This window comes from Amycolatopsis bartoniae (assembly GCF_014191255.1).
Lineage (GTDB): Bacteria > Actinomycetota > Actinomycetes > Mycobacteriales > Pseudonocardiaceae > Amycolatopsis_E > Amycolatopsis_E bartoniae.
Genome location: NZ_JACHWH010000015.1, coordinates 56,085 through 107,515 on the forward strand (window position 1 = coordinate 56,085; position 51,431 = coordinate 107,515).

General features: G+C 68.3%; 43 protein-coding genes and 4 pseudogenes (1 of these 47 only partly in view). 34 read left to right on the forward strand and 13 right to left on the reverse strand.

Going from position 1 to position 51,431, the window contains the following annotated elements; translation table 11 throughout:
- From FHX82_RS34710 to FHX82_RS34740, 7 genes are all read left to right on the forward strand, one after another.
- A protein-coding gene (locus tag FHX82_RS34710; RefSeq protein WP_145934779.1) for a PaaI family thioesterase crosses the window boundary here: on the forward strand, positions 1-281 show its 3' portion. Its footprint begins 208 nt before the window's first position; only the last 281 of its 489 coding nucleotides appear in the window; its start codon lies off the left edge, out of view; it ends in the stop codon at positions 279-281.
- Positions 282-352: 71 nt separating this feature from the next.
- The gene (locus FHX82_RS34715; protein WP_145934778.1) at positions 353-1,492 is read left to right on the forward strand and encodes an amidohydrolase family protein; all 1,140 of its coding nucleotides are present in this window, start codon (positions 353-355) and stop codon (positions 1,490-1,492) included.
- Positions 1,493-1,815: 323 nt separating this feature from the next.
- On the forward strand, positions 1,816-2,016 hold the full coding sequence (locus tag FHX82_RS34720; RefSeq protein WP_145934777.1) for a hypothetical protein: 201 nt from the start codon (positions 1,816-1,818) through the stop codon (positions 2,014-2,016).
- 147 nt (positions 2,017-2,163) lie between these two features.
- Positions 2,164-3,093, forward strand: coding sequence for a zinc-binding dehydrogenase (locus tag FHX82_RS34725; protein ID WP_145934776.1), 930 nt, complete (start codon positions 2,164-2,166; stop codon positions 3,091-3,093).
- Between the two features lie 194 nt (positions 3,094-3,287).
- Positions 3,288-4,052: an SDR family NAD(P)-dependent oxidoreductase gene (locus tag FHX82_RS34730; RefSeq protein ID WP_145934775.1), complete on the forward strand. Its 765-nt coding sequence runs from the start codon at positions 3,288-3,290 to the stop codon at positions 4,050-4,052.
- A 62-nt stretch (positions 4,053-4,114) separates the two neighbouring features.
- Complete coding sequence (locus FHX82_RS34735; RefSeq protein WP_145934774.1) at positions 4,115-5,341, forward strand: cytochrome P450; 1,227 nt, start codon at positions 4,115-4,117, stop codon at positions 5,339-5,341.
- Positions 5,341-5,772 carry a nuclear transport factor 2 family protein gene (locus tag FHX82_RS34740; protein WP_221216929.1) on the forward strand — a complete coding sequence of 144 codons (432 nt, stop codon included), beginning with the start codon at positions 5,341-5,343 and terminating at the stop codon, positions 5,770-5,772. The genes FHX82_RS34735 and FHX82_RS34740 overlap by 1 nt, the downstream gene beginning before the upstream one ends.
- A 47-nt stretch (positions 5,773-5,819) precedes the next feature.
- On the opposite strand, the gene FHX82_RS34745 is transcribed toward FHX82_RS34740, so the two are convergent.
- Together FHX82_RS34745 and FHX82_RS34750 are read right to left on the reverse strand one after the other, a co-directional pair.
- Positions 5,820-6,629, reverse strand: a complete 810-nt coding sequence (locus FHX82_RS34745) for an enoyl-CoA hydratase/isomerase family protein (RefSeq protein ID WP_145934772.1) — start codon at positions 6,627-6,629, stop codon at positions 5,820-5,822.
- A gap of 32 nt (positions 6,630-6,661) precedes the next feature.
- The gene (locus FHX82_RS34750; protein WP_183177020.1) at positions 6,662-7,834 is read right to left on the reverse strand and encodes a thiolase family protein; all 1,173 of its coding nucleotides are present in this window, start codon (positions 7,832-7,834) and stop codon (positions 6,662-6,664) included.
- Between the two features lie 119 nt (positions 7,835-7,953).
- Here FHX82_RS34750 and FHX82_RS34755 point away from each other — a divergent pair, with 119 nt between their 5' ends.
- Genes FHX82_RS34755 through FHX82_RS34775 form a run of 5 tightly spaced genes read left to right on the forward strand, consistent with a single transcriptional unit; the run spans position 7,954 to position 13,841 of the window.
- Entirely contained in the window at positions 7,954-8,718 is a 765-nt protein-coding gene (locus FHX82_RS34755; protein ID WP_145933448.1) for an SDR family NAD(P)-dependent oxidoreductase, read from the forward strand.
- Between the two features lie 37 nt (positions 8,719-8,755).
- Positions 8,756-10,210 carry an AMP-binding protein gene (locus tag FHX82_RS34760; RefSeq protein ID WP_183177021.1) on the forward strand — a complete coding sequence of 485 codons (1,455 nt, stop codon included), beginning with the start codon at positions 8,756-8,758 and terminating at the stop codon, positions 10,208-10,210.
- Between the two features lie 4 nt (positions 10,211-10,214).
- Entirely contained in the window at positions 10,215-11,462 is a 1,248-nt protein-coding gene (locus FHX82_RS34765; RefSeq protein WP_145933450.1) for a cytochrome P450, read from the forward strand.
- Between the two features lie 40 nt (positions 11,463-11,502).
- Positions 11,503-12,315: an SDR family oxidoreductase gene (locus FHX82_RS34770; RefSeq protein WP_145933451.1), complete on the forward strand. Its 813-nt coding sequence runs from the start codon at positions 11,503-11,505 to the stop codon at positions 12,313-12,315.
- Positions 12,312-13,841: an AMP-binding protein gene (locus tag FHX82_RS34775; RefSeq protein WP_145933452.1), complete on the forward strand. Its 1,530-nt coding sequence runs from the start codon at positions 12,312-12,314 to the stop codon at positions 13,839-13,841. The genes FHX82_RS34770 and FHX82_RS34775 overlap by 4 nt, the downstream gene beginning before the upstream one ends.
- Positions 13,842-13,894: 53 nt before the next feature.
- Here the strand turns inward: FHX82_RS34775 and FHX82_RS34780 are convergent, their stop codons facing one another.
- Positions 13,895-15,052, reverse strand: coding sequence for an ABC transporter substrate-binding protein (locus tag FHX82_RS34780; RefSeq protein ID WP_145933453.1), 1,158 nt, complete (start codon positions 15,050-15,052; stop codon positions 13,895-13,897).
- 141 nt (positions 15,053-15,193) lie between these two features.
- Between FHX82_RS34780 and FHX82_RS34785 the strand changes: the two genes are divergently transcribed.
- Genes FHX82_RS34785 through FHX82_RS34800 form a run of 4 tightly spaced genes read left to right on the forward strand, consistent with a single transcriptional unit; the run spans position 15,194 to position 19,941 of the window.
- On the forward strand, positions 15,194-16,039 hold the full coding sequence (locus FHX82_RS34785; RefSeq protein WP_183177022.1) for a thioesterase family protein: 846 nt from the start codon (positions 15,194-15,196) through the stop codon (positions 16,037-16,039).
- Complete coding sequence (locus FHX82_RS34790; RefSeq protein WP_145933455.1) at positions 16,032-17,738, forward strand: thiolase C-terminal domain-containing protein; 1,707 nt, start codon at positions 16,032-16,034, stop codon at positions 17,736-17,738. Before FHX82_RS34785 ends, FHX82_RS34790 begins: the two co-directional genes overlap by 8 nt.
- Positions 17,735-18,859, forward strand: a complete 1,125-nt coding sequence (locus FHX82_RS34795) for an acyl-CoA dehydrogenase family protein (protein WP_145933456.1) — start codon at positions 17,735-17,737, stop codon at positions 18,857-18,859. Before FHX82_RS34790 ends, FHX82_RS34795 begins: the two co-directional genes overlap by 4 nt.
- Complete coding sequence (locus FHX82_RS34800; RefSeq protein ID WP_145933457.1) at positions 18,856-19,941, forward strand: acyl-CoA dehydrogenase family protein; 1,086 nt, start codon at positions 18,856-18,858, stop codon at positions 19,939-19,941. Before FHX82_RS34795 ends, FHX82_RS34800 begins: the two co-directional genes overlap by 4 nt.
- 62 nt (positions 19,942-20,003) lie before the next feature.
- Here the strand turns inward: FHX82_RS34800 and FHX82_RS34805 are convergent, their stop codons facing one another.
- The 3 genes from FHX82_RS34805 to FHX82_RS34815 form a co-directional block, all read right to left on the reverse strand.
- A complete protein-coding gene (locus FHX82_RS34805; protein ID WP_145933458.1) occupies positions 20,004-21,602 on the reverse strand; it encodes a flavin-containing monooxygenase in 1,599 nt (532 codons plus the stop codon).
- Positions 21,603-21,613: 11 nt separating this feature from the next.
- Entirely contained in the window at positions 21,614-22,558 is a 945-nt protein-coding gene (locus tag FHX82_RS34810) for an alpha/beta hydrolase (protein ID WP_145933459.1), read from the reverse strand.
- Between the two features lie 132 nt (positions 22,559-22,690).
- Entirely contained in the window at positions 22,691-23,755 is a 1,065-nt protein-coding gene (locus FHX82_RS34815) for a helix-turn-helix domain-containing protein (RefSeq protein ID WP_145933460.1), read from the reverse strand.
- A gap of 929 nt (positions 23,756-24,684) precedes the next feature.
- Between FHX82_RS34815 and FHX82_RS34820 the strand changes: the two genes are divergently transcribed.
- From FHX82_RS34820 to FHX82_RS34840, 5 genes are all read left to right on the forward strand, one after another.
- Positions 24,685-24,846, forward strand: coding sequence for a hypothetical protein (locus FHX82_RS34820; protein ID WP_183177023.1), 162 nt, complete (start codon positions 24,685-24,687; stop codon positions 24,844-24,846).
- A gap of 95 nt (positions 24,847-24,941) precedes the next feature.
- On the forward strand, positions 24,942-25,304 hold the full coding sequence (locus FHX82_RS34825) for a hypothetical protein (protein ID WP_145933461.1): 363 nt from the start codon (positions 24,942-24,944) through the stop codon (positions 25,302-25,304).
- Between the two features lie 53 nt (positions 25,305-25,357).
- Complete coding sequence (locus FHX82_RS34830; RefSeq protein WP_145933462.1) at positions 25,358-26,293, forward strand: NADP-dependent oxidoreductase; 936 nt, start codon at positions 25,358-25,360, stop codon at positions 26,291-26,293.
- Positions 26,294-26,518: 225 nt separating this feature from the next.
- Positions 26,519-26,698, forward strand: a complete 180-nt coding sequence (locus FHX82_RS34835) for a helix-turn-helix domain-containing protein (protein ID WP_221216930.1) — start codon at positions 26,519-26,521, stop codon at positions 26,696-26,698.
- Positions 26,699-26,723: 25 nt separating this feature from the next.
- On the forward strand, positions 26,724-26,867 hold the full coding sequence (locus tag FHX82_RS34840; protein ID WP_183177024.1) for a hypothetical protein: 144 nt from the start codon (positions 26,724-26,726) through the stop codon (positions 26,865-26,867).
- Between the two features lie 672 nt (positions 26,868-27,539).
- Here the strand turns inward: FHX82_RS34840 and FHX82_RS34845 are convergent.
- From FHX82_RS34845 to FHX82_RS34855, 3 genes are all read right to left on the reverse strand, one after another.
- Positions 27,540-30,926: a glycosyl hydrolase gene (locus FHX82_RS34845; RefSeq protein WP_145933463.1), complete on the reverse strand. Its 3,387-nt coding sequence runs from the start codon at positions 30,924-30,926 to the stop codon at positions 27,540-27,542.
- 679 nt (positions 30,927-31,605) lie between these two features.
- A complete protein-coding gene (locus FHX82_RS34850; RefSeq protein WP_145933464.1) occupies positions 31,606-32,247 on the reverse strand; it encodes a TetR/AcrR family transcriptional regulator in 642 nt (213 codons plus the stop codon).
- Between the two features lie 70 nt (positions 32,248-32,317).
- Positions 32,318-35,149: a glycosyl hydrolase gene (locus FHX82_RS34855; protein ID WP_145933465.1), complete on the reverse strand. Its 2,832-nt coding sequence runs from the start codon at positions 35,147-35,149 to the stop codon at positions 32,318-32,320.
- A gap of 307 nt (positions 35,150-35,456) precedes the next feature.
- Here FHX82_RS34855 and FHX82_RS34860 point away from each other — a divergent pair.
- The 3 genes and pseudogenes from FHX82_RS34860 to FHX82_RS34875 form a co-directional block, all read left to right on the forward strand.
- Positions 35,457-36,177 (forward strand): annotated as a pseudogene (locus tag FHX82_RS34860) (transposase family protein); the annotation flags it as partial.
- Positions 36,178-36,252: 75 nt separating this feature from the next.
- Entirely contained in the window at positions 36,253-36,717 is a 465-nt protein-coding gene (locus tag FHX82_RS38130) for a hypothetical protein (protein ID WP_375791764.1), read from the forward strand.
- Positions 36,718-37,543: 826 nt separating this feature from the next.
- Entirely contained in the window at positions 37,544-37,966 is a 423-nt protein-coding gene (locus tag FHX82_RS34875; protein WP_145933467.1) for a class I SAM-dependent methyltransferase, read from the forward strand.
- A gap of 36 nt (positions 37,967-38,002) precedes the next feature.
- Here FHX82_RS34875 and FHX82_RS34880 read toward each other — a convergent pair whose 3' ends face one another.
- Complete coding sequence (locus tag FHX82_RS34880) at positions 38,003-38,656, reverse strand: ArsR/SmtB family transcription factor (protein ID WP_145933468.1); 654 nt, start codon at positions 38,654-38,656, stop codon at positions 38,003-38,005.
- A 74-nt stretch (positions 38,657-38,730) separates the two neighbouring features.
- On the opposite strand from FHX82_RS34880, the gene FHX82_RS34885 reads away from it, so the two are divergent.
- The 8 genes and pseudogenes from FHX82_RS34885 to FHX82_RS34920 all read left to right on the forward strand — a co-directional run bounded on the left by FHX82_RS34885 (position 38,731) and on the right by FHX82_RS34920 (position 47,882).
- A complete protein-coding gene (locus FHX82_RS34885; RefSeq protein WP_145933469.1) occupies positions 38,731-40,089 on the forward strand; it encodes an MBL fold metallo-hydrolase in 1,359 nt (452 codons plus the stop codon).
- Positions 40,086-41,390 (forward strand): MFS transporter, encoded by a 1,305-nt coding sequence (locus FHX82_RS34890; RefSeq protein WP_145933470.1) that lies wholly within the window; start codon positions 40,086-40,088, stop codon positions 41,388-41,390. Before FHX82_RS34885 ends, FHX82_RS34890 begins: the two co-directional genes overlap by 4 nt.
- Positions 41,387-42,541 carry a cysteine desulfurase family protein gene (locus tag FHX82_RS34895; protein WP_145933471.1) on the forward strand — a complete coding sequence of 385 codons (1,155 nt, stop codon included), beginning with the start codon at positions 41,387-41,389 and terminating at the stop codon, positions 42,539-42,541. The genes FHX82_RS34890 and FHX82_RS34895 overlap by 4 nt, the downstream gene beginning before the upstream one ends.
- A 97-nt stretch (positions 42,542-42,638) precedes the next feature.
- Positions 42,639-42,971 carry a PLP-dependent transferase gene (locus FHX82_RS34900; RefSeq protein ID WP_229880266.1) on the forward strand — a complete coding sequence of 111 codons (333 nt, stop codon included), beginning with the start codon at positions 42,639-42,641 and terminating at the stop codon, positions 42,969-42,971.
- Positions 42,932-43,142: pseudogene (locus tag FHX82_RS37535) on the forward strand (type I glyceraldehyde-3-phosphate dehydrogenase); the annotation flags it as partial. The gene FHX82_RS34900 and the pseudogene FHX82_RS37535, both read left to right, overlap by 40 nt.
- A gap of 830 nt (positions 43,143-43,972) precedes the next feature.
- Positions 43,973-44,788, forward strand: a complete 816-nt coding sequence (locus FHX82_RS34910) for a hypothetical protein (protein WP_145933473.1) — start codon at positions 43,973-43,975, stop codon at positions 44,786-44,788.
- A gap of 107 nt (positions 44,789-44,895) precedes the next feature.
- Positions 44,896-45,389 (forward strand): annotated as a pseudogene (locus tag FHX82_RS34915) (transposase); the annotation flags it as partial.
- A gap of 132 nt (positions 45,390-45,521) precedes the next feature.
- Positions 45,522-47,882 (forward strand): DUF4365 domain-containing protein, encoded by a 2,361-nt coding sequence (locus FHX82_RS34920; protein WP_145933474.1) that lies wholly within the window; start codon positions 45,522-45,524, stop codon positions 47,880-47,882.
- Between the two features lie 248 nt (positions 47,883-48,130).
- Here the strand turns inward: FHX82_RS34920 and FHX82_RS34925 are convergent.
- Positions 48,131-48,901, reverse strand: a pseudogene (locus FHX82_RS34925) (transposase family protein).
- Between the two features lie 162 nt (positions 48,902-49,063).
- Between FHX82_RS34925 and FHX82_RS34930 the strand changes: the two are divergent.
- Both FHX82_RS34930 and FHX82_RS34935 read left to right on the forward strand, forming a co-directional pair.
- On the forward strand, positions 49,064-49,606 hold the full coding sequence (locus FHX82_RS34930; protein WP_229880264.1) for a GNAT family N-acetyltransferase: 543 nt from the start codon (positions 49,064-49,066) through the stop codon (positions 49,604-49,606).
- A gap of 139 nt (positions 49,607-49,745) precedes the next feature.
- On the forward strand, positions 49,746-49,955 hold the full coding sequence (locus FHX82_RS34935) for a hypothetical protein (protein ID WP_145933475.1): 210 nt from the start codon (positions 49,746-49,748) through the stop codon (positions 49,953-49,955).
- A 263-nt stretch (positions 49,956-50,218) separates the two neighbouring features.
- On the opposite strand, the gene FHX82_RS34940 is transcribed toward FHX82_RS34935, so the two are convergent.
- Positions 50,219-51,118, reverse strand: coding sequence for a PIN domain-containing protein (locus FHX82_RS34940; RefSeq protein WP_145933476.1), 900 nt, complete (start codon positions 51,116-51,118; stop codon positions 50,219-50,221).
- A partial coding sequence (locus FHX82_RS34945) for a hypothetical protein (RefSeq protein WP_183177025.1) occupies positions 51,090-51,431 on the reverse strand: 342 nt, incomplete at its 5' end. The genes FHX82_RS34945 and FHX82_RS34940, both read right to left, overlap by 29 nt.

Here is a 51,431-nt window from a genome sequence, read left to right on the forward strand (position 1 = left end):
ACGAGCTGCTGGGCACCGCCACCACCGGCCCCGCCGGCGTACCGGTCGCGGTCACCAAATCGCTCACGGTGCACTACCGCAGGCCCATCCCCATCGAGCAGCCCATCGTGCTGCGGGCCTGGCGCGTGCGCACCCTCGGCCGGGACATGCTCATCGACGGCGAGATGCGGCTGGCGTCGAGTGGCGCGCTGCTCGCGACGGCGGAGTCGGTGTTCACCGCGGTGACCGACCGGCATTTCCAGCGTCACCAGGAATGGCTCGCTCAGCAGCGGCCCGCATAAACGGTGTACTGCCGCGAATTCGATGACGTAATGTACAGTGAGAATACGACTCGTTACAAGGGAGGGCCGAAATGCCGCTGCAGCCCCACATGAAGATGCTCTCGACGGACGATCACCTCATCGAGCATCCCCGGGTCTGGCAGGACCGGCTGCCGGAGAAGTACAAGGAGATGGGTCCCCGCGTCGTGGAGGAACCCAGCTCCTCGGGTAAGCCCAAGCAGGTGTGGCACTACGCGAACCAGCGCTACCCCTCGCTGGGCCTGAACGCCGTGGCGGGCAAGGCACCGGAGGACTGGGGCGTCGACCCGGTACGCTTCGACGAGATGATCCCCGGGTGCTACGACCCGAAGGCCCGCCTGGTGGACATGGACCTCGACGGGGTGTGGGCCCAGCTGTGCTTCCCGTCGCTGCCCGGCTTCTCCGGGACGATGTTCCTGCGGCGCGGTGACGACGGTCTCCGTGAGGCCTGCATCCAGGCCTACAACGACTTCGTGCTCGACGAGTGGTGCGCCACGGACCCGAGCCGCTACATCCCGGCGGTCATTCTCCCGCTGTGGGACATCGAGAAGTCGGTCGCCGAGGTGCAGCGGACCGTCGCGAAGGGCGCGAAGGCCATCTGTTTCACCGAGAACCCGGTCCCGCGCGGGCTCCCGTCGTTCCACACCAACCACTGGGACCGCCTCTTCGCCGCCGTGCAGGAGGCCGACACGCCGCTGGTCGTGCACTTCGGAAGCTCGGGTTCGGCGCCGAACACCGCGCCTGAAATGCCGATGGCCACGATGATCACGCTGTTCGGGACCAACTCGATGTCGGCTACGGCAGACCTGCTGTTCAGTCCCACCCTGCACAAGTTCCCGAAGCTGAAGTTCGGGCTGTCGGAGGGCGGCATCGGCTGGATCCCGTACATCCTCGAGCGCGCCGACGCGACGTGGAAGAAGCACCGCTTCTACCAGAACATCAACCAGGACGTGCTGCCGTCGGACTTGTTCCGCAGGCACTTCCACGGTTGCTTCATCGAGGACGACTTCGGTCTGGAGAACCGCGACGCGATCGGTGTCGACCTGATCACGTGGGAGTCGGACTACCCGCACTCGGACTCGAACTGGCCCAACAGCCGCAAGCTGGCCGAGGAGCAGTTCAAGAACGTCCCCGACGAGGACACCCACAAGATCGTGGAGCTGAACGTGCGGCGGCTCTACAACTTCTACTGAGCGTGGAGCGGAACTACGCCGAACGGATGAACGACCGGACGGGGAAGAAGGACCTCACGATCTTTCACTACTACTACAACCCGTCCGCGGACAGCGCGGCCTTCGCCGCGGTTTCTGGCGGCCGGGATGGGGCGCGATGCGGGCGACCTGCGGTAGCGGAGGCAAGCAGCAGGATGTCCGAAAACGGCCGACTACGTGGCGATCATCCGCTTGTGGCAGAAGTACGCGCACGCGGTCGACACGAAGAACTGGCAGACCGCCGCGGGGTGTTTCCAGGGCGGCATGGAACTACTGAAGGTTTCCGGGAACAGAAGGGATCTCCCGTGGTGGAGCGTAAAGATCTGGCCGACTGGGCGGATCAGGACCTGTTGACCCGTGACGAAGCGGGTGAGCGGATCGACGAGGAGATCTCGCTCGCGGAGGAGAAGCTCGCCGGGCTGGGGCCGGACGGCACCGGGCGGAAAGAGCTGGAGCAGCGGCTGAGCGTGCTGCGTGAGGTCCGCCGGTCCTACTCGGCCGAGTGATTTCTGAACCATCGTGAAACCGAGGCGACCTACCGCAGAAGTCTCGCCCAGGGCCGGAGGCGATCGCCGGGTGCGAGGAGCACCTACGTCATCGCCGGTCACACCGCCGCCGGCGGAGGGTCGTCACGGTCTCGAGCAAGGAGGCACATGCGTGCTTGGCAGTTCGTGGCGGTAGGAAAGTCGTTGGAGTGCAGGGAAGTTCCGGAGCCTCGTGCGGGCACGGGCGAGGTCGTGGTCGACGTCAGAGCGGCCGGCCTCTGCCACACCGATGTCGGGACGATGGAAGGCGCGCTCGAAGGACTGCTGGACCACGTGCCGATGACGATCGGCCACGAGATCGCCGGTGTGATCAGCGAGGTCGGTTCCGGCGTGAGCCAGTGGACCGTGGGCGACAGAGTCGTGATTCCCGCTGTGATGGGCGGAGCGGGCTCGGGCCGCGACGGCGGTTTCGCCGGCAAGGTGATCGGCCTGGCGGACGAGCTCGTGGCCATTCCGGACGGTGTGTCGTTCGCCGAGGCGGCCGCCGCGACGGACGCGGGGATGACCTCGTACAAGGCGGTCCGCGTGGCGGGCGTCGGCGCGGGCACCAAGCTCGGCGTGGTCGGGCTCGGCGGCCTGGGCATGGTGGGTGCGCGGATCGCGTTGCTCAAGGGCGCCGAGGTGTACGCGGCCGAGCTCAAGGAAGAGGTGTGGGACAAGGCGAAGGCCGTCGGCGTCACGGCATGCGCGCGCTCGATCACCGAGTTCGCGGACGCCGGTCTCGACGTGATCATCGACTTCGCGGGAGCCGACACCACGAAGGACGCGATCGAAACCGTGCGGCCCGGTGGCCGCGTGGTGCAGATCGGGGTCTTCCGTGCCACCGGTGAGCTACCGGTCCTCACGCTGGTGATGAAGGAGGTCGAGCTCCTGGGCTCCAACTCCGGCACGCACGAGGACGTCACCGGCTACCTCGGGCTGGTCGCCGCGGGCAAGCTCGACGGCGGGCTCGGCACCATTTCGTTCGACGAGATCGGCGAGGGCATGGATCGGCTCCGCCGGGGCGAAGTGTCCGGCCGGCTCGTCGCACTAGTCTGAAGCCCGGTCCGAAAACCCCTGCTGCGCAGGCGAAAGCGCGGTGCACCTTGCTGGGTGCACCGCGCTTTCGCTTGTCCCTGCTGCTGTCGCCGGGTTGTGACCATTGACACCCTTGAGGCGCTGTGATTAGCGTCATCGTCGAATCTTGAACAAGTGGTCAATAGATGACGACTTGTCGTAAGAAATGAGGAACGATGAACCGGCTATCGGGAAAGTCCATTGTGGTCACCGGCGCCGCACAGGGACTCGGGCGTAGTTGTGCGTTCCGGGTGGCCGAGGAGGGTGCGGCTGTCGCGGTGGCCGACATCGACGGCGAGGGCGCTGCGAACGCCGCCCGGGACATCGCCGGCGCCACTGGGGCCAAGACCGTCGCCATCACGGTGGATGTGTCCATGGCCGCCGACGCGGAACGGATGACCGCCGAGGTCGTGGCGGCGTTCGGGAAGCTGGACGGCGCGGTGAACAACGCCGGGATCAGTGGCCCGCCGAGGGTCCGGCTCGCCGACTACGAGCCCGCCGACTTCGAGCGCGTCGTCGCGCTCAACCTCACCGGCACCTTCCTCTGCCTCAAGTACGAGATCGCCGCGATGCTCGGCACCGGTGGCGGCTCGATCGTCAACGTCTCCAGCGTGGGAGGCCTTATCGGAGCCGGAGGTTCGTCGGCCTACATCAGCTCCAAGCACGCGGTGCTGGGGCTGACCAAGGACGCCGCGATCGACTACGGCAAGGACGGGATCCGGGTCAACGCGTTGTGCCCCGGTTCCATGCTCACGCCGATGGCCGCCGCCTGGTACGAGAGCCATCCCGAGGACAGGGAGACGTTCGCGGCGATGACGCCGCTCAACCGGGTGGCGACTCCGGACGAGGTGTCGCACGCCGTGGTCTACCTGCTCAGTGACGAGTCGACCTACACGACCGGGCACGCCCTCGCCACCGACGGTGGCGCGGCGGCCTGGTGACCGGTGCCCGCCCGGCTCCCGCCGCGTTCTTTCCCGTTGTGACCAAGGAGGTTCACGTCCTCATGACCCAGATTTCCGCCCGCCCGCGGGTCGCCCCCGAAGACCCTTCGTTCTTCACCGGTGACCTGCGCGAGGCCGTCCGGTGGCTGCACGCCGAGGAGCCCGTTCATCTCCGTGACCCGCGTCCTGCCTATCCCCGGGAGTTCTGGGTGGTCTCGCGGATGGAGGACGTACGCCGGGTGCTGCGCAGTCCGGCCGAGTTCACCAGCACCCAGGGGACCCTGCTGGCGTTCCGTTCGGCCGATCCCGAAGAGCTCCCGAAGGACGACAGCCGTTTCCTCACCCAGCACGTCATGTGGATGGACCCGCCGGACCATTCACGGCACCGGAAGCTGATCAGCCCGCATCTGGCGATGAAGCAGGTCAACTCGTTCGAGCCGTGGATCCGCGACATCGTCCGGGAGCGCCTGGCCGCCGCCGGTGACGGGCAGGTCGTCGACTTCGTCCAGCTGATCGCCGCCGCGGTGCCCTGCTACGTGATGTGCGAGCTGCTCGGCGCGGACCGTCGCCACGAGCAGAAGTTCCACGAGTGGACGCACGCGGTCTTCATGGGCACCGAGATCGGTGGCGAGAGCCCCGTGCCCGCGATGGTGGAGATGTACGACTTCTTCGAGGAGCGCCTCGAAGAGCGGCGGCAGAGCCCGGGCCGTGACCTGCTCACGACGCTGGTCCAGGCGCAGCTCGACGGTGACTCCCTGACCCCGGCCGAGGAACTGATGTGGAGCTGGACGCTGCTGTCCGCCGGCAACCACACGACCCGCGACCTGATCGCGGGCGGGATGCTGGCCCTGCTGGAGAACCCCGCCGAGTTCGACCGGTTGCGGGCCGATCACTCACTCGTCCGCGACGCGGTCGAGGAGATGCTGCGGTACGTCTCGGTCGCGCGCTACAACATGCGCACGGCGCTCACCGATGTCGAGCTGCACGGCCAGGTCATCAAGGCGGGAGACCCCGTGTATGCGGCGTACTGGGCGGCGAACCGCGACGAGAGCGTGTTCGACGACCCGTACCGCTTCGACGTCGCGCGGCCCAACGCGCGCGAGCACATGGCCTTCGGTTACGGCCCGCATCTGTGCATCGGCGCCCAGCTGGCCCGCCTGGAGACGCGGATCGTGTTCGAGGAGCTGCTCGACCGTTTCCCGCGCACCGAACTGGCCGGTGAGCCGGAGAAGATGGACAGCGTGATGGTGAACTGCGTGTCCGGCCTGCCCGTGCGGTTGCGTGCGTGATGGCCGCGACGGTGCAGGACGAGCTGGAGATCACCCGGCTGCTGGCGCGCTACAACCGCTACTTCGACCGTGGACGGGTCCACGACGCGGCGGAGCTGTTCGTGGCGGACGGCGTCCTCGACGGGGTGGAGGGCGTCCAGTCCGGCAAGGCCGCGATCTCCTCGTACATGGCCTCGTTCTGGACGAACGAGGCGTGGTCGGCGGCGCACGGCGGCCAGCACATCATGTCCAATGTGGACATCGAGTTCACGTCCGGGGACAGCGCCGAGGTGTTCTCCTCGCTGGCGTTCGTTGCCCCCGCTGGGCAGGGGTGGACGATCCTGTTCGCCGGGAGCAACAGCGACCAGGTGGTGCGCACCCCCGAAGGCTGGCGGTTCGCCGTCCGGCGGATCCGGGTCGGACCGGTCGAGAACGAGGGCGAGCAGGCGTGAGTGGAAGCGGTGTGTCCCGTTCCGCCCGGACGGGACACACCGCTCTTTCAGCGCCCGCGGAACTCCGGTTGACGACCCTCGGCTCTGGCTGCCTTGCCTTCGCGGTAGTCCTCGGACGCGAAGAGCAGCGCCTGCGCGAGGTTTTCCTGCCGCAGCGCCGAAGCGTGGGCCTCGCGGTCGAGGTCGTCGATGATCTGGCGGGCAAGGCGAACCGCCAGCGGGCTGCGTGAGGCGATGAGCGACGCCACCTGCCACGCTTCGTCGTCGAGCCGTTCGGGCGGCACGACCCGCGAGACGATCCCGGCGGTCAGGGCCTCCTCGGCGGTCAGCGTGCGGCCGGTCAGCACCAGGTCCTTCACCATGCCCGGGCCGGCGAGCGCCCGCAGCCGCGAGACGCCGCCGGTGTCGGGCACGAGCCCGTGCCCGACCTCCGGCAGCGCCATCTTGGCGTCGGTCGCGGCGATCCGGACGTCGCAGTGCAGGGCGCGTTCGAACGAGCCGCCCAGCACCCAGCCCTTGAGCGCGGCGATCACCGGCACCGGCATCGTCGAGATCAGCGTGATGTTTTTCTGGAACTTGGCGACGAACTCCAGGTCCGTTTCCCCGCCGGGGCGGCCGCCGAGCGCCTTGGTGTCGCGCCCGGAGGAGAAGGACTTCCCTTCGCCACGGAGGATGACCGCGCGCAGGCCAGGCCTTTCGTGCAGCTCGCGCAGGATGTCGGTGAATGCGTAGGCGACGTCGTTGTCCACCGCGTTGTGCCGCTCGGGCCGGTTGAAGCTCACGGTGGCGATGTGGTCGCGTACGCCGAGCAGGACGAGCGGGCGGGTCCCGGTCACGGCCGGATTCGGGTCGGTCATGAAAGCCTTTTCTGTCAAGGGGTTTCCGCGGTTCAGCACTCGACGAGCACGGCGCCGGCCTGGCCGCCACCGGCGCACATGGCGGCGACTCCGAGGCCGCCACCACGCCGGCGCAGATCGTGGACGAGCGTCGTCAGCATGCGCGCGCCCGACGCGGCTGTCGGATGGCCGATGCTGCACCCGCTGCCGTGGATGTTGACCTTCTCCTCATCGAGGGCGAGCTCGCGACAAGCGGCGACCGGCACCGAGGCGAACGCCTCGTTGATCTCCCACAGTGCGATGTCCTTTGTGGTCAACCCCGTGCGGCGCAGTACCTTCGGGATGACGTCGAGGACGGCGGAACCGGTCCGCTCCGGGGGAACGGCCGTCCAGGCCCAGCCGCGCACGCGACCGAACGGTGTGCCGCCATAGGACCTGGCGGTGTCCGCGTTGCCGAGTACGAGCGCGGCGGCCGCGTCGTTGACTCCGCTGGAGTTGCCCGCGGTGATGGAGAAGCCCTCGATCTCTGGGTGCAACGGTTTCAGGGACGCCAGCTTCTCCAGCGTCGAATCCCGGCGCGGATGCTCGTCGACGGCGAACTCGGTGATCGAGCCGTCGGGGAGGATGGCCTTGACGGGCACGATCTCCTCGGCGAACGTGCCGTCGTCGATCGCGGCCACCGCCCGCCGGTGCGAGCGGTAGGCCCAGCGGTCCATCTCCTCCCGGCTGATCCCGATGGCCTGCGCGGTGTTCCAGCCGACCGTGATCGTCATGTCCCAGTTGGGCGCCGTGGGGGAGTCGGGGTGGGTGGGGCTCCACCACGGTTCGAGGTACTCCTCGGTGCCCGGCACGCGCCAGCGTTGCACCGGCGCGGTCGAGGAGGACTGGACCCCGCCCGCGATGACCACGTCGTCCATGCCGGCGATGATCGAGCCCGCCGCGTTCGCCACGGAGGTGAGCGAGCCCGCGCAGTGCCGGTTCACGGCCTGCCCGCCGACGTTGACGAGTCCCGCTTCGATCGCGGCGTGGCGCGCGATGTCCCCGCCGCCGTAGTAGGACTCGGCGAACACGACGTCGTCGAACCGTTCCGGTTCGAGGCCGGACCGGGTGCGGGCGGCGTCGACCGCGACGCGCGCGAGCTCCAGCGCGCTCGTGTCGCGCAGAGTTCCCTTGTGTGCTGTGCCGACCGCCGTGCGCACGGCGCTGAGGATCCAGGCCTCCGCCATCGGTTCCCGCCTTCCTCGTGGTCTGCTCGTCCGACGCGAAAAACACAGCGCCAGAGACTGACTAACCCGACTATTCTATGTACGCTCAGTTCAGTCAACAGATGGGAGGTCGGCGGAAGATGCGCATCGAAGGTGGCTCCGCGATCGTGACGGGTGGGGCCGGCGGGCTGGGTTCGGCGAGCGTCCGGCGGCTGGCCGGGGCCGGTGCGTCGGTGGTGATCGCGGACCTGGACGAGGACCGGGGCAAGGCCCTCGCCGGCGAACTGGGGCCGAAGGTGATCTTCGTGCGCACCGACGTCACCGACGAGGACGACGTGCGGCGGGCGGTCGACGCGGCCGCGGAACTGGGCCCGGTGCGGGTGTCGGTCTGCGTGCACAGCGGCCCCGTGGCGAAGGCCAGGGTCGTCAACCGCAAGGGAGCGACCTACCCGCTGGAGACGTTCCGGCGCACCACCGAGATCTACCTCGTCGGCACCTTCTCGCTCATGCAGAAGGCTGCTGCGGCGATGGCCGGAGCGCCCGAGCTGGACTCCGGCCTGCGTGGCGTGGTGATCAACACCGCGAGCATCGCGGCGTTCGAGGGCCAGGTGGGACAGTCGGACTATTCGGCCGCGAAGGGCGGTGTGGTGTCGCTCGGCCTCGTCGGCGCACGCGACCTCGCGCCACTCGGGATCCGCGTCATGACGATCGCGCCCGGGACGTTCTTCACGCCGGCCTACCGGATGGCGGAGGAAGAGGCACAGGCCAAATGGGGGCCCGGCATCCCCGCGCCGAAACGGATGGGGTCGGCCGACGAGTACGCGAAGCTGGTCATGCAGATCGTCGACAACGACTACCTGAACGGCGAAGTCATCCGCATCGACGGGGCGCAGCGCTTCAGCTGATCCGGTGCCGGATGCGACGAAACGAAGGAGTTTCACGGTGGGAACCGATCTGCGCACGGCGCGCTCGATCCACGCACTGACCCTCGGCGACATCGCCGAAAACAACGCGCGCCGCTTCGGTGACGCCACCGCGGTCGAGGACGAGGACAGCGTCTGGACGCACGCCGGACTCGCGCAGCAGGCCGGCGAGCTGGCCGCGGGGCTCGCTGCCCGGGGTGTCGCGCGCGGCGACGTCGTCGCCTGGACAGGGGGCAACTCGGCCTGGTTGCCGGTCGCGCTGCTCGCCGCGGGCAGATTGGGCGCGGCACTGGCGCCGCTGCACGCGAAGTCGACCGATGCCGAGCGCGAGGACCAGCTCGCCCAGCTCGGCCCGCGGGTGGTCCTCGACGGGCCTGGCGCGGCGGCCGCGCTGTGCGACGGGCGGACCCCGCCCGAGGACCAGGCGCTCGAGGACGAGCCGGTCCTCGTGATCGGTACCGGAGCGTTCGACGGGCGGCAGCGGTGGGCGCAGCTGACCCACCGCGGGCTCATCCTGCAGTCACTGCTGCTGTCCGCCCGCGACCAGCTCTCACCGCGTGAGGTCTACCTGGCATCCGGTCCGCTCGCCCATGTCGGGACGTTCCAGTACGTCCTCGCGCACTGGCTGGTGGGCGCGCGGACCGTGGTCCTGCCGCGCATGGAGCCGAAACAGTTCGCCGAACTGGTCGACCGGCTCGGGGTGACCGGCGCGTACCTCGTGCCCGCGTCGGTGCCCCAGATCGTGGCGGCCGCCGAGGAGCGGGGACTGAAGCTCTCGACGTTGCGCACGCCCGCCTTGTCCGGCAGCGAAATCCTGGACCGCTGGACGGCCATGACGTCGCGTCCGGTCTGGGCGGGGGAGTCGCTGGGCACGTCCACGGGCTACGGGCAGACCGAGGTCACCGGCCTGGTGACCAGCGTCGCGCTCGGCACCGGCGCGCCGGTGGGCAACGTCGGCTGGCCACAGCACGTGGCGCCGGTCCGGGTCGTGCGGCCCGGCACCCTCGAGGAGGCCGATCCCGGCGAGGTCGGCGAGGTCGTCGTACGCGGCCCCCTCGTCATGGCCGGGTACCGGGGCGACGACATGACGCGGCGCTGGGAGGGCGGCTGGCACCACACCACGGACCTCGGCGTCCGCGAAGCGGACGGTTCGCTCTCGTTCGCCGGCACGTCCACGAACATGGTCAAGAGCGGCGGCGAGAACGTCTACCCGGCCGAGGTGGAGCGAATCCTGCTCGGACACGAGGGCGTACGGGCCGTCTGCGTCGTGGGCGTCGAGGACGCCCAGTGGGGCAGCCGGATCGCCGCCGCGGTGGCCGGTGAGGTCACGGAAGCCGCGCTGGAGGAGTTCGCGCGTGAACGGCTGGCGAGCCACAAACGGCCGCGGCTGTGGGAAGTCGTCGACGAGCTGCCGAAATCGGCGGGCCGCGTGGACCGGGCCGCGGTGGCGAAGTTGTTCACGAACGGAGGTTGACCGGATGTCCGCTCTCAATGACGAGGTGAACATCTACCTCACGCCGGGCGACCCTCGCCGGGCAGAGATCTCGCAGGATCCGTACCCCTTCTACGAGCGACTGCGCGCGCACGACCCGGTCTATCGCAGCGACCAGTCGCTGTGGCTCATCACGAGCTGGGACGAGGCGAGTCAGTTCGCGAAGGAAGAGTGCTTCAGCCGTGACCCGCTCGCGCTGACGCCCCCGGCTGCTCGCGCGCAAGCGTGGGAATCGCTGCCGCTGGCGACGCGGGTCTTCCTCAGCGGCATGATGTTCCGGGACGATCCCGAACATGCGCGGCTGCGGCGCCTGGTGCACAAGGCGTTCACCCCGGCACGCGTCCGGCAGTCGCAGGCGAGCATCGAACAGACCGCACGCGACCTGCTGGAGCCCCTTCGCGAACGCGAGACGTTCGACTTCGTGTCCGAGTTCGCCGTGCACCTGCCCACCCAGGTGATCTGTCGCGTCATGGGGATGTCGGCGAGCACCACCGAGGCGTTCGTCCGGTGGACGGAGGGAATGCTCGACATCCAGGAGCCGGGAGACCATCCGGAGTCGCTGCTGCGGGAGGCCGACCGCAAGGCGCAGGAGTGCCTGGACGCCTTCACCGGGATCTTCGCGGCACGGCGTAGGCAGCCGACCGACGACCTGATCTCCGACCTGGTCGCCGCCAACGCTGCCGACGACGAGCCGATGACGGACGAGCAACTCGTCGGACAGTGCATCCTGCTGCACACCGGCGGACACGAGACCACGGCCTACGTGCTCGCCAACGGGGTGATCGCCTTCGACCGGTTTCCCGGGCAGCGGGCGCTGGTGCGGTCCGATCCGAGCTTGGTCCCGCGGGCGATCGAGGAGATCCTCCGGTACGACTCGTCGGGCCGCCAGCTGTACGCGCGCACGGCGGTTGCCGACGTCCCGATCGGCGATCACGTCATCCCCCGCGGTGAGCGTGTGACCGCCATCATCGGTGCGGTGAACCGCGACCCGCGCAAGTTCGAACGCCCCGGAGTGTTCGACATCATGCGGCCCGACGCGGGCAGGCACCTGGCATTCGGCGCCGGGCCCACGTTCTGCGCGGGCGCGCATCTCGCCCGCGCCGAGCTGGAAACGGCTTTCCGGCTGCTGTCCACGCAGTTCCCCCCGCTGCGAGTCGTGGACGACGAAGTGGCCTACATCGACACCGCGCTCAAACGCGCGCCGGAACGGCTGACCGTCGCCTGGGACCGCTGACTCGCACGTCAGGTGCGCAGACCGACTGAATGGAGATGTCATGGTGCAGGTTTCCGGAGGTCCCGCGACGGTACCCGGGCTGGCGGACCGGACCGTATTGGTCACCGGCGCGGGCGGGCTCCCGTACTGGGGTGCGGGCCGGGCGCTGGCGCGTGCCTTCGGCGGGGCGGGTGCACGCGTGGTGGCGGTCGACGTCGCCGCCGACACGCTGCACGAGACCGTCGACCTGATCACCAAGGACGGGGGCACGGCCACCGCGGTCGTCGCCGACCTGTCCACCCCGGACGGCGTCGAACAGGCCGTCGCCGGTGCCGAAGCGGCGTACGGACCCGTGCAGGTGCTCATCAACCACGCCGGGATCGGCAGCTTCACGTCGGTCACCGAGTCCAGCGTGGACGAGTGGAACCGGGTACTGGCGGTCAACCTGTCGGCGCCGTTCCTGCTGAGCAAACGAGTCCTGCCCTCGATGGTCGAGGCGGGCCGCGGGGTCATCGTGAACACCGTCTCCATCGCCGGGTTCCAAGGTGCGCGCGGCGGTGTCGCCTACACCTGCACCAAGCACGCGATGGTGGGCCTCACGAAGCACATCGCGGTGGCCTACCGCGACTCGGGCATCCGGTGCGTCGGCGTGGCGCCGGGGTCGATCCGGTCCGCGGACCCGGACGCGCCCCAGCCGCCCGGGCCGCCCGCGGGCGGCTGGCTCGCCGGCTGGGGCCCCAGCATCCAGGCGACCAACACGCACAAGGGCACCCCGGACGAGGTCGCGCGGGTGCATCTTTTCCTCGCCTCGGATGCGGCGAGCTTCGTCAACGGTTCGGTCGTCACGGTCGACGGCGGCTGGACCGCGGCATGATCGGCGCCGGCCAGGCCGTGATCCGGGATATTCTGGACCACTGGGCCGCCCGGACGCCGACTGCCGCGGCGGTCGATCTCGGAGACGGCGGCTGGACCTTCGCCGACGCGCGGACGAACGCGGTACGCGCGGCGAATATCCTTGCGGCACAAGGAGTTCGCCAGGGCGACCGCGTCCTGGTCATGCTCGGCAACGGGCCTGGCTGGCTCCGGGCGTGGTGGGGCACGTCCTTCCTGGGCGCCGTCGTGGTGCCCGTCAACACAGCCGCCCGCGGCACGGCTCTCGCCGACGTCGTGAAGGAGGCCGACGCCGTCCTCGCCGTCACGGAACCGCCCTACGCCGGGAGGCTGGCCGAGGTGGCCCCCGGCCTGCCGCGCCTGGACCCCGGCGCGCTGGTGGACGGCGATGCGGAGGAGCCGCCGCTGACCCGGTCCATCGAGGTGTGGGATCCGCACGCCATCGTGTACACCTCCGGTACGACCGGCCGGGCGAAGGGTGCCGTCACGACCTTCCTGGCCGCCTACTACCAGGGCCTGCATCACCGGCACCGCACCGGTCCCGAGGACGTGTTCCTCGCGGATCTGCCGCTGTTCCATGTGGGCGGGATGAACACGGTCTTCCTCCCGCTCAGCACGGGCGCGCGCTCGGTGCTGCGGCCCCGGTTCACCGCCTCCCGGTATCTCGACGTCGTCCGCGAGGCCGCAGTGACGATGAGCGTCCTCGTCGGCTCGATGGTGAACTTCCTCGCCGCCCAGCCACCGAAGCCCGACGACGCGGACAACCCGCTGCGGTACGTCAGTGCCAACCCGCCGCCGCCGGACCCGCTGGCGTTCATGCGCCGTTACGGGCTCGAGGACATCGTCGGGTCCTTCTCGATGACCGAGGCGCCCGCGGTGCTGGCGACCCAGCCGGGACGGACGAAGTGGACGAGCTGCGGACGCCCGCACGAGATCACCGAGGTGCGGCTCGTGGACGAGCACGACCTGCCGGTGCCGGTGGGGGAGCCGGGCGAGCTGATCATCCGCTCCGCGGTGCCGTGGGTGATCACGACGGAGTACCACGGGCGCCCGGAGGAGACGGCGCGGGCGTGGCGCAACGGCTGGTTCCACACCGGGGACCTGATGCGTGTCGACGAGGACGGCGACTACTACTTCATCGACCGCAAGAAGGACAGTCTGCGCCGCCGGGGCGAGAACATCTCCAGCCTGGAGGTGGAACGGGAGGTCCTGAGCCACCCGGCCGTCGCCGAGGCGGCGTGCGTCGGCGTGCCGGACGAGCACGGCGACCAGGACGTGCTGGTGTTCGTGACCTCGAGCGGGACGGCGGATCCCGACCCCGCCGAGCTGGTGGAGCACCTGCGCACCCGGCTGGCCTACTTCGCCGTCCCGCGCTACGTGGAGGTCGTCGAGTCCATGCCGCGCACGCGCAGCAACAAGATCGAGAAGTATCTGCTCCGCGCCCGGGGCACCGGCCCCGCGACCTGGGACCGGCTGGCCGCCGGGATCGAGATCACCCGCGAAGACTGAGCGAAGAGCGCGCCGGCACCTTCCGGGGACGGATGCCGGCGCCCCGCTCCGGGCTACGTCCGGTTGTGCACCTTCTCCACCCAGGTCTCGTCCAGAATGGACTTGCCGTTCTCGGCGCGGCGCACCACCAGGTACTCTCCGCGGTAGCCGCGGCGCTCCCAGGGGCCGAACGAGATGTAGGTGCCGGGCGCGCCCGCGGCGGCGGGCAGCCGGCGGACCCGCTCGATACCCTTCGTGACCGCGGACGGCGCCATGTACTTGAGCCGGGCCAGCGCCTCCACCATCACGCGCGCCATGTCGTAGCCGCAGGGGAACATGGCGTTGTTGGGGCGCTTGCCGTACCGCTTCTCGTAGCGGTCGAGCAGGCTTTGGTAGTGCGGGTTGCGCTCGTCGAACTGGTCCAGGCCGGCCCAGCCGTCGAGCGCCCTCGCCCAGCGCTCACCCATCGCCGCCGTGACGAAGGCGCTGGACATGACCTTCACCTCGGGCTCCCAGCCCGCCTTCTCCAGGGCGGGGTTGAGCTTGGTGTTGTTGTGCCCCAAGCCCCAGTACGCCAGGCACTGCGCGCCGGATCGCTTGAGCCGCTCGAACTCCGCTGCGATGTGGTCGAGGTCGTCGGCCTGCGCGATCGAGGTCGACAGCGCGACCACCTCGACACCACGCTGCGGGGCGTTGTCGAGGAAGTAGTCCATGTACTCGTAGCCGATCGCGTTGTTCTCGGCGACGAGCGCGACGGTGGTGATCCCCTTGGCGGCCAGCCAGTCCAGCGCGACCGGTGGCTCGTCGGGCAGGTTCCCCTGCTGGCAGACGAAGACCTCCGGGCCGCCCACGTGTTCGCTGCCGCACATCGAGATGTAGGGCACGTGCAGCTTCTCCACCTCGGACTGCACAGCCAGCGAGTCATCGGTCTTCATCGGGCCGATGACGCCCAGCACGTGCTCCTTTTCGACCAGCTCGCGGTACACGGCCTGGCCGGAGTACGCCGACTGGTAGGGGTGGCCGTAGAGCTCCTTGCGCACGATCTCCACCGACCGCGAAATACGCCGCGACGCGTACGCCTCGTCGAACGCGAGTTCCATCGCCCGCACCCAGTCGTCGGCCAGGTCACCCGCGATACCGGGGAAGTCGTTGATGACTCCGATCCGGTACGGGTGGAGGTCGAAGGGGCGCAGCTCGGGCGGGTCGACCGGCATACCGTCCTTGGTCGCCATAGCGCTCTCTTTCCGTGCGAGAGTGGTCCAGATTCACTGATGGACACTACACTGGATGAACACACCGTCAAACGTTTCGAGCCCTGTACAGTGTGTGTAATGATTGATGCACTGTATCGCGCGCGACGAATGGAGTTCTCCTTGTCTGCATCGCTCACCGGCGAGCTGGCCGAGCACTTCCGGCAGCGGACCGCCGACGGCGTGGTCCTCGGCGAGGCCCCGGCGTTCTGGGGGTTCGCCGGCCGCATGTTCGGCGGTTACAGTGCCGCCGCGACCTTGCTGGGTGCGGCGTCGTTCGCGCCGGAGAACAGCGCGGTCCTCTCCGCGAACCTCGTCTTCATCTCGCCTTGCACTGTCGGGCCCTACCGGGTCGAGACGACCGACGCGCGCGTCGGCCGGGCGAGCAGCGTCGTGTGCGCCCACCTGACGCAGGACGGTGAGAGCCGCGTCGCGTTGTCCGCCTGGTTCGTCCGGCCCGACCGACTGCCGCCGGGATCGCGCCACGGAAGCCCGGTCCGCCCGCCGGCCGAACCGGTCCCCAGCTGGCGGGACACCAAGAACGCGTTCGATGCGGCCTACGCGCGCAGCGTGGTCAACTTCCCCGGCGACCGTCCGGGATTCACCACGCTCGAAGGTGACGTGGAGCTGTGGATCAAGCTCCGGGACCCGTGGCAGATGAGCTCGTTGCTCGCCCGGCAGGCGTGTGACGTGATGCTCGCCGACGCGCACCTCGCCGAGTCCGTCGTGGAGTCGGCGCGGGCCGACCGGAGCCGGTCGTTCAGTCTTGATCTCAGCCTGCGCTGGTGGGGGACCGGTGAACACGACCCGGCCGGCGACGCGTGGCAGCTGCTGCGGGTCGGCCGGCAGGCCGGCGAGCGCGTCGGGCTGGCGTCGGCGTCGTTGCTCGACGCGTCGGGCAGGCGGCGGGCGGACGTCCAGCAGCACGTCTCGATCGGGCCTAAGCGGACCGGGGAAGACGATGGCTGAGCCTGCGGACACCTCGCGACCAGTGCGGGGGTCACGACCGGACGGGGCGGAACCACCGGCGAAACCACTGCCCCAGCCGTCGCTGGAGAGCGCCGGGTTCTGGGCCTCCGGCGCGGACGGGACGCTGCGGGTCAAGCACTGCCACGCCTGCGGGCGCTGGTTCCATCCGCCGCTGCCGATCTGCGTGCACTGCCGCAGCGACGACGTCGCCCTCGACCCGGTCTCCGGCCGGGCGACCGTCGTGGCGGTGACCGTTACCCACCAGCCGTGGTTGCCCGCGTTCCCCCCGCCCTACGCCGTCGCGATCGTCGCGCTGGCGGAGGACGACGCGGCCAGGCTCACCACCAACGTCGTGGGCTGTGCGCCGGAGGACGTGCGGATCGGGATGCGCGTGCGCGTCCGGTTCGAACAGCATGGCGGCATCTGGCTGCCGCTGTTCGAACCCGACCCGGAGCGCTTGGATCCCGGCCCGCTGCCGGAACCGCGCGACGTCTCGGCCGAGCTGCGCAGGCTCCCGAAGCCGAAGCGGTTCGAGGACAAGGTCGCGCTCACCGGGGTCGCCCAGTCCCGTACCGGACGCAGGCTCATGGCCGACCCACTCGCGCTCACCGTCGAGGCGTGCCGCGCTGCGGTGGCCGACGCCGGGCTCGAGCTCGACGACATCGACGGCCTGTCCACGTACCCGGGCATCTCGCCCTACGCCGGGCTGACCGAGGGCGGCGTCATGGCAGTCTCGGAGGCGCTGCAGATCCGGCCGACGTGGCTCAACGGCGCGGGTGAGGTGCCGGGGCAGTCCGGGTCGATCATCACCGCGATGCTCGCCGTCGCGTCCGGCTTGTGCCGGCACGTCCTGTGCTTCCGGACGGTGTGGGAATCTTCCCTCACCGCGATGCAACGCTCCGGCGCCTGGGAGACCCCGGTGGCGCGGGCCACCGGCACCTACGAGTGGCGGCTGCCCTTCGGTGCCTCGTCGGCCGCGCAATGGATCGGCATGCACGCTTCGCATTACCTGCACCGCTATGGCGTCGGGCGCGAGGCGCTGGGCGCGATCGCGGTTACGGCGCGGAACGGTGCACGCCGCAACCCGGACGCGGTGTTCCGCGACCCGCTCACGATGGACGACTACCTGTCCGCACGGATGATCAGCACCCCCTTCGGGCTGTATGACTGCGACGTTCCGGTGGACGGGGCCATCGCGGTCGTCGTCTCGGCGATCGACACGGTCGCGGACCTGCCGTCGAGGCCGGTGCTCGTCGAAGCGGTCGGGACGAAGGTGCTGGAGCGGCTGTCGTGGGATCAGGACACGCTGACCCACCTGCCACAGGCACTCGGGCCGTCGGCGCACCTGTGGACCCGCACGGACCTCACGCCCGCCGATGTCGACGTCGCGTTGCTCTACGACGGCTTCACGTTCAACGCCCTGTCCTGGCTGGAACGACTGGGCTTCTGCGGACTCGGCGAGGCCACGGACTTCATCGCGGGCGGCAAGACGATCGCCCTCGACGGGGAGCTACCGCTCAACCCGCACGGCGGCCAGCTGTCCGCCGGCCGGATGCACGGCTACGGCTTCACCCGCGAGGCGATGCTGCAACTGCGCGGCGAGGCCGGTGACCGGCAGGTGCCGGACGCGCGCGTCGCGGTGGTGACCAACGGTGGTGGCGTCCCGTCCGGGGCGATTCTCCTGCGGAAGGCGACATGACGGACGAACGAGAAGCCGTGCGGTTCGGGGAGTTCCTCGACCGCGAGCTGGGCCCGTTCCTCGCGGAGCACCCGGACGTCAAGGCCTTCGAGACGAAACGCGCGTGGCAGCGGCTCATGGCGGACCACCGGTGGGTCGGGCTCTCGTGGCCCGAGCGGGACGGTGGCCGCGGCCTCGACATCCGGGCGCGGGTGGCGTGCGAGGCGCTGGCCGCCCGGCGCGGGGCGCCCTCGATCGCCGGGGTGCTGGGGGTCAACAACATCGGGCCGACCATCGCCCACTGGGGCACCGACGAGCAGCGCGCGCACCTGCCGTCGATCCTGTCCGGCGCGGAGATCTGGTGCCAGGGCTTCAGCGAGCCCGAGGCCGGGTCGGACCTGCGCGACCTGCGCAGCAAGGCGGTGCGGACAGGTGGCGGCTGGCGGCTGCGTGGCCAGAAGGTGTGGACCTCCTCGGCGACGGACGCGACTTGGTGCGCGCTGCTGGCGAGAGCCGTCGATGGGGAGGAAGACCTGGGCATCACGTGTTTCCTGGTGCCACTCGACCGGCCCGGCGTCACGGTGCGCGGACTGCGGCAGCTGACCGGGGACAGCGAGTTCGGCGAGCTGTTCTTCGATGACGTCGAGCTGACCGAGGCGGACCGGCTCGGCCCCGCCGGGCAGGGCTGGAAGGTCGCGAACACCACGCTCGGCCACGAACGCGCGAACACCGTCGGCCTCATCAGTGAGCTCGTCGCCTCGATCGGCACGCTCGCAGGGAAGGCACGCGGACGCACGCTGCGAGCCCAGGAACGGGACGAGCTCATCGGCTGCTTCGAGGAAGGACAACTGCTTCACCTCGTCGCGTTGCGCCTGCTCGCGGACGCTGAGGCCGGAACCGCTCCCGGCGCCGAGCCGTCCCTGCTCAAGCTCGGCTGGAGCCGGGGCAGGCAACGCGCCGCGCGGCTCGGCTACCAGCTCGACGGCCCGCAAGCGTGGGAAGGGGAGGCACTCCCGCCCGCGGTGTGGGAGTACCTGCGTTCGCGGGGTTCGACCATCGCCGCGGGGACATCGGAAATCATCCTCAACATCCTGGCCGAGCGCGTGCTGGGGATGCCGAGGGAACGGAAGGCCACCCGATGAACGAACTGTCGGTCGAGGAGTCGGTGGACTTCCGCACCACCCCCGAGCTCGCCGAACTGGCGCAGATCGTGCGCGGGTTCCTGGACAAGCACGCGCCCGTCACGGTTCCCGGCGAGCCGACGCCCTACGACGCGAAGGTGTGGCGCTTGGCGTGCGACCAGCTCGAACTGGCCGCGCTGGCGCTCCCGGAACGGTACGGGGGAGCGGGGTTCGGCGTCACCGAGCAAGCGGTTGCCGCGAGCGAGATGGGCCGCGCGCTGCTGGCCTCCCCGTACTTCGCCAGTGTCGTGCTCGCCGCCAACACGCTACTGGTGTCGGGTGACGACGAGGTGTGTGCGGAGGTTCTGCCCGGCCTCGCGCGCGGGACCACGACGGCGGCAGTGGCCTGGCAGCCGTGCGATAAGACCATTGTGGACGGTGAAGTCCGGCTCAGTGGCAGTATGGATGCGGTGCTCGACGGTGCCACCGCTGATTTCGTCGTGGTGCCCGCCGACAGCAGCCTGTACCTCGTCGACACCCGCTCGGCCGATGTCGGGCGGACAGCACTGTCGGGTCTGGACTGGACGCGGCCGCATGCGGCGCTGGAGCTGGACGGCGTTCCGGCACGCCCCTTCGGCACACCGGGTGCCGCGACCGGGGTACTGCGGGACGTTCGCCGCCTCGCGACGGTCGTACTGGCCGCCGAGCAGGCCGGCGCCGGCGAGCGCGTGCTGGAGATGACGGTCGAGTACTCGCTCGACCGGGTGCAGTTCGGCCGTCCCATCGGGAGCTTCCAGGCCATCAAGCACAAGTGCGCCGAGTTGCTGGTGCGGCTGCGGTGCGCGCGGGCGGCGGTCGACTACGCGGCGAAGGTCGCGGACGTGCGGCCGGACGCGCTGGAACTCGCGGCGGCGCTGGCGGGCAGCAGCGCGACGAACGCGTTCCTGACCACGTGCCTGGACAGCATCCAGATCCACGGTGGCGTCGGGTTCACCTGGGAGCACCGGGCGCACCTCTACCTGCGGCGGGCGTTGAGTAGCGAGCGGCTGCTCGGCGACCCCGCCCGCCACGCCGAGACGCTCGGCCGCCTGCTCGGAGTCTGAGCGTCTCGGCGCTGGGGAGACGGGGCGGGCAGCGGGTCACCCGCCCCGTCTCCCCGGCGGGGTCAAGCCTGGAGCAGGAATCCCTTGTAGCCACTGCCCGCCACGTCGTCGCAGATGCCGCGGTAGACGTCCACGCCGCCGAGGTAGGGCATGAACACGCGCGGCTTGCCCGGAACGTTCGCACCGAGGTACCAGGACGCGGCCTTCGGGTAGAGCGTCGCGGAGGCGACCTCGTTGACGTGGCCGACCCACTGGTCCTCGGCGTCCTTGGCGGCCTCGGCCCGGGTGAAACCCTTGTCCCGCAGGTATTCGAGGTAGTCGGCGATCCAGTCGACGTGCTGCTCGATCGACACGATCATGTTGCTCAGCACGGAAGGGCTGCCGGGCCCGGTGATGATGAACAGGTTCGGGAAACCGGCGGTGGCCACCCCGAGGTAGGTCCGCGGCCCGGCCGACCACTTGTCACGCAGCGGTTGTCCGTCGGTGCCGCGGATGTCGATGCGGTTGAGCGGGCCGGTCATGGCGTCGTAGCCGGTGGCGAACACGATCGCGTCGAACTCGTACTCGGTGCCGCCCGCGCGGATTCCAGTGCGGGTGATGGTTTCGAGCGGGTCCGTACGCAGGTCGACGAGATGGACGTTGGGACGGTTGTAGGTGGCGTAGTAGTCGGTATCGACGCAGATGCGCTTCGCGCCGAGGGGGTAGTCCCGCGGGCTGAGCTTCTCCGCGGTCTCCGGGTCCCGCACGATCTCCCGGATCTTGCCGCGCACGTAGTCCGCCGAAACCTCGTTGGCCTCCACGTCCAGCATGGTGTCGGTGAACGCGGCGACGAAGGCCGCCCCGCCGTTCTCCCAGCGCCGGTCCAGCTCGGCGCGGCGCTCGTCTTCGGGCACGGCGAACACACCCTTGCCAGTGGTCTCGGCGAGCACGCCGGACGAGCTCATCCGGGCTTCGGCGCGCAATCGTGGGTAGTCCGCCTTCACCTTCGCCTGCTCGGCCGGATCCAGCGGGCGGTTCCGCGCCGGGATGCTGTAGTTGGGCGTCCGCTGGAAAACGGTCACGTCTTCGGCGTTGCGCGCGATGGCCGGAATGGCCTGGATGCCCGATGAGCCGGTGCCGACGACGGCGACGCGCTTGCCGGTGAAGTCGACGCCCTCGTGCGGCCATCGTCCGGTGTGGTAGGTCTCGCCGCGGAAGGCGTCCAGCCCGGGAAACTCAGGCACCCTGGCTGCGGAGAGGCAGCCGACGGCGCTGATGAGGTAACGCGCGGTGACCTCCCCGCCGGTCGTGGTGCGCACCGTCCACAGGCCGGTGTCGTCGCTGTAGACGGCGGATTCGACAGTGGTGGAGAAGGAGATGTCGGCGCGCAGGTTGTAGCGGTCGGCGACGTGCCGGCAGTAGCGCAGGATCTCCTCCTGCGCCGGGTAGCGCTCGCTCCATTCCCATTCCTGCTGCAGTTCCTCGTCGAAGCTGTAGCAGTAGTAGAGGCTCTCCACATCGCAACGGGCGCCGGGGTAGCGGTTCCAGTACCAGGTGCCGCCGACGTCGTCGCCGGTTTCGAAGACGTGGGTGGTGAAACCGGCGTCGCGCAGCCGTTTGAGCATGTACATGCCGGCGAACCCGGCCCCGATCACACAAGCGTCGAAGTCGTAGTCGGTCATCTTGTCTCCCCTCAGCGTCCGGCGGTGTCGTCGCGCAGGTGCCCGGTGATCTCCGTGGCGACGAAGTCGATGCCGGCCGCGCTGCCCGGCAGGATGTTGACCATCGTGAAGAAGCCGTGCATCTGCCCGGCGAACTGCCGGTGGTGCACCGGCACCCCGGCGGCTTCCAGCGCCGCGGCGTAAGCCTGGCCTTCGTCACGGAGCGGGTCGTGTTCGGCGGTGATCACCACCGCGGGCGGTAGCCCGGACAGGTCGTCGGCGCGCAGCGGGCTCACTTCGGGTTCGGTGCGGCGAGCGGGCTCGGCGTAGTGGTTCCAGAACCAGATCATGGTGTCGCGGCTGAGCAACAGCTGGTTCTGCGGGTCCACGTACGAGGGACGGTCGAAGTCGGCGTCGGTGACCGGATAGATCAACACCTGGAGCGCGATGTCCGGGCCGTTCCGTGTCGCGGCTCGCTGTGCCATCACCGCCGCGAGGTTGCCGCCCGCGGAGTCTCCGGCGACGATCAGCGGCAGGGTGCGTCCCGCGGTCGAGGCGAGATTGTCGTGTGCCCAGTTCAGGGCCTGCCAGGCGTCCTCGACGGCGGCGGGGTAGGGGTGTTCGGGGGCTTTGCGGTAGTTCACCAGAACGACGGCGCAGCCGGTCCGGTCCGCGAGTACCTTGCCGAGGGTGTCGAACTGGTCGATGTCGCCGATCACCCAGCCGCCGCCGTGGTAGTAGACGACGACGCCGGCGGGCGAGTCGCCGGGTACCAGGACGCGTATCCCGAGCACGCCGCCGTCGGCGGTGGCCAGTGTCCTCTCCTCGGTCCGCGCCATTTCGGGCCCGGCTCCCATCAGCTCCTCCGGCAGCGCGCTGGCCTTCCGCGCGGTGACCGGGTCGAGTTCGTGGAGGGGACTGCCGCCCGCGGCGGACATCTGCGCGAGGAACGACTGTGTTGCCTCGTCCAGTGCCATAGGTTTCCTCATTCTCTGCTGCGTTCCCCGGTGCGTCGTCGAGCCGGGTAAGATCCAGCATGAGACGACCTGTGACGCCAGTCACTGGACAGCTGGTCCGCTCTGCAGGGGATCTGCGCGCCAATCGGACCGTCACAGCGGCGGTGCTTCGGAGTCGCGGAGCCTGCGGAGGACGAGCGCGAGCATGAGGCGGACCCGCCCGTAGGGTGCGGTGACATCGAACCCGAGCATGCGCTGGGCCCGGCCGACGCGCAGCCGCACCGAGTTGTGGTGCAGGTGCAGCATGGCCGCGGCCTTCCGCAACGACTCGGTCGCGGCCACCACCTCCAGCAGGCGCAGCATCTCGTCCCCGCCGGGCTCCGCGGCGAGCGCGTCCAGCACCGGCACCTCGCCGGCCTCCGAGATCGCTTCGACGGGCAGGTAACGAGCCAGCAGCGTGAAGCAGCCGACGTCGTCGATATCGGTGATCACCGCTTCCTCCGGTGAATAGGGCGGCGACTCGTGGGTGCTGGGGAGCGTGAACCTCAGCAGAGCGCGTGCCGCACGCCAGGACCGCGGGGCTTCGAGGCCCGCGAGCCGGGGCCCCACCGCGATGTGCGTACCGACGGGGACCGCCAGGTCGGCGGGCACCTCGAGCGGGGTGGTCAGAATGTGCAGCCGGCCGAGCCCGGCGAGGTGAGTCCCGCCGGTACGGCCACCGAGGCGTTCCGCGACCGTGTGGGCGCTCTTCTCGTCGGCCATCATCGCCAGCACACGGAGCGGCGCCGACGGTTCGTAGCCGAGCAGCTTCAGCGCGCGCGAGCGGTCCACCTCGTCAGCGGTCCCGTTGACGACGAGCTCGACCAGCGCCGGGTCGCCGAGGACCGGTGGCTCCCACCGGGCGCGGCCGAGCACGATCCGGCATGTCGCGGCGAGCCGGTCGAGCAACACCGCGTCCAGCGCCGAAACGCGGCCGCCGCGCGTCAACCACACCTCGGCGCCGGACGGCAATCGGTGTGTGATCGTCTCGGCGGGCCCGGCCTGCCGCGCGCGGGGTGCTGATTCGCTGCACAGTACCTGTTCGGCTAAGCGGAAACCGACGGCACAACCGCCGAATTCCGCGGTTTCGCGGATCACCGTCGCGAGATCGGCGCATTCTTCGAGCAGCCGGTCGAAATGATCCACGATCCGCAGCACACCGGGGTCCTCTGAGCTCATGGGGGCCTCCACCTCGTCGTGGCAGTCACCGGCATCACGCGTCGCTTCGACGATAGCCCGCGGCGGTCTTTGGTATAAGAGGTGTCAGCGCGTGACGCAGTGTTCAATAACCTGGTGGTCGAGTACCGTGTCGAAAACGGCGTGGGGGACCAGTTCCAGGAAGCGTGCCGCGTCATCCGTGCTCAGTACGCCGGATTCGCCGCCGCGCACCAGTAAGGCGGGCACACGCAGCGACGAGGCCGCGGCGCCGGGCCGGGCGGATCGATCGGCGGATTGCGCTGCACCGCGTGGTTTTCCGGTGTGCGAAACCCGGTTGCCGCGTTCCCGCGCATGAACGATGCGACGACCCGGATCGCGTCGCGGGTGAACCGATCGAAACCGTAGACGTGGCCCTGGACTGACCGTCACTGGGTGACAAAGTGTCCTCACGGTTCTGGACCGGCCGGCCGACGACGATGGAGGCAGTCAGGCCGAGGATTCGACGTATGGTCGGTGCGGCAGCTGTGCTGCTGGCGACCGTCGCGGCCGTACGGCCACCCGGCACGGAGGCCGCCGCACGAACGTGGGGGATGACCGGGTTCCGGTAGCGCTCGCGCCCGGCCTGCCCACGGCCCAGGCGGTGGCCGTCCGGCTCTGCGTACCTGGCGGTGACACCCCGGATCTGGCGCCGCTACTCGTGCCCGGCGCGACGTACGACTCGAGCTACTGGGACTTTCCGGTCAAGCGGAATTCCTAGCGGACTTCATGAACGCCCACGGTCGGGTGACCATCACGTTCGAGCGGCTCACCGCCCGGCGAGCTCGCGACCTTCCCGACCGCCATGGCGGGCGTGCAGTCCGACCTGAGCGTGGCGCCGGTGCTGCTCGCGCAGGGCAGTGGGGGAGCGCATCTTCCATTGCGCCATCGGGCCGTGCGCGACCGCCGGGGGAGTGGCCCTTGCCGAGAGACCGCGGTATCCCGTCGCGCGCTCGGTCACGCCGTTCGCCCTGGCTGGCAGCGGGCACGACCTCGACCTCGCGCCGAACGCCCCGGAGTTCTTCGCCCGGGCCCTGCGGTGGATCGACGAGACCGTGAGCCTCCGCCAGGTGTAGCGAGGGGCTGGCGTCTCGTTCGGAAAGTACCGGGGGCGCGGGGGTTCCGTGCCCGCGTCCTCCCGCGCTGAACACCCTCCCGAAAGGACGGATCGATGACGATCACCGTGGACGGCAAGCAAAAGGTGCACGAGCTCACCGACGCCATGACGGAGCGGCCGTTCGTACCCGCGGGCTTCCCGGCGTCGTACGTCGGGAAGGAGGCCATCGTCGGTGGGATGCCGAACATGCCCGGCCCTTCGAGTGCTTCACCGCACGTGACGTCGAGGCGTTCGCCACCGACGAGGAGGAGAACTACTTCGTGGAGTGGACGGGCCGTTCGGTGCTGCGCGGCAACGGTGGCGCCTACGACCACCACTATGTGCGTGGTGAAGGCGCGGGACGACAAGGTGACGCTCCGGCGGGAATACTGGGACGCCAGGGTGGCCGAGCGGGCCTTCGCCGGTGTCGAGTCCTAGTCTTCGCAACAGATCTCACAGATCTGACAGATCTACAGAGAGGAGCCGGGGCCATGCGCGCCATCGGTCTGGACACTTTCGGAGGGCCTGAGGTCCTGCGGGCCTTCGACCTCCCGGTCCCCGCGGTCGGTCCCGGCGAGATCCGGATCCGGGTGGCGGCCGCGACGGTCAACCCGGCCGACCTCGTGTTCCGGGCGGGAGCCCGGTCCGATGCCCTAGGCACCCGGACGCCGCCGCACGTCCCGGGTATGGAGGCGGCGGGCACCGTCGGCGCGGCCGGTGAGGGCGTGCCCTTCGCCCCCGGTGACCGCGTCATGGCGATCGTCTCGCCGTTCGACTCGCCGACCGGGGCCTACGCGGAACAGGTCGTCGTGCCCGCGGAGCAGGCGGTCGTGATCCCGGCGGACCTCGACTTCGCCGGCGCAGCGACCCTGCCGATGAACGGGATGACGGCGGCGCTCGCACTGGAGGCACTTGGCCTTGAGAAGGGCGCGACGCTCGGGGTGACGGGAGCGGCCGGGGCGGTGGGCGGGCTGGTGGTCCAGCTCGCCCGCGCGGCAGGGCTGGTGGTCCTCGCCGACGCCGCGCCCGCGGACGCCGAGCGGGTGCGGGCGCTGGGCGCCGACCACGTCGTAGAGCGCGGGGATGCGGTCGCCGCGCACCTGCGCGCCGTCCAGCCTGACGGGGTGGACGGGCTCGTCGACTGCGCGGTGCAGGACGAGCTGGTGGACGCCGCGATCCGGGACGGCGGGGCCCTGGCCTGCGTGCGGCCCCGGCGGACTTCGCCGGGTCGCGGGATCGAACGGCACCACGTGCTCGTCACCCGCGATCGCGGCCGCAGCGACCTGCTGGAGCGGGTGCGCGACCTGGCCGCCGCCGGGGCGCTGCGCCCGCTCGACACACGCGTGCGGGACGCGGCGGAGGCGAGCGCGGCGCACGACGAGCTGGCGCGGGGCGGGGTGCGGGGCCGGATCGTGCTGCGGTTCTGAGCGGTGCGGCTCGTCGCACGGAGAAGAACAAGATGGAGATCCCGGTCGAGGTCCACGACCGGCCGTTCGGACGCGCTCATCACCGTCGTGGAACGCAAGACCCGGGCACGGTCCTGGTCCGCCCCGCCGCCGCCCCCAGCGCGCCCAACGGGCGGCGACACCCGAAAGCTGAAACGCGGTTCACCTTTTGGCGAACTGGCGGCCTTCCGGCGGTATCCTTTCGGGGTGACAGCAGGCAATCAGGTGCGAGGTCCCTACGCGAAGACCGCTGGGCGCGTGGAGCACATCCTCGACGCGACCGCGGAGCTGTTCGCTGCCTCGGGGTACCGGGCCGCCACGATGAAGGACATCGCGCAGCGGGCCGGCCGGATGGGATCCCGAAGGGACCGGCACGTTCTCCCGTGAGGTGCTGGCATCGCCGGGCACGAAGGTGCGAGTACAGCACACCGTCACCTACAGCGAGCCCGGCACCTACACGGCCGGTCTCAAGGTCGAATCCAACCGCGAGGGCAGCAGTGGCCCCTTCTGGCAGGTCGAGAACATCGGTCGCATCAAGGTGATCGTCACCCCCTGACGATCCACCCCAGGGCGGCGCCGGTTTCCGGCGCCGCCTTCTCCATGCCCCGAGGCAGCACCGAATACGCTCGGCTCGGAAGCTGCTGAGTCGGCGCACTGGTAGAAATAGCCGTGGTCCTCGGCGAGTGTGTCGACCCGCTATGGGCAAGGTCAGGTAGGACCCGTCGGGGCCACCCATGCTCACCGAGCAAGGACCAGACCCGCCGCAGCCCCGCACTCGGGCCAGCCTGGCGGTGCCGGTCCTGGGTTCCGAGTTCAGGCCCTTCCCAGCCCCGGCCGGTCCCGCGCTCTCAGCGGATCACCGCTTGGAGCTGTGCGGCACGTGCCTGGACGCCGGCGCCGTTCGGGGTGCAGAACTCCGTCACCATCGCCAGGAACCACTCGGACGCCGCAGCGGGCGCAGCGGTCACGTCCGGACTGGACTCGACCCTGATCCGGCGGGGCCGGGTTCGTCAAACGACGGCGCGATGGCGTTGAGCTCTCGCCGGGACGTGCCGAATCTCGCCGGGGGGACGACGCGGTACTGCCCCGCACAGCGTCCGAGGGAAAGCTGTGGCGGCCGGAGATCGCCTTGACCAGGGGTTTGCGCGTATCCGCAGGGGGTGGGTCCCGCCGTTGGTGAGCGGCGGGACCCACCCCTTTGGTCGTGGCGATCAGGGCGGTGGGACGATCACCGCCCGTCCTTGTGGGGGTGAGCCTCGACCACTTCGATGGCGAAGGTCTCGAGTGTGATGGTGCCTTGCAGGCCGTAGGGTGCCACTGCCCCGGCGACGGTGTTGGCGGCGGGCAGGTTGGGGTAGCCCAGCGCCCTCATCTGGTTGCGCAGCGAGCTCGATACTTCGAGCTTGATCGTGTTGGTGCCGGCTTTCAGGGCGGAGCTGACATCGATGCGTCCGGTGATGAAGTCGTAGCCGGGGATCTTCTGCCCGTTGACCCAGACCTGGGCCAGTGCGCCGCCGGTGGAGCCGATGTTCAGGTAGGCACCGTGGGAAGCGTTCCACGTGCGGGGCAAACCGAATGTGGTGGTGTATGTGCCGACACCCGATACCGACGCCGGATCCTGGGCGGTGAACGTCATTTCGTTCCAGGGGATGAGCCTGGTCGTGCCCACGTCGATGTCGGTCTTCTTCGTCGTGTAGTAGACCTCCTTGGTGGTGTAACCCTGACGAACTTCGGTCAGGGTCTTCTTGTCGCCCGGTGTCCAGCTGTTGAGTATGAGGTTCCATGGTGCGTCGGTCAGGTCGACGTCGGCCGGTACGGTGATCTTCTTGGTCACGGTGGAGCCGTTGGCCAGTGTGGCGGTGTACGTGCCCGATTCAGTGGCGAGGAGGGCCGCGCCGTCGGCGGTCACGACGCTCTGCGGCGCGTTGGTGCTTCGCAGGGGGGCGGCAGTCTTGGTTCTGAGGTCCAGTGCGATCACCGTGGTTTCTCCGGGCGCGAGAGTCACGTCGAACGAGGTCCGTCCGCCGGAGGTGGTGTACGTGGCCAGTGCCTCGATGTCGCCTGACCAGGTGTTGATGCGATGGGGTTTGCCGACCGCGTCGACACTGATGGTCGTCGTGGCGGTTTTGGCGTCGATCGGCGTGTTGTTGTAGTCGCCCCGCTTGTCCATGTAGTTGTACGCCCACAGGTACACCGTGTCCTGGGTCCTGCGCATGGCCGTCAGGACGGTCTGGTTCGGCTTCGCGTATTCAGCTCGGGGGCGTACCCCGAGTCGCTGCAGAGCGCCGTACACGCCGGTCTTGCCGTAGTAGTACGTCGTCTCGTAGTCCGCGGCTCCCGGATCGGGTACCGTCGCGCTCTGCGGGACGTTCGCGTTGACCATTCTCACGTTCGGAAGTTTTTCCAGGCGCGCCATCACCTTGGCCAGGTCCGCGTCGGTGCCTTCGTTGCCGAGGGTGTGGACTGCCGCCTGGGCGTTCAGGTAGTTCCTGGTCGAGCTCAACGTCTCGGTCAAACCGTTGACGATGACCACGGGCAGCCCCTGCCGGGCCAGGTCGTAGACTGCCTGGGCGCTCTTCAGCCGGATGGAGTCCTGGTAGATGACGACTGCCTGGTATCCGACGTTTTCGGGAATCAAGCCCTCGGTTCTGCTGTAACGGACACTCCGGCCTTCCAGGATTTCCGGCGCGAAGTAGTCGTAGGTGTAGCCGTTGTCCTGCAGTTCCAGATCCTTGAAGTACGCCGCCTTGCGGTGCCGCATGTTGTCGATCGCGGGCGCACCGTTGTTGTAGGCGTAGTCGGTGCGCAACACCGCCAGGTCGATCTGCGGCTTGCCCTGTTGCAGCACCGCTTGGGTCCGGGCGATCATCGCCATGTAGTCGGCGTACTGCGTGGACTCCGGCTGGCGCGGACCCCACCGTTCCGAGAACCGGGCGTACATGCCTTCGTGGCCCGGCCAGTACGTGCCGTTCCAGGGGTCCGACGGGTTACTGGAGTCGGCGCCCGAAATGCTGGAGTAGCCGTGGAACACGGTGTGGCTGATCCCGGAGGCGAACTGGGTGTTCATGATCTGCATGAACCGGTCCTGCGGCCAGGTGTAGTTGTTCCCGCTGATCGCCCCGGTCTCGCTGGAGTAACGCAGCCCGTGAGTGTGAGCGGCGCCCGCCAGTGACCGGTGCGCGTCCAGCTGGTTCCCGAACTCGAGTGATTCGGTCTCCACGTAGTCCACCGCTTGGGCCGGCGTGGTGATCTCGTAGTTCACGCCGTAGGAGATCTCCGCCCGCAACTTCATGTTCATCTCGTCGTGCAGGTAGGCCCGCAACGGCTTGAGAACGTTGTCGGTGTACATTTCGGTGATCGTCTGGAAGAAGTCGTTGCGAACCTTGTTCACCCGCACCTGGTCGGAGCCGGTGGTCGCGAACGAAGTGTCCCGTGCCCGGGAACCCAGCCGGATGATGTGCGGCAGATACGGTTCGAGGCTGTACCCACGGCGTTTCCGGAACTCGCTCAGGAGCGTGGAGCCCCAGAATTCACCGCCGTTGGAGTTGCTGGTGGAGATTTCCAGTGAGTCCATGTACATCTCGCCGCGACCGTTTTCGATGATGGCGGTCTTCAGCTCGTGGTCGTTGAACACCTCGTTCCGGTAGTAGTCGATGAAGTCCTGCATGCCGGCCGGGTCGATGTAGTTGATCGTCACGTTCTGCGTGGCCGAGGGCGTCGGTGCCTGGCCGGTGGCCTGCATCCAGAACGCGTAGACGTCCCAGGTTCCGGTGTCCGCAGGCGGCGTCCAGTTCAGGGAGTAGGCGGCTTTGCCGGTGGGGTCCTTCATCGTGCTCTGGGTGACCGGGGCGCCGTTGAGGGTGACGTTTCCGGTCAGTACCACCGACTTGTCGGTGTAGCTCATGGTGCCGGAGATGCTGCCGTCAGCGGTGACCGTGCCGGTGTTGTTCTCCGCCCGTTGTATCGCGACCACAGCGATCAGGTCCTGGCGTACGGGTCCGGCCACTGTCATCGCGGAGCGCTTCAGCGTGCCGCTGAACGCGGTCCCGCCGGTGGCGGTCTGGATGGCGTAGCCCAGTGCCTTGCCGGCTCCGTCGTCGTCGAACTTCAGGTTCTCGATGGGCAGGTTCGCGTTCGCCCAGTGCGTACCGCTGGTCATGGAGAAGCCCATGCCGTACTTGTTGGCTTCCTGGATGATGAGCTTCGTGTCGTTCTTCCACTCGTCGGACCCCCAGCTGTAGATCTGCTGGGGAGTCTTTCCCGTGGTGTTGGTGACGAAGACCGTGTCGCTGAGGTTGCTGTCCACATTGGGCTCGGGCATGCAGACGATCTCCACCGAGCCGATACCCATGTCGTGCAGGGTCTTCATGTCGGCCTTGATGGTCGCGTCGGTGTGCAGCCCTTCGGCCAGCCACCACCTCGTGCCCGGCCGGTACTTGCCCTCGGGATTGTCCAACAGGGCGTGCTGCGCCTGGATGAACCTGTCGGCGATGCTCGCCGGCGAAGCAGCGGCAGAGCCGGCGCCGACCACACCTGAGAGTGCCAGCGCCATGCCGGCACCACCGCTGATCTTGAGGAAATCTCGCCGGTCGAAACCGGGTCTGCTGTTTTCCATCAGTCCTCCTGGGACAAGGCGGGGAACGGTTCTTGCTTCTGTGTCCGAACGTCACTGTCGACGGCGCGGCCGCCACCCGCGCGCATGGCTGCACCGAGGGGCGGATCGCCGCTCAGTCAGGCAGACAGAGGACTTTTCCCCGTGGCGACGCCTAGAGCGCCAGCCGCGAGCAGCGCCCACGCATCGCTTGCGGGCATTGATCGGCCGTCGACGACACGAGGGTGGGGACGGACGCGTGGTGCACCAGATTTGCTGCCGTCGCCCGGCTGCGCTTGCGGCCATGGATCCGCGAGAGCGGGTTGGCGCGCCTTCCGCCGATGCGGTGCAGCATCGTTCGTGCCGTACGCGGTCACTGGCCTCTCCGTTGAGGACGCAAGGATTTAAACGTTTCAAGCTGGCGCACCCAGTCTTCAACGCGCACGCGATCGTTGTCAAGCGCCAAACGTCGCCTTCGCGCGCCGGAATCGGTTCAGGATCCGGAACTCAACCACCGTTCACAGCGACCTCCCCGCGATCTGAGATGCCAGGACACCCACGCTTGGCTGCGATTTCGCCGAACCGTCGGACTCGGCACCCAGAGCCCGGAGGCGATCGATGTGCCGCACGCCGCGAACAGTGATCGCTGGTACGCGAACCTGCCGCCGGCTGCCGGGGAGGTGTCCGGTTTCCGGGCGCAGGCTCAGCTGTGCTCGGACGGCAGTCCGCTGCCGTCCGTGGTGATGCTGCGTGCCAGCCGATCGGCGTGGCTGCGGATGGCGCCGGCGAGATCGAGCCGGCCCTCGGTGAGGACCCATTGCAGCTGCAGTCCGTCGCTGACCGCGATGCATTCCCTCGCCAGGGCATCGCAGTCGAGATCCGCGTGCACGTCACCGGTGCTCACGCTGAAGCGGAAGCGCTCGGCGATGGCTGCCACCACGTTCTCGTACTGTCGCGAGTAGAGGGTGTGCGCAGCGCTGGATGGCTCGGCCGCCTCGGACATCAGGTGCACGAAGAGCTCGATCAGCCCGGGCCGGCTGAGGTACCGGCGGGTGGCTTCGACCATCCTTGCCAGCGTCGCGACCGCGCCGGCCTGGGGGTCGGCCTGTTCCCACCATTGGTCCGCGTCGGACATGCGGTGTTGCACGACAGCCAGGAGCAGGTGCTGCTTGCTGGGAAAGTGGTGCAGCAGGCCGCTGTCGGTGATTTCGGCGTCTTCGGCGATCTGTGCCATCGACGTGCGGCGGTAGCCGTCCCGGGCGAACCGGTCCGCCGCGGTTTCGACGATTTTGGCCCGGCGGACGACTCCCACCTTGTACGCGCCCCGGCGCCCTCGGCTGACCATGGGGACACGGTAGCGCGGGGCCTCTCACCCTCGCCGGACCGGCGAGGGCGAGGGTGAGAGGCCCGGTGGGTCAGGTCGTGCGGTTGTAGGGCACGAGGGTGACCGGGCCCAGCAACCCGTAGTCCTGGCGCGCGTTACCGCCGAAGAGGTCCGGCCTGCTGACCCGGAGCCGGTTGTTGAGGGTGGTGCCGACCTGGATCACGAGCGTGTTCTTCCCGTTCCGGAGCCGGTTTCCGAGATCGAGCACCGGATTGAACACGTTGACCGGTGGCAGTAGCTCACCGTTGAGCGTCACGCGGGCGGTATCGAAGACGGCACCAAGGCTCAGCCGAACGCCGGCGGCGCGCGTGAAGGTCGATGGCAGTGGGAACGTGGTGGTGTAGGTGCCGATGCCCGACACGTCCGCGAGCTCGTCGAGGGAGCTCCAGGCGGTGAGTTGCGTGAGCTGGAGATCGTGCACGGTCTTCGTCGTCTGTGTGGCCGTGGCACCGGGTCGCCAGTCCTCGACCTGGAGTGACCAGGAGGTGAGGGTGAGTGAAGGTCCCGAGTCGGTCTGCACCGGTCCGGCCTGCCCGGCGGGGCGCACGACGAGCACCGTCGCTTCGTCCGGTACCAATTGGACGGATACCTGTGTCCGTCCGTTCGCCCGGGTGCTCGGGAGTGCCGCCGCGTCGCCTGTCCACGGGTCGTATCGGTAGACGACGCCGCTGCCGGCCAGTGACACGGTCTGGTTGGTCGCCGCGGCGCCCGCGTTGTGCAAGTAGTAGTAGTGGGTCGCGCCGTCGGCGCGGTGCACCGACAACAGGTCGGTCCCAGAGCTGGGGTGAAAGTCGGGGACTATTCCCGCGCGGGACAGCGCGGCGGCGACATCGGCCTCTGTGGACACCTTGAGGACGGTCCGCTGGGCGAGGAGCTGGCGGATGACATCGGCGAGTTCCTCGTCTTCCGATGCTGCCCGGTAGTAGCCGGGCGTTGCGGCCGGGATGTCGCCGATGACGACGACGGTCAGGCCGCGGCGTGCGAAGTCCAGCAGTGTCTTCGCGGTGGTCACCGGCATCGTAGTCTGGTTGTTCAGCACGAGCGCGCGGTACGCGGGTCCGCCCGGAACGAGTACTTTGTTGCTGACCCGGGCTTGGGGGAGTGCCAGCGCGCCGTGGCTGAGGAACTGGTAGGCGTAGCCCGCGCGGCGAAGTCCGGTGTCGGTGAAAAAGGGCGCGTCGGCGGACGCGTTGAACTCCTGGTGATAGATGGCGATGTCGACGCGGGGTGTGCCGGTGCGCAGGACGGCTTGGAGACGCCCGAGGTATGCGGAGACGTCGGTGGCGTGGGTCCAGGACGGCTGACGTGGCCCCCAGGCTTCGGCGAAGCTGATCGAACCGCCGAACAGCGGGCTGAACGCGGCGAAGCCGGGCCATTGCGCGCCGGGCGCGTCGGAGTAGGCGAAACCGTGGATGACGGCCTGGTTCACCCCGGCCGCGTAGTTGGCGCCCAGTGTGGTGGCGAGTTTCTTCCAGGTGGTGTTGTATGCGCCGTTGAAAAAGGCCCCTGCTTCGTCCGACAGGAGGGGCCGTCCGCCCAGGGCGCCACCACCGGCCAGTGCGCGGAAGCTGTCGAGGTCGCTGAAGCCCAGGGACTCCCCTTCGGGTATGTCGGTGCGTGCGGCCGCGAGGATCGAGTCGACGCTGGCGCCGTAGGGCTGGTTGCGGAACTGCAGCCCCAGGGAGTTGCACCACGCCTTGAGCTTGAGCACGCGATTGTCGAGGAACAGATCGCTGAGCGTCTGCTGGTAGTCGAAGCGCACCCGGCTGGTCACCGTGTCGCCGTAGGAGAACGACGTCCCGATCAGCAGCGGGAGGTACGGCGTGAGGTCGTAACCGCGCCGCCGGGCGAATTCGGCGGGCAGGCTGGGTGTCCAGTGCGCGGTGGTCTTGAGTTCCAGCGAGTCCTCGAAGACGGCCCCGCCGACCTGGCGGAGCAGACCTCGGATCTCGGCCGTCAGCAGGTCCCTGTCCCAGTAGTCGATGACGGCTCGCGCGCCGTCCGGCCCGAAATGGTCCACGACGTAGGACTGCGGCGAGGTCACCGGCGATGCGTCGCCGGTTTTCTTGGCGTCGTACATGTTCACGATCTGGCCGGTACCCCGGGTCCACAGCGCGACCAACGCCCACGAGCCGCCCTGCGGCGCGGTCCAACGCAGCCTGCCGTTGTCTACAGTGGACGTCAGGTTCGTCACCGACCTCTCGTCCAACTTGATCACTTCGTCTGCCACCGTGCTGCCTTCCTGTAGGCGCGCGGCAAGGACGGCGTGCAGTACCGGTGTGACGACGGGGCTCGGATTGCCGGTCGTGACGCCGCTGGGAGCCTTGGCGGGGGCCGGTAGCGCGCTGTCGAAAGTGGCACCGGCGGCGACAGCCGCCACCCCGTGGATGAGTTCTTTCGCGGAACCTTTGCCGTCCGGGGTCAGCCCGGGGATCGCGGACGGCCAGTGCGGGCCGATCGTCAGATCCGCGGTCAGGCCCCGTTTCTTCGCGGTGCGCAGTGCGGTGACGACAGCGGAGTTCCAGCGGGGCGTGCCCCAGCCGTACCGCACCGGGTCGATCGTCTCGTCGCCGGTGCCGCTGACGCTGTCCCACACGTCCGCGATCTCGAAGCCACCGAAACCGGCGTCCGCCATCGCCTCGACCTCGGCGGCGATCTCGGTGTTGTCGACCAGCGCGCCAGGCCACCACCACCGGAACTTCGGACGCGCGACGAGGGCGGGGTTGCGGAACCAGGCCGGCACGCCGTTGCCGTTGCCCGCCGCCGCGACGGCGCTGCTGAATGCGGTGCCACCGAACGTCCCGGCGGCGACGACCGCCCCGGCTGCCTGCAGGAAGCGTCTGCGCGATGGGGTGCTGGACATGGGGGCCTCTCCGTTGAGTACCAGTGGATTAAATCGTTTCAATCGTCAGGTCTGCTGATCCGCCGAACGTTTTCCGGGCGGTGGGAACATGGTCGAGGACGAAAAACGGATACACCAGGTTTTTGAGCGGTGATGTGGGCCACATCTCTGTGGGCGCGTCGGTCGGTTGCTGGACTGCCCGGCCCGGGGTCGGGGTCGGGGCAGGGCCGCGGCATTCTCGGACCGGCCTGCGGACGTTGTCGGGCTAAGGGATGTCTCGTAACCCGGTGTCGGTCCAGCCCGGCGGATAGTTGATCATGTTGTTGTGGTGCAGGCGATCACGGCGTCTCGGGCGGAGTGGATTGCCCTGTTCACCGGTCTGGAGCCGGGACAGTTCCGGAAACTGGTGCGGCTGGTCGCGAAGCGGGGCGGTGACAAGAGCGCGGACGGGCGCCCGGACCGGCCCTGGGCGTTGCCGCTGGCCGACCGGGTGCGGCTGGTCGCGATCTACTGGCGGACGAATCTGACGATGCGGCAGATCGGGGCCGTGTTCGGGGTGGCGCATTCCTCGGCGCATCGGGTCATTGACCCAATCGGACCGCTGCTGGCGCTGGCCCCGGTCCGTAAACGCCGCGTCGACTCCGTGGCGATCGTGGACGGCACCCTGGTCCCCACCCGGGATCACTGGCCGGCCACCCCGTCGAAGAACTACCGCTACTCGACCAACGTGCAGGCCATCGACGCCAACACCCGGCTGGTGATCGCCACCGGTGACCCCCAACCGGGCAGCCGCAACGACTGCACCGTTTACCGCGACTTCCGGCATCGCCGAGCAACTCGCCGACCGGCCGGTCATGGCCGATGGTGGATACCAAGGCAATCCCGACGTCGTCATGCCCTACCACAAACCCCCAAGATCCGCGCTCGCGTCGAGCACGTCCTGTCCCGGATAAAAAAACCCCAAAATCCTCCGCGACTACCGCCGCGCCGCGAGCACCCTCGCCGACACAGTCTCGGGAATCGCGCCGCTCCACAACATCCTCCTCACCGCAACACCAGCCCCGCCAACCACAACACCAGTTACGAGACGTCCCTTAGGCCCCGAAGGAAGCATCTACAAGTGCATCAGCTTCGTCGGGCGTCCCGAGTTCTCCGTCGGGTCGGTGCTCGAGGACGACTATGACAGGGCTGCATACGACGACCAGATGAACGTGTACAAGCGCACCGAAGAGTGTTTCAGCGAACGGTGTTCCTACCTGCCGGTGTGCGGTGGCGGCTGCGCCTACGGCCGAGCCGGATTCTGGCGGACAAGGGCTACTCCAGCCGAGCCGTCCGTTCTTACCTGCGCCGACGGCACATCCCGGCGACCATTCCCCGAACGCCGTGACCAGCAAGCCAACCGGCTGCGCCGCGGCCGGGCCGGTGGCCGCCCACCCGCCTTCGACCAGGTCGCCTACCGGCGCCGCAACATCGTCGAACGCTGCTTCAACCGCCTCAAACAGTTCCGCGCCATCGCCACCCGCTTCGACAAGACCACCACCTCCTACCGGAGCATGATCGACCTCGCCACACTGCTCATCTGGCTTTGAGGACAGGCCCTAGTGGTGGAACCGGGATCCACCGCGGCAACCCGAAGGCGTTTTCCCACTCACGGTGCCGCCCGAGGGGAATGCGATCATCGAATTCATGCATGTGCCACAGGTGCTCCACCCCCAGGAGGGTGCCGGGGCGCCAGCCGAGCGCGGCGACGACGGCACGATCAGCGATCCGGCCCCGGCAGTCCAGCCTGGACAGTCCGTACACGACATCGTTCGTGCGTGGTGCCGGCAAGGTCGGTAGCGGCAGAACCCGGCGGCCCGCTATCTGAATCGGGATCTTCGCCCGCGCAGCAGCGGACGGGACGGCCAGGGGAGTGATGACGGGGCCGGTCACGATGACCACCGCCGGAAAGCACGAAGCCGCGGCTCAGAGGCCACGGCGTGGTGTTGAAGTGCCTTCTGGCACTGATACGTCAGATGTGGCACGGTTGCCACGAAACTGTGTCCGAGGGGGACTCGAGCGCCGTTTCGTGGCATCCATGGACGGGATGCGTGTTCATGCGAGCAACTATATTTGAATTCCAGCGCAATTGCAAGTGATATATTCGGCTCGCGCGAAACTGGCGTACAGTCCGCAAAGATTATGCGACGGGTAATGAAGTTCGATTCATTGTGTTTGCATGCGGGATTGCATGAGGAGCTGTCATACGCGCCCGAACAGCCGCGTGTCGATGCGAGGTAGCCGACGACGGGCTCCTGGTGTGCGTTCGAGTCCACGGGGCGGCACGTCCTGCATTCACACCAGGTTCCAGGCTCGACGAGGGGGTGCGTGACCTGGTCCTTCGTATTCGTCTGCGGTTGAACTCGCAATGTTGATTTGAGGAATGTACGCGGTAAGTCACCGGCGAGGTCCGTACAGTATTCAATCGAAATTCCGTCCGCGGTTGACTGCGACTTTCCGCGGCTGTCTGGTTCGACCGGCGCCGCCGTTACCGTGGTGTGCACGCTGTGCCTGTGCGGATTTCCCGATGAACGTGTCGCCATCGCGGAGATGTACCGGGTGGCGCGGCCCGGCGGCAGGTTGCTCCTGCTCGATCACATCGGCAGCCACCACAAGCTGATCTGGTGGGGCCACCGGCTGCTGGAGAAGCTGATGGTTCGGATGCTGGGCGACTATCAGACCCGCCGACCACTACCGCTGGTGAAGGAAGCCGGCTTCATCGTGGAACGGGCGGAACGCCTCAAGGCGGGCACTGTGGAACGCCTCAGCGCGCGCAAACCCACCGGTGTCGCTGACTGAGCAGCGACGTCTCCCGCGCGACGCGGGCGGGCATGGTCAGGTGGCGACCGGGAGGTCGGCCAGCCGCCATTCGAGCATCCCGTCGGCCAGCCGGCGGGCCGCTCGTCCGTGCGCGGTGAGCAGTCGCACGGCGTCATGTGCGAGCACGCAGTACGCGCCGCGGCAGTAGGCGACGATCTCCTGATCGAGCGGGAGTTCGGCCAACCTCTCCGCGAGCTGCTCCACGGGAATCGACACCGCTCCGGGGATGTGCCCGGCGACGTACTCCTCGACAGGCCGCACATCGATCACCATGGCCCGCCCCGAGTCGACGCGCCGCAGCAGTTCCTCGCGGGTGACCTGGTCGGTGTCCGGTCCGAGGTAGGCGTCGCGGGCGGCCTGCACCTCGGCCAGGTGTTCGCTGGCCACGCTGCGCACCAGTGCGTAGAGCGCGGCGACATCGGCACCGGCGAGTCGGTAGTAGATCTTGGTGCCCTCCCGGCGCGTGGCCACCAGGTTGGCCCGTTTGAGGGTCTGCAGATGCGCCGAGGCCGTGGTCAGCCCGAGTTCCGCGGCTCGTGCGAGTGCCTCCACCGTCCGCTCGCCCTGGGCGAGCAGGTCGAGTAGTTCCAGGCGCTTGCCGCTGCTCATCGCCTTGCCGACCTGAGCGAACAGGTCGAACAAGGCACTCTTCGCGTCGCGGTCACCCATGTTTCTCCAATCATCTCTGGAATAGTGTAGAACAGAGGCGTAGTCCCCGGCGGTGCGGAGTCAAGGAGGAGCCGATGAGCACGATCGACGTGGTTCCGTTCGTCGACGAAGGGCTAGGCAACTCGGCCTACCTGGTCGATCTCGGCGACGGCCGGGCGATGGTGGTCGACGTCAGCCTCGACCTGCGCGCGACCTTGCACGCCGCGCAACGGCGTGGGCTGACTATGGCGTTCGCCGCCGACACGCACCTCCACGCGGACTTCCTGTCCGGCGCCCGGCAGCTGTCGTCGGCTGAGGGCACGCGGGTGCTGGCCTCGGCGACCGGGCACCGCGAGTTCACCCACAGCGGCTTACGCGATGGCGACGAGGTCGACCTGGGTGGCCTGCGACTGCGGGCCCTGGGCACGCCGGGCCACACCCACGAGCATCTGTCGTTCCTGCTGCTGGACAGTGACCGTCCCATCGGGGTGTTCACTGGTGGTTCCCTGCTGGTGGGCTCCGCGGCCCGCACCGACCTTGTCTCACCCGAGCAGACCGAAGCATTGGCCCGCGCCCAGTACGCCTCACTGCAACGGCTCGCGGCCCTGCCGGACGAGGTGGCGGTGTGGCCCACTCACGGCGCCGGATCGTTCTGCTCGGCCCCGCCCGGCACCGACCGGGTCAGCACCATCGGCGAGGAGAAGGCCACCAACCCATTGCTGAACGCCGAGGACGAGGACAGTTTCGTGGCCGCACTGCTCGGATCGCTGGGCAGTTTCCCGCCCTACTTCCTGCGGCTGGGCGAGATTAACCGCCGCGGGCCCGCCATCCTCGACCGAACCCCAGAGCTGGCGGCGCTCGACGTCGTCAGCGTGCGGGCGATGCTCGCCGAGGGCGCCCAGTTGGTCGACGTGCGGCCCGTGCCGGAGTTCGCCGCTGCGCATGTACCGGGCGCGTTGTCCATCCCGCTGCGGCCGGTGTTCGCGTCCTGGCTCGGCTGGCTCGCCCCGCACGACCGGTCGCTGATCATCCTGCGCGGACCCGACCAGGACCCGGCCGAGATCGTCTGGCAGGCCACCAAGATCGGCTACACCAACCTCGTTGGCGAACTCACCGGCGGCATCGACGCCTGGACCGTCGCGGGCGATGCCACCACCACTACTCGACTGGTTGGTCCTGACGAGGTTGCGGGCCCGGTACTGGACATCCGGCAAACCCCGGAGTTCGCCGCCGGGCATCTGCCCGACGCCCTGCATCTCGAACTCGGCGACCTGCTCCGCCGCGCCGATGAGGTGCCGAGCGAACCGCTGGTGGTGATGTGCGGCCACGGGGAACGCGCGATGGGCGCGGCGAGTCTGCTCGAACAGGCCGGCCATCGGGACCTCGCCGTGCTGACGGGCGGCCCGGAGGACTGGGCGGCAGCGACCGGCCGGCATTTGGAGACCGGGCTGTGACCCGCGTCGACGCGAGCCTGCGGCTGGGCATCCGCGCCAACCTGGCCCAGTTCAGCCTCCTCGTCACGGTCAACGCGCTGGTTGGCGGAGTGCTCGGGCAGGAACGGACCGTGCTGCCGCTTCTGGCCGAGCAGACCTTTCACCTGACCGGCTACACGTTCCTGCTGACCTACGTGCTGGCCTTCGGCGTCACCAAGGCCGCTAGCAACTACTTCGCGGGGACCTGGTCGGACCGCTTCGGCCGCAAACCCGTCCTGCTCGCCGGGTGGCTCGTCGCGATCCCGGTCCCCGTGATGCTGATCTGGGCACCCTCGTGGGGCTGGGTCGTGGCCGCCAACGTGCTGCTCGGCATCAACCAGGGACTGACCTGGTCCACCACCGTGATCATGAAGATCGACCTCGCCGGACCCGCCCGCCGCGGCCTGGCGATGGGCCTCAACGAAGCCGCGGGCTACCTCGCCGTCGCCGCCACCGCCGTGACCACCGGCTACCTCGCCGCGCACTTCGGGCTGTGCCCTGCCCCGTTCCTGCTCGGAGCTGCCTACGTCGCGCTGGGCCTCGGGTTGTCCGGGCTCGTCGTGCACGAGACCCGAGAGCACGCCCGACTGGAAGCCACCCAGCACACCGCCCGCACCGACGGCCGCCACGACCACCTGCACGCAGAGCTGACCAACCGGCAGGTCTTCGGCCACACCGGCCTGCGCGAGCCCGCCCTGTCGGCTGCCAGCCAAGCGGGGATGGTCAACAACCTCAACGACGGTCTCGCCTGGGGCCTGTTCCCGATCCTGTTCGCGACCGCCGGGCTCTCGGTCTCGCGCATCGGGATTCTCGCCGCGGTCTACCCCGCGGTCTGGGGCGCCGGGCAACTGATCACTGGGTCGCTGTCGGACCGGTGGGGCCGCAAGCAGCTCATCACCGCGGGCATGCTCGTCCAGGCCGCAGCGCTCGCTCTGGTCGCGCTCGCGGACACCTTCACCCTATGGCTGGTGGCCGCCATCTTCCTCGGCGCCGGCACCGCCATGGTCTACCCGACGCTGCTCGCCGCGATCGGCGACGTCGCCCACCCAGCATGGCGCGCTCGCGCGGTCGGCGTCTATCGGCTTTGGCGCGACGGTGGCTTCGCGGTCGGCGCACTGCTCGCCGGCATCGTCGCCGACCTATGGGGCCTGCGCGCCGCCGTCTGGGTCGTCGCCGTGCTCACCGCCGCGTCCGGAGTCATCGTCGCGGTCCGGATGTACGAGACCCACCCGAAAACCCACCGCCCCAACCCTGTCGCCGCGTCGGAGAAAGGCGTCTTGTGACCGTCCCCAGCGGACTTGCCGAAGGTCCGATCTACCTCGACTACAACGCCACCACACCGATCGACCCCACTGTCACCGAGGCGATGCAGCCCTACCTGAGCACCGCGTTCGGCAACCCATCCAGCGACCACCACTACGGCCACGGCCCCCGCGCCGCACTGGACCAGGCCCGCGCCCAGGTTGCAACGCTGATCGGGGCGAGCGGCGGCCGGATCGTGTTCACCGGGTCCGGCTCCGAAACCGACAACCTCGCCATCCGCGGCACAGTCCTCGGCGCCGGACGCGAACGGCCGCACGTGATCACCCAGCGCACTGAGCATCCCGCGGTGCTGCAGGTATGTACGGCCCTTCAACGCTGGCACGGCGCGGAAGTGACCTACTTGCCCGTCGACGGCTCCGGCCTGGTCGATCCCGCCGCATTGGCTGCCGCGATCACCGCCCGCACAGTGCTGGTGTCGATCATGGCAGCCAACAACGAAACCGGTGCGCTGCAACCGATCGCAGACCTCGCCCGGATCACTCATGAGCGCGGCGCGCTGTTCCACAGTGACGCCGCCCAGATGGTCGGAAAGCTCCCCTTCGACGTTACGACGGCGGACGTGGATCTGCTGACCGTGGTGGGGCACAAGATGTACGCGCCCAAAGGCATCGCCGCGCTGTACGTACGCTCGGGTGTCCCGCTGGAACCCGTCGTGTATGGCGGCGGGCAGGAACACGGCCTGCGCGCGGGCACCGAGAACGTCGCCCTCGCCGTCGCACTGGGCACCGCCGCCGAGCTGGCGAGCGACGATCTCGCCGTGGGCAACCAGCACCGCGTGCAGAAACTGCGAGATCACCTCCACGATCGGCTCGCGACTGGCCTGCCCGACCGTGTGCTGCTCAACGGGCCCATGGCAGCACGTCTGCCGAACACCCTCAACCTCAGCATCCTCCACGCCACCGGACACCAACTGCTCGCCGCACTACCGGGCATCGCCGCGTCGACCGGCTCGGCCTGCCACAGCGGCACCCACGAACCCTCACCAGTGCTGACCGCGATGGGTTTGGATACCGACCGCGGCCTGTCTGCGTTACGGCTGTCCCTGGGCCGCTGGAGCACCACCGACGACATCGACCGTGCCGCCGACCAGATCATCACGGCCGCCAGGTAACGACGGAACACCGACGCCCCAACGGAAAGCAGGAGATAGATGACCGAGGCGAAGCCGAAGTCTGAACAGCCAGCGCGCCGAGCTGTCCACCCGCTGCGTGCACGCCGGAGACATCCGCGACCCCCAGGGCGCCATCCACCCTCCGCTGTACGGGCACTCCACGTTCGCCTTCGACTCCACCACCGACCTGCTCGACGTCGTCGAGCGCCGCACCGAGGGCAACCTCTACACCCGCTACGGCCTCAACCCCACCATCCGTTCCCTGGAACGCAAACTCGCCGACCTCGAAGACGCCGAAGCCGCCTTGGCCTTCGGCTCCGGCATGGCAACCGAAGCCGCAATCTTCCTGTCCCACATCAAAACCGGTGAGCACATCGTGTGCCGGGGCAGGTCAACCGGGCCTTCGCGGAGGCGGCCGAAGGCACACTGAAGGGCTTGCCGCCGCTACACCGAGCAGCCGATCGTGTCCCGTGACATCGTCGGGGACCCGGCGTCGTGCGTGTTCGACGCAAGCCTGACCAAGGCCGAGGGTGATTTGGTCAAGGTCTTCGGCTGGTATGACAACGAGTGGGGCTGCACCCACCGCACACTCGACCTCGTCGAGGCTCGTCGCCGGACGACTCGGCTGAGGACCGTGTCAGCTCCCGGGGTGTCCGGGCCAGGATGGCCCGGTAGGTGCGGAACTTCGCCCGGCTCGCGGTGTCGGTCGTCACCACGGACGCCGCGACGGGTGCGGCCGGGCGCGATTAGCCGGGCTGGCTGAGACCGTCGAGAGTCTGTACGAGGCGCAGGCTGAGAAGCGCGAGGAACCGGCGGTATTGGCGGCTCGCCGGGTGGTCGAGGAGTGCGACCAGGCGTTGGCGCGCCATCGGGCGGCCTTGGAAGCGGGGGCGGACCCGCAGCTGGTGACCCGCTGGATGGCAGAGACCCAGGCCCGGCGCGCGGAGGCACTTACCAAGACTCGGGTGAGCATCCGACCGTCACGGCTGTCCCGGGACGAAATCCGGCAGCTCATCAAAGACCTGGGCGACATCCGCCAAGCCCTGACCCTCGCGGACCCGGGGGACAAGGCAGAGGTTTACCAGCAGCTGGGCCTGCAGCTGGTCTACTACCCGGGTAAACGAACTGTGCGGGCCGAGACGAATCTCGACCCGCACAGTTGGGGTTATGGGAAGTGTCCGAGGGGGGAGTTGCACACTAACCACACGCCTGCCGTTGTCTACCTAATGACGCGGTCGAGGCTGTGGGCGGGCCGGTTCCTGGCGAGGTCACTACCGGGCGGCAACGGACGGCCCCGCTCCTTCTGACCTGCGGCATCTTTACGGGTGGAAACACGGCAAGCGACGGTGTGTTCTCTGCGCGGTGTTCCAGTAAGTGGCGCCCCGTGTGTGGCTTCGCAATCCAGTTCTCCCCAGCGTGCATGATGTTCGCATGCCAAAGGATGCGGCCCACGATCGGGAAGACGAGTGTCTCAAACTGGTGTGTGCAGCGCTGTCCAATCCTTCCAGATCACTCGCCATCGAAGACAGGCCCGATCGTGCAGGCCAGGTGCGCGACTTGACAGTCGACGCCCTGATACGCGTCATCGAGGATGGCTACGACGCTGCGTGGGCGGCTGACGTGTGCCTTGCCTCGCGGAGTTTCGACCCGAAGCTGCCTGCTGCCATGAATCAGCTGCGCGAGATCCTCCTGCCACCGCTTAGTGACCTCGCAGCACGGGCAGGCCACCATGTCAGCTTGAGTTGCCGTGCGTACGTCCGGTTGCCAGGAGTGTCTCGGAACGAGTGGCGGCGGATGCTGAACGGTTATGTGCGCAACGTGTACGACCGGGCTGTCATGGCCCTGGTCCGGCCCGACAAAGAGTGGTACGACCATGAAGTAGGCATCTACTGGCACCCTGACAGCTCCGACTTTGACGTCGAACCTGTACGCCTTCAGTTCTACGACCCGTTCAGAATGGAGGGCTTTCGCTTCTCGCGTGCCGTACCGCTGAAGTTGACCAAGCAACTGAAGCGAGCCCATGATGCGGGGTACCCAACACTTCTGATTCTCGACCAGAAACCGCCAAGTTACGTCACCTGGCTTAGTAACACTTGCCCTGATCCGCATGAACTCGGCGAAGCAATGGCATTTCTGGTTGGCCGACACAGAGCAAGCCTTTCCGCCTGTGTGCTTGTTGACCACGATGATTCAGTGCATGAGATTTACCGTCATGTGCGCAAGACCATAAACGTTCTTGCGCACTAACCCTAACGCTTAGCTGAGGCTGATTAAGCGCGTTTCTTCAGGCCAAGGCATCCACCTACCCTCGTGCAACACGGTCTAACCGCAAAACTGTCGGAGGTCGTTGGCAGTCTGAACACCGCACCGCAGAAGGAAAACTGTTATCTCTGCGCGGTCAAGGACGCCTGTTCCAACCGGATCGTGGGTTACTCCATCGACTCCCGGATGAAGTCCCGTCTCGCTGTCACCGCGCTCACCAACGCCCTCGCCCGCCGCAGCGGGGTTGCTGGCTGCGTGGTGCACACCGACCGCGGATCGCACTTTCGATCCAGGAAGTTCGTCCGTGCGCTCGCGCGTCACGGCCTGACCGGCTCGGTGGGCCAGGTCGGCGCCGCGGGAGACAACGCCGCCATGAAAAGCTTCTTCGCGTTGCTGCAGAACAACGTTCTTAACCGGCGCACCTGGTCCACCCGACCCGAACTCCGCACCGCGATCGTCACCTGGACTGAACACACCTACCACCGCCGCAGCCGGCCAGACCGCCCTCGGTCGATTGACCCCCATCGAATACGAAACATCACGACCACGCCAGCCAGCCAGGCCGCGTGACCACAACTGTCACTAATCGTGCAGCAGACTGGCCGTCGCCCTTCTGCGTCATGATGCCCGATTCGAGCAACGGCCCACTTGTTGGTTGGTTACAGGACGGCGGACGGGCACTCAGTGGATTATCGGGTGATGTCTCTACCCTGTCGGAATGCAGCACCTGCCTTCAGCCCAGACAGCGACCGTTGGTGTGGCGCACGTCCGGTTGCGCGTCGAACGAGATCTGGGCTGGCTCTTCCGAGAACAGTCGACCGGTGACCACGGCGTGGATGCCCAGGTCGAGATCGTCGAAGACGGGCGGGCCACCGGCCGTGTCCTGGCGCTCCAGATCAAGTCCGGCGCGAGCTTCTTCAGTTCGCCTGCAGAGAACGGCTGGTGGTTCCGGCCGAAGCCCCGGCATATCGAGTACTGGCTGCACCACACCCTCCCGGTAGTCGTCGTCCTTTGGAACCCCGCCAACAACACCTGCCACTGGCAGGAAGTCTCCCCGGCCACCCTGGTCAAGGGCCCCCAGGGCGGCACGAGGCTCTTGGTACCCAGTAGCCAGCGACTCGAGGCGGACGGCGCGGAAGCATTGCGCCAGCTCACCTCGAACGCACCTTCGAGCCGGCGTCGCCGACCCCGGCTGTCGAGCGCATCGGCCGCCGATCCTCGGCTTTGGCCTATGGCCCGCGATGTCACGTTAACCGAACTCGGTGTCCACCGAGCCGCCCCTCTGGACGGGCAGGACATCGCCACCCCTTACGTGCAGCGTGACCTGGAACGGGAGCTGCGGACGCTGCTGCGGACGGTGAAGGACAACGGCGGCTTCATCGTCATCGCAGGTGAGTCGGGAGCGGGCAAGAGTCGACTGGCTGCGGAGGTGGTCCAGGATCTGATGGGCGACCACCTTCTGAGCATCCCAGAAACAGCCGAACAGCTCGGGGCCGTCGGCGCGGCGATCGACCAGGTCCCCGAGACGGCTGTGCTCTGGCTGGACGACCTGGACCGCTTCCTCAGCCCGGCCGGCCTGACCTCGGCGGTGCTCGATCAGCTGCTGGGCCGCCGGATGATCATCGTCGCGACGTTGCGGGCCGGCCGCCGCATCGACCGCTCGGGGATTGGCGCGGCGAAGAGCCCAGAGGCGAGGTTGCTCGAACGAGCCACGACGGTTCACCTGGACCGGGTCTGGTCCGCGGACGAAGTGGCGCTCGCCGGGGAGACCGATGATGCCCGGCTCGCCGACGCCGCCGACGTAGCCGGCAGCTACGGCATCGCGGAATACCTGGCAGCCGGGCCGCAGATCGTGGCCGCGCACCGCGACGCCTGGGCACCCGATCACCAACCCCGAGCCGCTGCCTTGATCGCCGCGGCGGTAGACTTCGCCCGCGCGGGCCTGTTCGGCGCCCTGCCGGTGGAGCTACTGGCAGAGGCCCACGATTACTACCTGGACCAGCGAGGTGGCCGACGGCTCCGGCCGGAATCCTTCGACCGGGCGATCGCTTGGGCGGCGGCTCTCCGTTGCGGGACGACGAGCCCTCTTCAACCGGGCGACGACGACCGAACCTACCAGGCATTCGACTACCTCGTGGATCACGCCGAGGCGGCAGACACGGCCGTGCCGGATGTAGTCTGGCGATCGGCGCTGGCCTTCACCAAGGACAAACCGGCCCGGCATTTCATCGTTGGACTTACCGCTTGGCGGCTCGGCTTCGCGGAACCGGCATACACCTCATGGCGCTACCTCGCTGAGGAAGGTTATGGGCCAGGGTTATTCTGGCTCGGGCTCTTCTACGAGCACAACGGCCGTGTAGATAAGGCCGAGGAGTATTTCCACCGGGCCGTCGAAGCCGGTGATCTGCACGGCGCGCAAGCATTGGCCAGGCTTTGCGCCGAACGAGAAGAGATCCGCGAGGCGGAGTCCTGGTACGAGAAGGCCGCGGACGCCGGCATCTTCCCCGCCGCTGGGCTACGGGCCCAACTACACCGCGATCGCGGTGAATGGCAGCAAGCGGTGTACTGGTTCGTCCGCGAGTTCGAGGCTGGCGACACCCTCGACGCCCTCCATATGGCCGCCGAGGTGTGCAGCAGCGTCGGTCGTCCGGACCTCGCGGCGGGCTGGTATGACGCCGCCCTCGAAGTGGGCAGCATCGAAGCCATCCACATGGCCGCCAATTTCGCCTATTTCCAGCAGGATTGGAGGCGCCTCGAGCGCCTCTGCGAGGCACTGCGGGAAAGTTCGGCGGTCGACGGCCGGGGTGCTGTCGAGGCAGACCAGCTGATCGGGATGATGCTCCGCGACCAGGGTGACCTCGCCGGCGCCGAAGTGGCCTTACGCAGAGCCCACGACGCTGGCGATGACAGGGCGTCAATGAGTTTGTCGTCCCTGCTAACTGACCAAGGCCGCCAGGACGAAGCAGACGAAGTGGTGCAGCACATCTCCATCCAAACAGGAGACGGCCGCGTCTTGAAGTGGCACGAGTACTTGGCCGAAGCCGCGGCCGACGAAAAGCCGGAGCCAGCGACTCAGTGACCCAGGACGTAGTTGGCGACCGCGAAGGCCAGGTTGAGAATACCGACCGGAACAAGATGATAAATCTGTCAAGAATTAACAATTAGTCAGATTCCCGCGGCAATCACGCCAATCGTCCTGCCGGACGGGTTGTTGATCCGGGTCGACATGCTTCTGGTGATAGAGCGTCGGCCGCGGGAGAGTTAGCGGTGAGCAGTATGGGCATGTTCGAGTCTTCGGCAGGGCGCGGCCCAGACAGTGAGCCTTTTTCAACTTCCCGTCTTGGTAGCGCTGTGAAGGACCGTCACGGCCTTGACCAGGCTGGTGATCCGGGTGGTGCTGCACCGGAGCTTGCGCAGGAGACGCCAGCCCTTCAGGGCTGCGTTGGCCTGCTCGCCGGCGGCCCGGATCCGGGTGTGGGAGCCGGTTGACCGCCTGTTGGCCTGCGGAGAGATTCGCCCACCGACCCCAGTAGGGCACGCGGACGGTGCCGCCGGCGCCGCGGTGGCCCTTGTCGGCCCAGCAGCGGATGTCGGCGGCGGTCAACGCCTCGATAATGCCGGGGGGACGGGCGGCCTTGATGTCGTGCACTGCGCCGGGCAGGGCGGGCGAGGCCCACAGCAGACGGCCGAGCGGATCGGCCAGGACCTGCACGTTCATCCCGTGTTCGCGGTGCTTTCCGGAGTAGAAGGGGCGGTCGGCGGCGATCCGGTCGATCGGCAGGAGCGTGCCGTCCAGGATCACCAAGGCGATCCGCCGGGCCTGCCGGATCGCGTCGGCCAACGTGGGGCGAGCGCGGCAAGCAGGTCGATTGCGTCGCGGATGTCGCGGTAGGCAGTGGCCACGCCGATCCCGAAACTGGCGGCGAGGCGTGCGTAGGTATCCCCGCAGCGCAGGTGCGCGAGCACGAGCAGGGCCTGGCGGTACACCGGTAGCCTGCGCCACCCAGTGCCTCGTTCGCGGCGACGCCGTTGCAGGTGCCCGGCGAGGAACCGCAGGTGCGAACTGGACAGGTCAATCGCGGACGGGTAGACAAGCATGGCCAAGCTCCTGGTCGAGCGAGTGATCTTGGTCGTGAACTCCTCTACCAGGAGTTTCGCCACATTCAGCACGTGGGGACCGACAAACTCCAGCCTGTCGCAACCAGGTTGGGAAGTGCTCACTGCCGGACGGGGGATGTTCCGGGCGCGATACTGGCCTTCATGACTCCAGCGAACCGCCCGGACACAGTCCACTTGAGGGCGTTCACCGAGGCCGACCTCGCCTTTCTCGACCGCCTCTGTACGGATCCCGATGCGCTCGGCGAGTTCGAGTGGCCCGGATTCGGTGATCCGAGGGCACGCCGCAAGCGATGGGAGATCGACGGGTACATCTCCGCCGAGTCCGCGGCGGTGGCGATCGCGCGGCCCGACGACACGGTTATCGGCATCGCCACCTGGAAGCCCCGCGGCTTCCCCTCGGGTGTCACCTACGAGATCGGCGTGGGGGTGCTCCCCGAGCATCGTGGACAGGGGGTGGGCACGATGGCGCAGAAGCTGCTTGTGGACTACCTGTTCGGCCGCACGACTGCGAACAGAATCGAGGCCCTCACCAATGGCGGTAACCTCGGCGAGCAGAAAGCCCTCGAACGCCTGGGGTTCCGCCGGGAAGGGGTCATGCGCGGCAGGTCCTTCCACCACGGCGAGTATGTCGATGTGCTCGTCTACGGTCTGCTCCGCTCAGAGCATTGTCCCGGAACGCCATGAGCGCTCCTCCCACCCTGTTCAAAGTGAGGTTGGAAAAGGCTCCTCGGCAGGCGGCGGTCGATGGTGTGAAGAGCACCGGTTTGTGGAGTCACCGGGTGGTCCGTCGGTCGAGGAGATCGTCCGGGAGGAGACGGAAAGGGTGAAAGACGATCTGCTCGAGGCGGTGCAGGGCTGGTTGACCCCCTACGACCTGCCGACCGGAGTGGCCGGTCTGGAGATCGGGCGGCAGTGGGAGGCCGTCGGTGCACACGGTGAAGATCAGCGGGTTGTACCGGCTCTACCAGAGCCGCAGCGCTGCGTCCAGATCGAAGTCGCCGCTCTCCCGTGCACGGTCCTCGAGCACTCGTGAAATCTCGCTCCATACGTGGTGGGTCACGAACCCTCGTAGCGTCCCGCGGTGCATCTCTGTGACGAGCGATGAATCCCGATGGCGGTGGGTCGCAGCCACGATGTCGGAAGTGAGCGCGGAAGCGCCCAGGATCGCCGAGCGGGCCGGCCGTCGTCCGAACGATACGGCCGTCAGCGAGGAGGCTGCTGGCTCAGGTTTCATGGAACGAGCGTAGCTATCGGGTACGACAGTTGGCCGCGTTGCGGTCGTCCAAATCGCGACCGTTAGGGCAGCTCAATGAAGGGCAGTCCGACGGCGGCGAGTTTGGTTTGCATGTTGATGTCGCTGGTCGCGACGTACAGTGCGGATCCCGGATGGCCGGACTGTAGCAACAAAGTGGAGGCAATGAACCGATCGTCGGGCACGGTCAGATCGAGCCAGGAGGGAAGCCGGTCGTTGCGTGGCTCGATGTGCTCGAACACAGCCCACACATCGCCGGCGACGCGAACACCGTCTCGGACGTTTCCGTTGGATCGCAGGCCCTTGAGTCGCTTCTCCGCGCGCTTTGCCGCTTCGCGTAGGTCCTGGTTCCGACCGCCTCGCTTGAGGTCATCGATCTCGCGGAGCACGACCGGGAGCAGGTGCGCCATGTACCTCGAGCCGAGCGCGCCGACGTGTGCGGCAAGATCTGGGTTGTCGATGAGTGTGTTGGTGTCGACCGTGAGCCGGGTCGGGTAGTCGTCGACTGGCAGCAGATCGGTCAAATGGCGGAGGTCGGCGACGACATCGTCGAGTTGTTGGATGGCCTGTTCGAGAGTGGAGGGGACGCCGTGCGCTCCACTCTTCCGAACCAGCCATGCCTCCAGAAGCCCGATGTTCTTGTCGAGCCGGTCGCCAACAGTTGGAGTCGGATGCGGGAAAAGCAGTCGGTACCGCGGCTCCCAGTCACGGACTCGGCGCAGCAGCGTCATTCGATCGCCCTCGAGGACGTCCGAACTCGGCGCCCATCCCCGGCTTGCGAAGCCAACGAAGACTGCGAAGCTGCTGCGGCTGCTGCGGTTCGGATCGATGTTGATGATCGAGGATGCCGACAGGATTTCTGAGTACGCGGAATGAATGTCGTCCAGCTCGGCTAGCAAGCGCCGCACATAAGACTCAGGCGCTTGTCGGTTCGTCGTCGGCATGGTTCTCCTCCTGGACGGCCGACGTGGCGGCGTCGGATAGTCGGTATCGCACGCGACGGTCGAGGGTGGTCACCGCATGGTAGGTGTGGTCCCCCTGCGTGCGACGCTCGATCGTGATGGGGTCGGTCAGCCATGCTTCGACGTGTCCGAGTTCGATCCGCTGGGGGCCGATCTGGGTGAACAAGGGCACGGTGACTGCGAATGTGCCTTCCGGCACGACGGTGTCGGTGGAGAGTTCGACGATGAGGCAGTGGCCTTCCGGGTATCGCCGGGCGGCTTCGTGGCCGCTGAGGATCGCCGCTACGAAGTGCCA

What these genes read in the sequence shown, in the direction of transcription:
- FHX82_RS34715 (WP_145934778.1), top strand. Translation starts at nt 353, where the DNA reads ATGCCGCTGCAGCCCCACATGAAGATGCTCTCGACGGACGATCACCTC.
- FHX82_RS34725 (WP_145934776.1), top strand. Translation starts at nt 2,164, where the DNA reads ATGCGTGCTTGGCAGTTCGTGGCGGTAGGAAAGTCGTTGGAGTGCAGG.
- FHX82_RS34730 (WP_145934775.1), top strand. Translation starts at nt 3,288, where the DNA reads ATGAACCGGCTATCGGGAAAGTCCATTGTGGTCACCGGCGCCGCACAG.
- FHX82_RS34735 (WP_145934774.1), top strand. Translation starts at nt 4,115, where the DNA reads ATGACCCAGATTTCCGCCCGCCCGCGGGTCGCCCCCGAAGACCCTTCG.
- FHX82_RS34740 (WP_221216929.1), top strand. Translation starts at nt 5,341, where the DNA reads ATGGCCGCGACGGTGCAGGACGAGCTGGAGATCACCCGGCTGCTGGCG.
- FHX82_RS34745 (WP_145934772.1), bottom strand. Translation starts at nt 6,629, where the DNA reads ATGACCGACCCGAATCCGGCCGTGACCGGGACCCGCCCGCTCGTCCTG.
- FHX82_RS34750 (WP_183177020.1), bottom strand. Translation starts at nt 7,834, where the DNA reads ATGGCGGAGGCCTGGATCCTCAGCGCCGTGCGCACGGCGGTCGGCACA.
- FHX82_RS34755 (WP_145933448.1), top strand. Translation starts at nt 7,954, where the DNA reads ATGCGCATCGAAGGTGGCTCCGCGATCGTGACGGGTGGGGCCGGCGGG.
- FHX82_RS34765 (WP_145933450.1), top strand. Translation starts at nt 10,215, where the DNA reads ATGTCCGCTCTCAATGACGAGGTGAACATCTACCTCACGCCGGGCGAC.
- FHX82_RS34770 (WP_145933451.1), top strand. Translation starts at nt 11,503, where the DNA reads ATGGTGCAGGTTTCCGGAGGTCCCGCGACGGTACCCGGGCTGGCGGAC.
- FHX82_RS34775 (WP_145933452.1), top strand. Translation starts at nt 12,312, where the DNA reads ATGATCGGCGCCGGCCAGGCCGTGATCCGGGATATTCTGGACCACTGG.
- FHX82_RS34780 (WP_145933453.1), bottom strand. Translation starts at nt 15,052, where the DNA reads ATGGCGACCAAGGACGGTATGCCGGTCGACCCGCCCGAGCTGCGCCCC.
- FHX82_RS34790 (WP_145933455.1), top strand. Translation starts at nt 16,032, where the DNA reads ATGGCTGAGCCTGCGGACACCTCGCGACCAGTGCGGGGGTCACGACCG.
- FHX82_RS34795 (WP_145933456.1), top strand. Translation starts at nt 17,735, where the DNA reads ATGACGGACGAACGAGAAGCCGTGCGGTTCGGGGAGTTCCTCGACCGC.
- FHX82_RS34800 (WP_145933457.1), top strand. Translation starts at nt 18,856, where the DNA reads ATGAACGAACTGTCGGTCGAGGAGTCGGTGGACTTCCGCACCACCCCC.
- FHX82_RS34805 (WP_145933458.1), bottom strand. Translation starts at nt 21,602, where the DNA reads ATGACCGACTACGACTTCGACGCTTGTGTGATCGGGGCCGGGTTCGCC.
- FHX82_RS34810 (WP_145933459.1), bottom strand. Translation starts at nt 22,558, where the DNA reads ATGGCACTGGACGAGGCAACACAGTCGTTCCTCGCGCAGATGTCCGCC.
- FHX82_RS34815 (WP_145933460.1), bottom strand. Translation starts at nt 23,755, where the DNA reads ATGAGCTCAGAGGACCCCGGTGTGCTGCGGATCGTGGATCATTTCGAC.
- FHX82_RS34825 (WP_145933461.1), top strand. Translation starts at nt 24,942, where the DNA reads ATGACGATCACCGTGGACGGCAAGCAAAAGGTGCACGAGCTCACCGAC.
- FHX82_RS34830 (WP_145933462.1), top strand. Translation starts at nt 25,358, where the DNA reads ATGCGCGCCATCGGTCTGGACACTTTCGGAGGGCCTGAGGTCCTGCGG.
- FHX82_RS34845 (WP_145933463.1), bottom strand. Translation starts at nt 30,926, where the DNA reads ATGGAAAACAGCAGACCCGGTTTCGACCGGCGAGATTTCCTCAAGATC.
- FHX82_RS34850 (WP_145933464.1), bottom strand. Translation starts at nt 32,247, where the DNA reads ATGGTCAGCCGAGGGCGCCGGGGCGCGTACAAGGTGGGAGTCGTCCGC.
- FHX82_RS34855 (WP_145933465.1), bottom strand. Translation starts at nt 35,149, where the DNA reads ATGTCCAGCACCCCATCGCGCAGACGCTTCCTGCAGGCAGCCGGGGCG.
- FHX82_RS34880 (WP_145933468.1), bottom strand. Translation starts at nt 38,656, where the DNA reads ATGGGTGACCGCGACGCGAAGAGTGCCTTGTTCGACCTGTTCGCTCAG.
- FHX82_RS34885 (WP_145933469.1), top strand. Translation starts at nt 38,731, where the DNA reads ATGAGCACGATCGACGTGGTTCCGTTCGTCGACGAAGGGCTAGGCAAC.
- FHX82_RS34910 (WP_145933473.1), top strand. Translation starts at nt 43,973, where the DNA reads ATGCCAAAGGATGCGGCCCACGATCGGGAAGACGAGTGTCTCAAACTG.
- FHX82_RS34920 (WP_145933474.1), top strand. Translation starts at nt 45,522, where the DNA reads ATGCAGCACCTGCCTTCAGCCCAGACAGCGACCGTTGGTGTGGCGCAC.
- FHX82_RS34930 (WP_229880264.1), top strand. Translation starts at nt 49,064, where the DNA reads ATGACTCCAGCGAACCGCCCGGACACAGTCCACTTGAGGGCGTTCACC.
- FHX82_RS34940 (WP_145933476.1), bottom strand. Translation starts at nt 51,118, where the DNA reads ATGCCGACGACGAACCGACAAGCGCCTGAGTCTTATGTGCGGCGCTTG.